Below are 57671 nucleotides of genomic sequence, written 5' to 3' on the forward strand. Positions count from 1 at the left end.
AGCTGAAACGCCGACATCAATTCCCCCGCCCCCAGGGCAAGCGCGGCAGAGGCACGCCGGTCCGCTTTCGGTGACAGGCAAAACCGCGTACATTCCCAAATCAGAGGGCTTTCAACGGTCACGCCACCCGTCAGATGGCTGAAATGCTCGTTCACCATCGTGCGGCCCACTGTTGGCATAAAGCGCATTGATCCACCATGCCGCCCATCCGCCATTTCCCAGATCACATAAAGCGGGTTCAACTCGTCATACTGGTCACGTTCCTCGCCCGATGCGTTCACCGCCACATCCCAGCCGAGACGCTTGGAAAACTGCTCCGCCCGATCGCGGAACATGGTGTCACGCAGCAGCGGAAAACGGGAAAGGTCGTTGGCGTAGATGTAGCGCAGCATGGGCGGGTCTCCTGTGTCCGATTGATCGAGGACACATTGCCGCCACGGATGTTAACAGCGCCCAGCACGTCGCGCGCGTCATTAACGGTCAGACAATAATCACCCCGGTGGACAGCGCTCTGGCAACCGCATGGGTTGTGTTGAGCGCCCCCAATTTGTGGCGTGCACTTTCAATGTAAACCCGGAGAGTATGTTCCGAAATCTGCATATCTGCCGCCGCCTGTGCCCGGTTCATTCCCTTCGCCAGACAGGTCATTGCCCCCAATTCACGCGGAGACAGCACGGGTGTTGTGACCGCATCCCCCCATTGCTCGAACTCCAACGCTTTCTTGTTCAGCTCATGAGCCACGATCATCAGGTCACGGGCATTTCTGTCGATGAATTCTGCCCAACCTTCATCTTCGGCCGAATTGTTCAGCGTAAAAAGCGCGAACTGACCGGAGGGCCCCCGGATCGGAATTGTGTATCCCTGGTTGCCCAGCCCATAGTCCAGAGCGTCCTGCAACATGGCGCGGGCCGGTTTCGACGACCAATCGAGATCTTTCCAGATCACCGGGGTAAACCTTTGGAAACAGCCAAAAATAACCGGGTCCATCCGTAGATAATCTTTTTCCAGATAGCGATCAACCCATTCTGGGCTGTAGGTTCCGGCACCGAACCGTTCACCAACGGAATTGACCCAGTGATAAACGACATGGGCCACTGCGTAATGATCCCGCAACGCTTCGGTTACGGCTTGCAGGTCTTCAAGCGCGGTCGCGCTCTGAAGATTGGTGAGCTGCTGTTCCAGACTGGCTTTCATACGCGTGCATCATCTCCGCTTTCCGATCAGCGGCGCTCGCGATTTCGGTCAGGGCAACAAGACGGGCGTCGTCTAGTGCCTCGGCCGTCACAGAAAGGTCGTTCCTGCGAGCGTAGGCCATCAGGTCGGTAAGAACATCAATGATCCATTCATTCGCCATGTAAAGTCCCCTTTCGAGCTTCATCACAACACAACCATAGCACGTAAAAAAAATTCCCTTAATTCACTGGTTCTTACTCCCCTAAAATAGTGAGGAAAGAATTTCGAACTATTTGGTTTTGTTGCGATCAGTTGCACTTATACGTCGGTCTTCCCGAAATATTTGATTCGATTACACCAAAAACCCTAGGTGATTCGGCTTAAGAAAAGGTAAGAACAAAACAGAAACCCCCACAGCAGGCTGCGGGGGGGATCTTTAAAGCGTTCCGCTAAAAACCTGTATGACTGGTTTGTGGCGGAACGCGTGAAACGCTCGTATGTTGCGCAGCACCCCACCTTATCCCTGCATCTGGTATAAGGCGGGACATTTGAAGGTCCGAATGAGACCAATTCAGGTCAGTTGCGGGCCGCCAGGGCGTCTTCCAGCGTGCGCAGGCCGGTTTTCGGCGATTGCACGAGCACCGACATATTCCCCGGCTTGTGTTCGTTGCGATACATCTTCAGGTGCGCGGCAGGGATTTCATCCCACGGGAACACTTCCGACATATACGGATCAATCCGACGCTCAATCATCAGCTTGTTGGCTGCAGCCGCCTGTTTCAGGTGGGCAAAGTGCGAGCCCTGAAGACGTTTCTGGTGCATCCAAGTGTAGCGCACGTCGAAGGTGCAGTTGAAGCCGGTGGTGCCGGCGCAGATCACAACCATACCGCCTTTTTTGCAGACCAGGTTTGACACCGGGAAGGTTGCGGCCCCCGGGTGTTCAAACACGATGTCCACATTGTTGCCCTTGCCGGTGATGTCCCAGATCGCCTTACCGAACCGGCGGGCCTCTTTGAACCACGCGTCATATTCCGGCGTATTCACGGTGGGCAATTGCCCCCAGCAGCTGAAGTCCTTGCGGTTGATCACGCCTTTGGCGCCCAGCCCCATGACAAACTCGCGCTTGTCTTCTTCCGAGATCACCCCGATGGCGTTGCCGCCGGCGGCGTTGATCAGCTGGATTGCATAAGAGCCCAGACCGCCCGACGCCCCCCAGACCAGCACGTTCTGGCCGGGCTTGAGTTCATGCGGGTGGTGACCGAACAGCATCCGATAGGCAGTCGCCAGCGTCAGCGTGTAACAGGCGCTTTCTTCCCAGGTCAGGTGCTTGGGGCGACGCAGGAGCTGCTGGGCCTGAACGCGGGTGAACTGGGCAAAGGACCCGTCCGGGGTTTCATAACCCCAGATCCGCTGGCTGGGCGAAAACATCGGGTCGCCGCCGTTGCATTCCTCATCATCGCCATCGTCCTGGTTACAGTGCACAACAACCTCGTCACCCACTTTCCAGCTTTTCACCTTGTCGCCCACGGCCCAGACAATGCCCGCAGCATCGGAGCCAGCAATGTGATAATCCTGTTTGTGCACGTCGAACATGCTGACCGGCACGCCAAGGCCCGCCCAGATGCCGTTGTAGTTCACACCGGCAGCCATCACCATGACCAGCACTTCGTGGCTGTCCAGCGTGGGGGTATCGACCACCTCGACCTGCATCGCCTTGTCCGGTTCGCCCTGACGGTCCCGGCGGATCGCCCAGGCATACATCTGCGCGGGTACGTGGCCCATCGGGGGCATTTCACCGATCTCATAGAGATCTTTTTTCGGTGCATCGTATTCCGCGATGCCGGTTTGCGTGTCCAAAGCCATGCTGGCCTCCTGTCAGCTAAAAGCAGTGATTCCATTTTTGCCGCAGTGCAGAAACGCGGCTGCTAATGCAGCATTACGCATCAGCGAGCAATATTGCAACCACATTCCACCGCATTTTGTAATTTTATGTCGCATATGACGCGAAGGTCAATTTTGGCAATAAGTTACAGGATCACTTACAGGCGCGACGCGTCCGCCACTTCGGCCGGCGTCAGATCAGAGATATGCATTGGCGTGATTGCCGCAGACAGATGCGCAATGGAATTCGCATAGAAACCAAGCAACACCCGGTCCGCCGGATTGACGCGAAAACACCCGTTTTCCTCAACAATCAGCCCGCGCATCAGCATCAGGCGCAGCCCCACCTCTACCGCGTAATCCAGATCATTGCGCGGCATGTGAATATGGGCGCCGTGGTGCTCCATCTCGGCCACAAGCGTCTGAAACCGGTCGGTGATCTCGGCGCGGGTGTGCGCCTCTTTCTCCAGCATCACAGCTGACACCACCGGCACCGGCAGGACCGGGACAACAGCCCTGATCCGGCCCATCAGCTCTCGGGCCAATTGTTCGGGCATCTTGCGGTGATGCTCACCCGCAAACGCCTTCAGCGACAGCGGGCTGCCAAAAGACACGCTGGCGTAACCGAAACGATGGAACCGGCGGGTGATCCGTTGCCACATATGTTTGCCCACATGACGCGCCACATATTTGAACCTGAGCCCGAACTTGCGCGTGCCCTTTACATTTGCGGCCACCAGTACACGGTCCTCAAGCACGCGGTCGTAATTCATGGCAACCGGCAGGAACACCACATCGCGGCTGGTTTCGGGGTCGAACCCGTCAATGATATAGCTGAGCAGCCCCAGTTTTGGCGCCCCCACTTCACCGGTCAAGCTCAGCCCACCTTCGGGAAACATCGCCTGGGTCACGCCCCCGTCAGTGGCCATACGCACATAGCGCGCCAGCACCTTGCGATAGAGCGCATTGCGGCTTTTGCGCCGGATGAAGTAAGCCCCCATCGAGCGGATCAGCGTGCGCAGCGGCCAGACCCGCGCCCATTCCCCCACGGCGTAAGACAGGTGCGAATGCTCTGCCGACAGCCATGTGACCAGCACATAATCCATGTTGGAACGGTGGTTCATGACAAACACGACCGTTGCATCCTTGCTCACATCTTTCAGATGCGCCTCGTCAAAGGCGCCCAGACGCACCCGATAAAAGGCACGGCTGAGGAGTTTGGCCAGCCGGATACCAAAGCCGAAATAGGCCGTGGCCGAAAACCGCGGGACAATCTCACGCGCATAGCGCTGGGCTTTTTCAAACGCCACCTGCTCGGGGATGCCTTCTTCAGCGGCATGTTCCGCAATGGCCCTGGCCACTTCGGGGTCATAGGACAGGCGCTGCACCATATCATAGCGCCGCGCGAGTTTGAACGGTTCGATCGGACGTTCCAGACGCTCATTCAGCCGCGCCACCGCGCGTTCCAGCCGTTTGCGAAAAAACCAGCGCACAGACGGAAACAGGAAATGTGACGCAAAGGTCACCGCGGCGAAGCCGAGGATCAGCACCAGACCCCATAGTGGAAGCTCGATTGTCTGCGTCATGGGGAAAATCCTTCACAGGAATTTGGGCAAAGGTAAAGCCATTGATGAAACCGCCCCTGTCCTGCCACCCATTGCCGCGACGGTTTTGCCCTGCGGTCAGCTTTGCCGCCCCTTTCGGTCGCGCAACTTTCCTAATCTAAAAATTCCCTCTTGCGTAACATTCTTGCGTCTGCAAGAAATGCTGCACTGCAACATAAAGCGAGTCACACCATGACCACTGAAGAGCGCACCAAAGATCGTCTCCCCAAAGATCGTCCGTGGCTGTTCCGCACCTATGCCGGCCACTCGACCGCCAAAGCCTCGAACGAGCTTTACCGCACCAATCTGGCCAAGGGTCAGACTGGCCTTTCCGTGGCGTTCGACCTGCCCACGCAGACCGGCTATGACAGTGATCACGTGCTCGCCCGTGGCGAAGTGGGCAAAGTGGGCGTGCCGCTGGCACATCTGGGGGACATGCGGGCGCTGTTTGCCGATATCCCGCTGGAGCAGATGAACACCTCGATGACCATCAACGCCACCGCGCCGTGGCTGCTCGCCCTTTATATTGCAGCTGCCGAAGAACAGGGCGCGGATGTGTCAAAACTGCAAGGCACCGTGCAAAACGACATTATCAAGGAATACCTGTCGCGCGGCACCTATGTCTGCCCGCCGAAACCTTCGCTGCGGATGATCACCGATGTGGCCGCTTATACCCGCGAACATCTGCCCAAATGGAACCCGATGAACGTCTGTTCCTACCATTTGCAAGAGGCCGGTGCGACGCCCGAGGAAGAGCTGGCCTTTGCACTGGCCACCGCCATTGCCGTTCTGGACGACCTCAAGGGAAAGGTCCCCACAGAAGCGTTTCCCGCCATGGTTGGCCGGATCAGCTTCTTCGTGAACGCGGGCATTCGGTTTGTGACCGAGATGTGCAAGATGCGCGCCTTCGTGGAGCTGTGGGACGAAATCACCCGTGAACGTTACGGCGTGGAAGACCCGAAATTCCGCCGCTTCCGCTATGGCGTGCAGGTGAACTCGCTGGGTCTGACCGAGCAGCAGCCGGAAAACAACGTCTACCGCATCCTGATCGAGATGCTTGCGGTGACACTTTCGAAAAATGCCCGTGCGCGCGCGGTGCAGCTGCCGGCGTGGAACGAAGCCCTTGGCCTGCCGCGCCCGTGGGACCAGCAGTGGTCGCTGCGCATGCAGCAGATCATGGCCTATGAAACCGACCTTCTGGAATATGACGACCTGTTTGACAACAACCCCGCCGTGGACCGCAAGGTGACGGCTCTCAAGGAAGGCGCACGGGCCGAGCTGGCACAGATCGACAGCATGGGCGGCGCGATCTCTGCGATCGAATACATGAAGTCGCGTCTGGTCGAATCAAACGCAGCCCGGATCGGCAAGATCGAGGTGGGCGACACCACCGTGGTGGGTGTGAACAAATGGACCGAAGCGGCTGAAAGCCCGCTGACGGCCGGGGACGGCGCGATCATGGTAGCGGATGCCGAAGCGGAAGCTGATCAGATTGCGCGCCTTGAGGCTTGGCGCACGACCCGCGATGCAGACGCCGTGGAAAAAGCACTGACCGACCTGCGACAGGCTGCCAAGGATGGCACCAATATCATGCCCTCTTCGATTGCGGCCGCCAAAGCCGGTGTGACCACCGGCGAATGGGGTGAGGTGATGCGTCAGACCTTTGGTCAGTATCGTGCCCCCACCGGGGTGTCAAAGAACCCCTCGAACCGCACTGAAGGGCTGGAGGAAATCCGCGACCGCGTGGCCGCCGTCTCATCCCAGTTGGGTGAGAAGCTCAAGTTCCTGGTGGGCAAGCCCGGCCTCGACGGCCACTCGAACGGGGCCGAGCAAATTGCCGCCCGCGCGCGGGACTGCGGTATGGACATCACCTATGAAGGCATCCGCCTGACACCCGAAGAACTGGTCGCGTCAGCCAAGGAAACCGGCGCGCATGTGGTGGGCCTGTCGATCCTGTCCGGCAGCCATATCCCGCTGCTCGAAGAGCTGATGGAACGGATGAAAGCCGCAGGTCTGGGGCATATCCCGGTGGTCGCCGGGGGGATCATCCCGGATGAAGACGCGGATCGCCTGCGGGCCATGGGGGTTGCCAAGGTCTATACGCCCAAGGATTTTGAGCTCAATGTGATCATGGACGACATCGTGACCCTGGTGGCGCCGCAGACCGTGGCGGCAGAGTAATCCACACTTTTCCCTCGCCGCTCACCTGAGCGGAGCATTGACGACTTTCAGCCGCCCGCATCTTTGATGTGGGCGGTTTTCTGTTGCCCGTCTCCGGTGGCGCCCCGGTGACGCCAATGAAAGGGTTTAGATCAAACTGTATATTTTCCGCACCCGCCGGACAGGCTACCCTGAGGATCTACCACCACGTGACCATATCCCTGTGGGGGAAAAGATCGCATGAACAGATTGTTATATCTTCTCCCGCTGCTGGTTCTGCCTCTTCCTACCGGGGCGGAGCCAGCGGTTGGTTTTGGTCTGGCGGTCCTTTACACGGGCAACCGGATGGACAGTTCATTTGGCCTGCAATTGAGGCCCCCCAAGCTGGTCCATAGCGGGGCGGGTTCAAACAATCTGGATCCCCGGCGACCAGACCGCCCAGTTCCCCCCCATCATCATATGATCAACCTGCCGGACAGCGCGGTCTTTTCCGGCGGGGGGCTCTTTTCTTATGTGGACGATTGTCAACTTCGACATCAAGCCCACGGTTAGTCAGAGTTTGTTCAGGTCGATGTCAGAAGAGTACTCTGTGTCCACAGCCTCTTTTATTAGTGTTTGCCCGCAAATCACGCGGCCCTGAGTGGAGTCAAACGTGAGCGTTGCTGGACCGGCCAACTCCCAACCTCGATTGAGTAAATCAGTTATACGGTAGCAGAAGTCCGCATCGTCTGGACCAGTGATGTATCTGTAAGCCTTCAACCAAATATTCCTTCCTACACCTCAGCATCTCGACTGTGTTCCAAAATCTGAACGGTAGCAAGCTCTGCTCAGTAGGCATTGAGTTTCATGCACACATAATCACGTGAACGATTGGGATTCACCACGTTTCTGGCCAAATCGAAACTGTTCACCGGCATCACATCAGGCCCTTTCTATTTTGGGCCGGACATTGACTGGGGACGTGCTCCTCAGGCCAACGCCCCCGACATCCCGACGCCCGCCCCTGTCAAAGAGTGACACGCCGCAGCCCCCCCCCGGGGCCGCCGCAGATGACACCGCACGATCAGGCAGGCAGCCTATCCCCCCACCTCCTCGATCTTCTGAACCAAAGCCTTGTAGCGATAGCTTGGCAGGATCTCTCCGGTGTCGCCTTCAACAAAAGCGGGATCGGCTGGCAGACAGCCCAGATCGCAGATCAGGTGGATTGTCATCTCCTGCGTATCCACATACCAAAGGCGCCCACCGGGCGTGGCCACCCAGCCATCAATCCCCTCGGCCTCATCCCCGTCCATATCCTCAACCGACGGCAGTTCATTCACGTAATTGGGCGAATAGGCCCCATGGGTGTGGTAAGAGGCCGTGACCACGGCGAGCTCATCCGGGTCACGCGGAACACAGGTTCCCTTGCGTCCACGCCGGGCCTTTGTGAAGGCCACATTGCCCGCCGCATCCCGCCCGATATAGCCGCAATATTCCCGGTTCTTCGAAATCGAGATCGGCTGTAATTGGTCAAAGACACGCTTGACCAGCTGAAGTTCGCTGGTGTCTTGCGCCCAGGCAGGATTTCCAGCCCCCAAAGCGGCGGCCAGGATGACCGATACAATCTTCAAACTGCGCATGACCTCGCCTCAACCCGTTGCTTTCCTGTTTCAAAGAACGGGCAGGGTTGCACAATGTCAAGACGGAGCTCCTGCCCGCCCGCTCAGCTGTCCTTTCACCGGCACAGCCCAGAGGGTTTGACCTTTTGGACAAGAAAGCGCATGGTGCCGCGCGATGAAGGGCGCTAACAGACCCCGAAACCCCAACCTCCTGTCTGATACTTTCCTGAAACGAGGATCCCATGACTGTCCATATCGGCGCCGAAAAAGGCCAGATTGCTGAAACCGTATTGATGCCCGGCGACCCCTATCGCGCCAAATGGGTGGCTGACACCTTTCTGGAAGATGCCGAGCTGGTCAATGAGGTGCGTGGCATGCTGGGCTTTACCGGAATGTGGCGCGGCCACCGGGTGAGTGTACAGGGGTCGGGCATGGGCATGCCGTCCATGTCGATCTATGCCAATGAGCTTATCCGGGATTATGGTGCCAAGACGTTGATCCGTATCGGGTCCTGCGGCGGAATGCAGGATCACGTCAAGGTGCGCGATGTGGTGATTGCGATGACCGCCACCACCATCAGCACGCCCAGCTCCTCCATTTTCCGCGAAATGAATTTCTCGCCCTGCGCGGATTATTCCCTGCTGGCAGCAGCGGTGGAGGCGGCCAAGTCGGTGGATGTGGGTGTGCATGTGGGCGGGATCTATTCCTCGGACACATTCTATGCCGAGCGCCCGGATCTGGATAAGGAAATGCGGCGCCACGGCATTCTGGGCGTGGAAATGGAGGCGGCGGAGCTTTACACCCTCGCCAATCGTTATGGCGTGCGCGCCCTTGGGATCATGACCGTGTCGGATCACCTGCTGACCGGTGAGGCCCTGCCCTCGGACCAGCGCGAAAAGACCTTTGGCGACATGGTCGAGATTGCCCTGAACGCCGCATTCGCCTGAGCGTCGAACAGGTATCGGGGCCACGGGGAAGCCCTCCCGCGCCTTTACGACCTGAGGGTCGACAGGCTTGGGGGTGGCTCACGTTGTGAGACATATGGGGTTTGCGCCGCTGCGCGTCGCCAGGTGGGGGCGCTGCCCCCGCCCTTCGGCCCCCCCAGGGATTATGTGTTTGTCATTGCCGTTGGCTTACCCTGTGTCAGATTGGTGGTGGTCGGTTTTCCGGGTGGCCATCCGGTGAACTGGTGGCGGGCGGGCGACCCCTTGGAAGACCTGAAGCTGGTGGCTTTACGGTCGTAAAATATCTCGCCACCCGCCACGCCATATGTCCGGCCATCCGAACGGTAGAAGGGCCTTCGCAGCCGCACATAATCAAGGATCAGGATACCAACATGAGCATTTCAACTCAATCCGAGCCTGAGCGCATCATTGCATTCGAAGTTTCCAAAGCCAGCCTGACGGTGCATTTGATGCCCGAAGATCAGCAAGTAGTGATCGCCAACACCCCAAAGACGATCAACAAGCTGCTTCGAACATTCGACAATCTGGAAACATCTTTCGCGATTTGCGAAGCCTCGGGTGGTTACGAGCGGAACGTCCTGGCCTGCTGCGCTGACGCCAGCTTGCCGGTGCATCGCGCACACGGCACCCGCACGCGCAATTTCGCGCGATTTCTGGGCCTGGTATCAAAGACAGATTCCATCGACGCGCGGATGCTGGCGCTGTTTGCGCAGAAGTCAGATGGACTACGTCTCTGGCAACCAACCGAACCGGAAGCTGAAGAACTGCGAGCCTTGCGCCGCCGTCGGGATGATCTGGCAAAGATCCTGCGGGTTGAGCAGAACCGGCTTGAACATGCGTCGGTCAAAACAGTGCGCCTGTCCCTGCAACGGCATGTCCGATCCATGACGCGAGAGATGGCAGGGCTGGACAAACAGATCGCGGAGCTGGTTGCAGCGAGGCCTGCATTCAAACGCAAGGCCGAGTTGATGCAATCCATCAAAGGGATCGGCCCGAAGACAGCTTCCGCCTGTCTGGCATACCTGCCCGAACTGGGTTCGTTAACCAAAGGCGAAGCCGCGGCCATCGTCGGGCTGGCCCCGTATGCAAAGGATTCCGGCACATATCAGGGCCGTCGCCATGTTGCGGGCGGGCGCAAGGATATGCGGGCCAGTCTATACATGGCCGCGCTTTCGGCCTTGCGCAGCAACCCGGCAATCCGTGACTTCGCCGCCAAGCTGAAAGCGCGCGGAAAGCCATCGAAAGTCATCCTCACCGCCATCATGCGCAAGCTCATTGTCATCATGAACGCAGTCCTCAAGGAAGGGCAGGCGTCAAATCGCTACGGTGCAGCATAATCGCGACCGCGGCCGTTCGCTGCGCGGGTCATGAACTCGAAAGAAGCGGACTTTTCCGACCTTGGATTTTCGAGCTTCGCTGGCGCAGCATTGCTTTGCGCACGCAGCGCAACTCATTCGGCGGCGCGGCGTACTTCCCGCTTGCGGACATTCAACGACGCCGATTTGCCCGGAATCCAAGCCGCCCGTTCGCTACGCCCGAAATCGACAGACGAGACGCGGGACAAAGTGAGCTTTCGCTGCACGCGCTCCAATGGCCGCTTTGCAACAGCTGTTCGTCAGGCATTCGCAACTCGGGTAGAGACCTTCAACAGCTTTCGGAAACGGGAACACTCAAAATGGTCTACGACGGGACAGTTCGCGACATGACGCAGCATTTTGGCGAGATTGACCAATCGCTCGGCCTGCTCTTCTAGATCGCCTGCTTTGTCGACCAGCGCGTTGCGCGGAATCACTCGTGTCCCGGGTCGGCCCAATACCGACCCTATCTCGTCAAGTGTGAACCCTGCTGACTTGGCGAGACAGATCAGCGCCAGTTCCTCTAGGACTGCCGGCTCGTATTGGCGCCGTAGCCCGTTGCGGGCTACAGCCCTGATCAGCTTCTTTTTTTCGTAGTAGGGGTCTGTTCCGGCTGGGGGCAGAATGACACCTTAAGACCGCGTGGCTAGGGCTGAGCTGTTTCCTTGATCAATCTGTAAGCTGTTGATCTTGCGATGCCGAGCTGTTTGGCGGCTTGTCCGGCGGTCATTCCCGCTTGAACCAGATTTCGCAGGGCCAGGACGGTTTCTGCTTCGAGGGGTGGTCTTCCGGGTTTTCGCCCCTGTGCTCTGGCGGCTTCGATGCCGTCTTTTGTACGTTCTGAGATGAGACGTCGCTCAAAGTGGGCGATGGCACCGAAGACATGGAAGATCAACTCACCGGCGGCGGATGTTGTGTCGATCCGCTCTTCGAGGCTGATCAGCCCGATATCCTTCTTTTTCAGGTTTTCGACGGTTTCTAAAAGCTCTTTGAGTGACCGTCCAAGCCTATCCAGCCGGATGATAGCCAGGCTGTCACCGGGGCGGGCGTGATCAATCAAGGACGATAAGCCCGGGCGGTCAAACTGTTTGCCCGATACAACATCTTCGAACACGCGAATGGCCCCGGCTTCTTTAAGGCGTGTAATCTGGCCGGAAAGATCTTGATCGGCTGTCGAAACCCGCGCGTAACCAAGGATGTCGCCGTGGCGCGGCGTCATGTTTCCAGTGGTCTTAGAAACTGGCGATCATATCGCCTGATACAGTTCATCTTTTCTGCAAACTCAAACGCCTTTTGACATTCAGGGTCGTTTTCGCTGGCAGTGCGATACTCTTCATATGCGGCCAGTGAAGGAAATGAGAACAGTGTGACGGCGAGATCGTTGGCGCTTTCATGGGGCAGATAATATCCATGATGCGTGCCGCCATGCTTTTCCACGAGAGGAATCCACATGCGGGCATATTCTTCAAACTCGTCAATTCTATCTGGGTTCAGTTCGTATCTGACGTAACAGGTGATCATAGCGTGTCTTTTAACCGTTCGTTTTGGAGACAGGTTCCCAGGCAATCCGGACAACCGGTGTTTTGCCAACTAAACCTGTCTCATTATTCGTCTTTATATTATGCGCTGTCTCAAAATGATCAACACTATTTTGAGGACAATCCCATGCCAAGACGATCCATCCTGACCGAGCGCCAGCGTGCGGCGCTTTTCGATTTCCCCACCGACGACGCGTCGATGCTGCACCACTACACCCTCGCCGATGATGACCTTGAGCATATCAACGACCGAAGGCGATCAGAAAATAGGATCGGCTTTGCGTTGCAGCTTTGTGCTTTGCGATATCCTGGACGGCTATTAACCTCTGACGAAGTTATCCCCGAGAGGGTTTTGCGCTTCATCGCGGCTCAGTTGGGTCTGACTGGTGATGATATCTTGCCCTATGCCGCGCGTCGCCAAACCCGCCAGCAGCATTTACACGCCCTTCGCCAGATTTACGGCTTCAAAATGTTCTCCGGCCAAGGCGCGCGTAGCTTGAAGGCTTGGCTTGAGCGCGAGGCCGAAACAGCCCGCTCCAACGAAGACCTAGCGCGCCGGTTTATCGAAGAATGCCGCCGGACTCAGACGATCCTGCCAGGCGTCACGGTCATCGAGCGTTTGTGCGCCGACGCGCTTGTCGCGGCGGAACGCAGAATAGAAACCCGGATTGCTGCCAGGTTGGATGAGCAAACGAAGGAACGGTTGGATGCCCTTCTGACCGAGATCGTCGATGGTAAGGTCAGCCGGTTCGTCTGGTTGCGACAGTTTGAGGTGGGAGGGAATTCAGCGGGTGCAGCCCGGCTGTTGGATCGCTTGGAATTCCTGCAGGCATTGGGGCTGTCGCTCAATATTCTGGACGGCATTCCACCCCACAGGGTCACGCGCCTGCGCCGCCAAGGTGAAAGGTATTTCGCAGATGGCCTGCGCGACATCACCAGTGATCGGCGCATAGCAATCCTAGCCGTCTGCGCCACCGAATGGACCGCAGCCGTCGCTGATGCTGTGATCGAAACCCATGACCGGATCGTCGGCAAAACCTGGCGGGATGCCAAGAAACTGTGCGATGCGCGGATCGCGGATGCCAGATCATCGCTCCAGGAGACATTACGTTCCTTCAAAGACCTTGGAGCTGCCCTGCTGGAAGCCAAAGGGGACGGCGTATCTCTTGATCACGCCACAGAGGTGGCATGTGGTTGGACACATCTCGAAAGCATGGTGGCAACCGCTGCCGAACTGACGGACACGATGGCTGCCGATGCTCTGGCGCATGTAATTCATGGGTATCATCGGTTCCGGCGGTATGCGCCCCGCATGCTGCGTGCGCTAGATATCCAGAATGCCTCCGTGGCCGCACCGTTAATGAAAGCGGTCAAGATCATCACTGAAGATCAGGCCGACGCGCCCCGCCAGACTGCTTTCCTGCGTCGAAATTCGAAATGGCATCGCCACCTCAATGCCCAGGAACCCGATGACATCCGGCTTTGGGAGGTCGCTGTGCTATTCCAAATCCGCGACGCGTTCCGATCTGGTGACATCTGGCTTCCACACTCACGGCGCTATGCCGATCTGAAGCAGGCGCTTGTGCCAATGGAGGCTGCCCAAACAACACCTCGCCTGACCATGCCATTCGAGCCGGAAACCTGGCTGGCCGACCGAAAGGCACAGTTGCACGAAGGGCTAGTGAGGTTGGCTAAAGCCGCGAGGGCAGGCGCTATCCCAGGTGGTTCAATTGAAAATGGCATCCTCAAAATAGACCGGCTGACCGGGGCCGTGCCTGATGAGGCTGATGCCATGGTACTCGATCTCTATGACCGCCTGCCTGCAGTTCGGATCACCGATCTGCTGCAGGAGGTGGATGACGATATCGGATTTACCGAAGCCTTCACCCACCTGCGCACGGGCGTTCCTTGCAGGGATCGCATCGGATTGCTGAACGTGCTGTTAGCTGAGGGATTGAACCTTGGCCTCAGCAAGATGGCCGAGGCGACAAGCTCGCACGACTATTTCCAGCTCTCGCGTCTGTCGCGCTGGCATATCGAAAGCGACGCCATCAACCGCGCTCTCGCCATGGTGATCTCTGCACAGTCGGAATTGCCGATGGCGCGGTACTGGGGCAGTGGCATCACCGCATCCAGCGACGGGCAATTCTTCCCGACGACACGTCACGGAGAGGCGATGAACCTCATCAACGCCAAATATGGTTCCGAGCCAGGGCTGAAAGCCTACACCCATGTCTCCGATCAGTTCGGGCCGTTCGCGACCCAGAACATCCCGGCGACCGTGAACGAGGCTCCCTATATCTTGGATGGTTTGCTGATGAACGAGGTCGGTCAGAAAATCAAAGAACAGTACGCCGACACTGGTGGCTTTACGGATCACGTCTTCGCCGTCACCGCGCTGCTGTCATATCGGTTCATTCCCCGTATACGCGATCTGCCCTCGAAACGGCTTTATCTCTTCGATCCAGCCAATGCCCCAAAGGAATTGCGTGGCCAGGTCGGCAGCAAGGTCAGAGAAAAACTTATCGTCGAGAATTGGCCCGACATCCTCCGTGCCGTCGCCACAATGGCGGCAGGCGTCATGCCGCCCAGTCAGTTGCTGAAGAAGTTCGCATCATATCCGCGTCAGCATGAGCTCGCCCTGGCGCTGCGGGAAATTGGGCGCGTAGAGCGCACCTTGTTTATCGTAGAATGGCTGCTCGATGCGGATATGCAGCGCCGCGCCAATGTTGGCTTGAACAAAGGCGAAGCCCATCACGCCCTGAAGAATGCCCTACGCATCGGCCGTCAGGGCGAAATCCGCGATAGAACCGCCGAGGGCCAACACTACCGCATGGCAGGTCTCAACCTGCTGGCCACGGGCATCATTTATTGGAATACCAAACACCTCGGCCACGCAGTCTCCGCCCGAAAACGCGCGGGTCTCGACTGTGCGCCCGAGCTTCTTTCGCATATCTCGCCGCTCGGATGGGCACATATCCTGCTCACCGGCGAATACAGATGGAAAAATCGGTGACATCCGGCCTTACGGTGTCATTCTGCCCCCAGCCGGAACAGACCCCTAGTACCGCAGGCCGGACGCACTGACGCCGGACCGATCCGACACCTCGGCAATGTCCAGAAGTCTTTCCATTCAGACACCTATTGACTTAAACTTGACTTCAAGTTGTAGAGTGCCTGCTCCGCTTTTTCAATGGAGTTGCTCGGATGAATGAAGTTTCCATTTCCGATAATAGAAACAAGCCGTTGGTGGTCCTGTCTGGTCCAGGTCTTTCAATTGTTGTGGCATCGCTCGGCACGAGCATGGTTGCCGTGACACTGCCGGAACTGTCGGAATACTTTCAAGGTCAGGACCTTAGCCCGACACTGGTGGTATCGGTCTACATCCTGGCAACCACCGCGCTCATCATCCCGGTGGGGCGGGCAGGCGATCTCTTCGGCAAGCGCACCGTGCTTTTCTGCAGCCTGTGCCTCTACATCCTAGGCGCATTCCTTGCCTTTGAAGCCCCAACATTGCCCATGCTGATAGCCGGCCGCTTCATTCAGGGCACAGGCGCTGCCGGAATGATGGCTATGCCCTTGGCAATGGTCCGCGATCTTGTGCCATCGGGACAGGTCGGAAGATGGATGGGAGCGATAGGAACGATGTCTGCCATCGGTACCGCCGCAGGCCCCGCAGTCGGTGGGGCTATCGTAGCCGCATTCGGCTGGCGCGCCGTTTACCTGATGCAGATACCGTTGGCCTTGGCCGCGCTGGCCCTCTGCCTGCTCTTTATTCAGAACCAGAAACCTGAGACCCGGCGCCAAGGCATCGACTTTCCCGGTGCAGGCGCCCTTGTCCTTTTCCTTATGGCCGTGACCTTTCTAGTATCTCATATGGCCAATGGCCTTGATGGCGCCACCGTACTGCTGGCAGCTATTGCATGTGGCGCTATCGTCGCGTTTTTCCTGATCGAGAAGCGGACCACCTCTCCAATCATCCCACTCGATCTTCTGCGCTCGGGGCACTTGCAGGTCAGCCTCGCCATGAATGGCATCGTCTCCCTCGTCATGATGGGTATACTGGTGGTGGGACCGTTCTTCCTGACCGGAGGGCTAGGGCTGACGACGGCCCAGATGGGTCTGACCATGTCAGTGGGCCCGATCTCATCGGCGCTCAGCGGCATTCCGGCCGGGCGACTGACAGAACGGATCGGAGCAGGTCGCGCGGTGCTTGTCGGCGCGTTGGCGATGGTCGTAGCAACGGCAATGATGGCTGGCCTCCCCTACGTATTCGGGCTTGGCGGATTCATCCTCGCCTTCATGCTGCTTGCTCCAGGCTACCAGGTTTTCCTGGCCGCACTGAATACGTCGGTGATGGAACGGGCTTCGGAGCAGAACCGGGGCGTCACCTCGGGTGTCCTCAGCCTGAGCCGCAACTTTGGTTTCATCCTGGGCGCGGGTGCTGTCAGTGCCATCTTCTGGTCCTTTGTGCGGGCCGACATCGGTACCGTTGAAGGTGGCCAACAGACGGCCCTTGCCATGGCCGGAACATTTGCGTTCTGCTGCGCCCTGACCCTTGGGGTGGCGGTTCTGGCAAGCCGCTTGCACCGAGACCGAAACAACATTCCTCAATATGAAAACGGACATTCGTAGAGGTCACAGCATCGGTCACAACGGGCTCAGCACAGACCAACGCCGCATGGAGCACAAACACCTGCTTTTAAATGGCGAACGGCGGGACCGTTCGCCAAGGTGGCTCAGATATCGATACGCTCAGCGATGCTCAGCGCATCTTCGAGCTCAACGCCAAGGTAACGTACTGTACTGTCGACCTTCGTATGACCCAGCAGCAACTGGACCGCACGGAGGTTGCCGGTCTTTCGATAGATCTCCGCTGCCTTTGTCCGGCGAAGTGAATGGGTGCCGTATCCGCTTGGCTCTAGCCCGATCGCCGTGACCCAATCACGCACCAACCGTCCATACTGGCGAGTTGAAATGTGGGGCCGGTCATGGAAGCGACTGGGAAACATAAACCGGCAAGCAAACATCTCGGGTGACTTGACCCACGCCAAGACGCTTTCACGTGTGTTTTCCGTCAGTTCAAACTGCACCGGTCGCTTGGTCTTGCTCTGGATGACTGACACGCGTTCTCGCACACGGTCATCCTTTACCAGGTCAGTCACGGCCAATTTTACGAGATCACAGCCACGCAGCTTGCTATCGATGGCGACGTTGAAGAGCGCAAGATCGCGTAGATAACCTGCCAATTCGAGCCGAGCACGGATCGCCCAGACCTGTTTTGGCAGCAAGGGCCGTTTCTGACCGATGATCCGCCCCTTGTTCCAGGCTCTGCGTTTCGGGGTGGTTGCGGGAAGTTGGACTCTTGGCATGATATGCCCTCCGATCCTCCCTCCGCACCCAATCATCAGCACCGCGCTGACAGGACGATCCTACCGTCTGATCGAAGGGCCGGTGTTAGAGACGCACGATGGCGATCGTTGCCGCGCAAGCATTAGGCGGCTCTGAGCCCATCTTACCGAATGCTGCGCCGCGCATGAAGGTCTGGTCTTTTATAGCGCTCGGTTCATCATGAATATGCCAAGTCCTCCAAACAAAGTACCAAAGAGCGCTTCACTGGTCTTTTGAAATTTCCGATAAAGGCCTCGTGCGCGGCCTGTGGAAAACAGCCAGCCATATGTTCCGTAGATCGCAAAGATGATGACTGCCGACCCTGTTGTGAACAAAAACAGAAGTGACCAATCGGTGATCGCAGGCCCGACGAACGTAGAAAGCGATGCCCAAAGCAGAGCAACCTTGGGGTTGGTCGATGTGACCGTCAGGCCATGTAAGAAGTCCTGCCATACCCCGCGCCCCTTGCTAGGCGCGATCTGTCCGCCTTTTCCGGTGAGCGCGGCTCGCCATCCTTTGACACCAAGCCACAGAAGATATGCTCCACCGAATAGACCCATGACGTGCAGGAGAACCGGGTAAGCCTCAAACAAAGTCCCAAGTCCTACCGCCGTGAGAAATGACCATAAGAACGCGCCACAGGCCAAGCCTGCCGCGACTATCAATGCGGCGTTCCTACCCGACCCAAGGCCACGGGATGCTACGGCAACGAGGTTTGGTCCGGGCGAGATCGCCGCGGTGGCGAGGGCGGCCCAAGCTGTTAAAATAAGTGAAATCATGAGTGGACCTTTTTACTGTCTCTTGGAGCTTGCGCGCGATCAAACATGCCGTAATCACGGATGACGCTAGCGATGCGTAGGCGGTAGCCGTCGAAAACGCCACCTCTCCCTTTCGTCTGCGCCCCGCGATGCGCGTTCAGATTGCGCCAGCGCGCAATCGCTTCCTCGTCTTCGAAGAACGAAAGGGAGAGTATTTTTCGCGGATCGGCAAGGCTCTGAAACCGTTCGACCGAGATGAAACCCTCGATATCATCCAGCAGCGGTCTCATCTCAGCGGCGATATCGAGATAATCACCCTTGCGGCCCTCTGCTGGTTCGACTTCGAAAATCACTGCGATCATGCGCCATCTCCATGCGGAGCCGACGCGAGCTTGAGCCATGTCCGATCCTCACGGAGCAGAAATTTCTCTTTCTGGGCGAACTCATAGTTCTCACGGCCCAGCGAGTCCGCCGACAATCGCGACCGATAGGCCTCATAATCGGCAAGGCTTTCAACATTATAGATGCCGTAGGCCAGCGTCGAAGATCCTTCATGGGGGGCGTAATAGCCGATCAGGTCTGCGCCACAGCGCGGGATCGCCTGTCCCCAGTTGCGGGAATATTCTTCAAACTGGGCCTTCTTGGTTGGGTCGATCTGGTAGCGAATGATACAGGTCAACATAGCCGAATCCTTTCAGTGTGTTTTCTATGGTCTACCGGATTGCGACAGCCGAATGCTTCGATTAAGGTCGAACCATGAAAGAAGGCCCTGATATTGCACATGTAGCCGCGCTTATCGGTGATCCCGCCCGTGCCAACATGCTGACAGCATTAATGAGCGGGAAAGCCCTGACCGTGAGCGAATTGGCAGAGGAAGCAGGCGTTACCATCCAGACAGCCAGCTCTCACCTGTCCAAGCTTGATGACGGCGGTTTGCTGCGCCCTCGCAAACAGGGACGACACAAATATTTTTCTCTCGCAAATGAAGACGTTGCGCATGTTCTGGAAGGTTTGATGGGTTTGGCAGCAGGATCAGGCCATCTGCGTAAGCGCACCGGGCCAAAAGATGCCGCATTGCGACAGGCACGCGTCTGCTACAATCATCTTGCAGGTGATATGGGCACGCAAATGTTCGACAGCTTGATGGCGCAAGGCCATCTGACCCTTGTTGGCGACGACCTAAATCTAACGCGTTCCGGCCAAGCCTTTGTAACAGAATTCGGAATTGACTTAGCAGAACTGCGCAAAAACAAATCGCCGCTTTGCCGTGAATGTTTGGACTGGAGCGAGCGCAGATCACATCTGGCGGGTAGTATTGGCCGCGCGTTCCTTAGCCGGTTTGAAGACCTGTCGTGGGTCAAACGCGATCAGAAAACGCGCGTGGTTTCGTTCTCGACAAATGGAGCTAAAGAATTTGAGCGACTGTTTTCTGTTGGTTAAGCTTCTCTAAAACTGGAAACCTGACATTGGCGCACCCGCAGCGAAAGCTCACTTTGTCCCGCGATCTGTGAATCTGCTCGGCGATGATCGCTGCGGCATTTACGAACGACCGGATTTCGAGCCGCGATGCAGCATGCAAAACTGCGCACCTGCAGAGATTTCCGCGCTGCGTGCGCACGCGGCGAGAAGATCGAAATCACAGATCGGGCTCTGTCGTTGAATCCGCCGCACGCGAGACGAACGGCTGCTCTGTTGAAATCGCATGGGCAAAGAGCGTTCCGATATTTGGCGTCTACACGCTTTTTACCCATGCTAACGTTGGAACCAGGTGTTGACCGAAGCAACACGGTAGATATTTTCGGCAAGAGGAAGAGGGATCAGCGTCCATGTGATCGGTCGTAGCCATTTTCAGGTGGCGGGGTCCAATTGGCGAGGCTGCCGGGCTGCGGCTGGAAAACCTCTACCAGCAGCGGATAACACGCGGCGGCATCGGAGCTGTGTTCAGATGAGCAATCCCCGCCCGGGCAGGCGGAGAGGCCGCCAAGGAGGTCAATCTCGGCGAAAAACTCAAGATAGTCGCCCGGACGCACCGGGCTTGCCTTCATGAAATACTGGCCGGTGTCTTGGGTAAACCCCGTGCACATGAAGACATTGAGCACATCATGGACATGGGGTTCGGCATCGGAGGGATGGATCCCGAGGTGATCGGCCAGGGCGCGGGTCAGGTTCGAATGGCAGCAATGATGATACTGCCCGCCCGACAGGAGATTGTGGGTATAGGGGTCGCAGCGTGTGCCAATCACGTCATGCACCGCACCCCCAAACGCATCGAACCCATACCAGTCCAGCGTGTCATCGATAATGGTCGCCATCGGGCGCATGGCGGGAAAGCTGCTCCACATCCGGTCCCCGGTGGACAGGTGGGTGCCGTGCAGCGCGCGGGTTTTGCCGGAGTAGAAACATTCGTGCGGGTCATGGGCATGCCAGAGGTTCAGATCACCGACTTGCGGGCCATCGACGGAAGAAATGCGGAAGAACTGCCCCGCGGGGACCGAAAAGCAGCGTGCATCCCGGGCGGGCACAAGCACTTCATCGACCTTTTGGGCCGTCTGGCGCGCGGCCTGGTAGAGATCAAGGGGGGCCGCGGGCAATCCTTCTACCGGATAGCAGATCACCGGAGCGATGGCTTTGCGCTGATTCGCGTCCTCGGGCGCGGCATGGTCTGATACAGCATGTTTCACGCGAAATCTCCCTGCGGTTTTCCCCAACAGGCCCGGTCATTTGGGAAAAATCAAGCCCTTCTTCATCTTGCCAGACATGCGTTGATTGGCCCGGCCCTCCTTTCCCGGCAAGGCGGGACCATATGTCACGAAGAGGGGTTGCGAATGAGATCTGCACGTCTTCGTCTGCTGTGCGGTGCCATCATGGCCGGATCCGAGCAGGCGCACATTTCGTTGAAAGCGACCACGATGGCAGCTGGCTGATGGATCAAGCCCCGCACCCATGCAGCAAGCGGGTGGGCGGACGGGCGGATGCAGAAAAGCCCCCCGACCCAGCCGTGAATTGACAAGCCGCCAAACGGATGCGATGCGGGACCGGTATCAAAACGGGACACGCGAGATGAAACTGGCTTATGTCATTGCGCCGGGGCGCGGTAAGACAAATGAACTTCTGGCCGGTGTGGCCGATGCGCTTGGCGAACGCGGCCTGCGGCTGGCAGGCACGGTGCAGCTTGATACCGAACGCGCGGAAGAGTTTCACTGTGATATGGACGTGTTGGTGCTGCCCGATGGGCCAAAGATCCGGATCAGCCAGTATCTGGGGGCCAATGCGCGGGGCTGCAAGCTGAACCCTGAGGCGTTGGAAATGGCGGTCGCGGCAACGGAGGCCCAGATCACCAAGGGTGCCGATCTGCTGATCGTGAACAAGTTTGGCAAACAGGAAGCGGAAGGGCGCGGGTTTCGCCATGCGGTGGGCGAGGCACTTTCGCGCGACATACCCGCCATCATCGGCGTGGCAGGCACCACGGTTGACGCCTTTCTGGACTATGTGGGCGACGCGGAAGAGCTGCCGCCCGAGCCAGATGCGCTGTTGAACTGGGCGCTTGAAGCGACCGGTCAAACAAAATGAAAAGGGCGCCCGTCCGGCGCCCCTTCCTGTTTCACCCCATCCATCAGGTGCGGAACACCTTGTAGATTGCCGGGATGACCAGAACCGTCAGCAAGGTGGAGCTGAGCAACCCGAATAGAAGCGATATCGCCAGCCCCTGAAAGATCGGATCCGCCAGGATCACCACCGCGCCAATCATCGCTGCAATGGCCGTCAGAAGGATCGGTTTGAAACGGATCGCACCCGCTTCGATCAGGATCTCGGTCTTGTCCCGCGCGGGATCCGCGTGGCGGATGAAATCCACCAACAGGATCGAGTTGCGCACGATGATCCCGGCAAGCGCAATGAAGCCAATCATCGACGTGGCCGAGAAGGGGGCGGAAAAGAGCCAGTGCCCCGCCATGATGCCAAGGAAGGTCAAGGGGATCGGCGTCAGGATCACCAAAGGCAGCTTAAAGGACCCGAACTGCGCCACCACCAGGATATAGATCCCCAGCAGCGCCACCGCAAAGGCCGCCCCCATATCCCGGAAGGTGACCCAGGTCACTTCCCACTCGCCATCCCACAAAAGCGTCACCACGTTTTCATCTTCGGGCTGGCCGTTCATGCGGATGACAGGTTTTGTGCCCGGCGCCCATTCCATCTGGTCAAGCGCATCCGCCACGGCGAGCATCCCGTACAGAGGAGCTTCGAAATCACCCGCCAGTTCGGCCTGCACCATTTCCGTTGCACGACCATTGTGGCGAAAGATCGGATAGCTCGCACGTTCCTCACTGACCGTGATCACATCGCCCAGTTCGACCACACCCCGCGCGCCGGGCAGGGTGTTGGCCGGGATCGGAGTGGACAGGAACCGTTCATCCAGCACCCGGTCGGATTTGTCCCGCTCGATCACGATCGGCAGCGGGTTGCGCCCCTCTCCGCGATGGGAATAGCCCACGGTATTGGCAGAGTTGAGCATCGCCAGCGTCTGGAACACGTCCCCTTCCTGCACGCCATGGAATTCCAGCGCATCGGTGGAAATCTCGGCCCGCAGCTTTCTGGGCTGGGTGCCGAAACTATCGTCCACATCCACCACGTAAGGCACGCTTTCAAAGGCCTGCCGGATTTTGGTGGCCGCCTCACGACGCGCCTGGGGCGTGGGGCCATAGACCTCGGCCAGCAGGGTGGCGATCACCGGCGGGCCGGGGGGCGGCTCTACCGTTTTCAGCGCGGTCCCGGCGGGCAGGTCCAGCGCCTTCATCCGCTCGCGGATCTCCAGCGCGATCTCATGGCTGCTGCGCGTGCGGTCATGTTTCGGGGCCAGCAGGATGGCCACCTCCCCCATCTGCGGCTCTTCGCGCAGATAGTAATGGCGCACAAGGCCGTTGAAGTTGAACGGGCTGGCCGCCCCGGCATGGGTTTCGACCGACAGGACTTCGGGCAGATCCATCACCAGCTGCGCCACATCCTGTGCCACCGCATCCGTTGCCTCGACCGACGCCCCTTCGGGCAGGTCAATCACCACCGAAAGCTCTGACTTATTGTCAAATGGCAAAAGCTTGACCGTCACATCCTTGGTGTAAAGCAGCCCAAGCGAGCCGAAGCTGAGGACAATGGCGGCAAGCAGAAAGGCAAGGCTGCGCCCCTTGGTCTTCAGGACAGGGCGGGCGACAGCCGCGTAGAGCGCGCCGAGACGGCCGCCATGGGACCCCTCCCCCGAGTGGTCATGTGCCGGCGCCTTGCCAGCGATCTTGATCATCAGCCAGGGCGTGATGATCACCGCCACAAAAAATGAGAAAATCATTGCCGCCGATGCATTGGCCGGGATGGGCGACATGTAAGGCCCCATCAGGCCAGAGACGAACAGCATCGGCAACAGGGCCGCCACCACGGTCAGGGTTGCGACAATGGTCGGGTTGCCGACTTCGGCCACCGCCCGGATCGCTTTCGTAACTCGGTCTGCCTTGTCTTTCATCGCCCAGTGCCGCGCAATGTTTTCGATCACCACAATCGCGTCATCCACCAGGATCCCGATCGAGAAGATCAGCGCAAAGAGCGACACACGGTTGAGCGTGTAGCCCATGATCCAGGCCGAAAACAGCGTGAGCAAAATGGTCACCGGAATGACCACCGCCACGACGATGCTTTCCCGCCAGCCAATCGCAAACAGCACAAGCCCGACAATTGAGATCGTGGCGAGGCCCAGATGGAACAGCAGCTCATTCGCCTTTTCATTGGCAGTTTCACCGTAATCGCGGGTGATGGAAACGTGGATGCTGTCCGGGATCAGCTGCCCCTTGAGGGCCTCAACCTTGTGCAGCACCTCTTCCGCCACCACCACTGCATTGGCCCCCGCCCGCTTGGCAATCGCCAGCGTGACGGCGGGGGTGCGGTGCAGCCCGTGGTCGTCGCGCGTGACCTGGTTCACAATGCTTTGCGACGCATCGGGCACAAAGCTCACATCCGCCACGTCACGCACGTAAACGGCGCGCCCATCGCGCGCGGTGAGCAGCAGGTTCGCAATTTCCGCAGGGGCCCGCAGGGTCCGGCCTGCAACCAGCGCGATCTGCTCCCCGCGGTCGCGGACCAGCCCGGTTGGGAAGGCGCGGTTGGCGGCCTCGACCTTACCGGCCAGCTGCTGCAACGTGATGCCGTAAAGCGCCAGCCGCTCCGGGTCGGGGGCAATGCGGATCACCTCTGCGGCATCGCCGACCAGATAGGTCAGCCCGACATTCTGGATCTTGGCCATCTCGACCTGCAGCTCACGCGCCACGCGGGTGATGTCCCCGGCGGTCACATCGCCAGCATGGGGATCAGGCGTCAGTGTCAGCGCGACGATCGCCACATCATCAATGCCACGGCCCACAATCAGCGGTGCGTCTATCCCCACCGGAATCCGGTCAAGATTGGCATTCACCTTGTCATGCACCCGCAACACGGCCGCATCAGACGAGGTGCCGACAAGGAACCGCGCCGTGACCATGGCATAGTCATCACGGGTCGAGGAATAGACATGGTCCACCCCGTTTATACCCTTGACCATGGTTTCCATCGGCTCGGTCACCAGCTTCATTGCATCTTCGGCCTTCAGGCCCGGGGCCTGAATGTGGATATCCACCAGCGGCACGGAAATCTGCGGCTCTTCCTCACGCGGCAGCGCCCCAAGCGCCACCAGCCCCACGGCAAGGGCTGCAAGGATCATCAGCGGGGTCAGGGCCGAGCCGATAAACGCCTTGGTCAACCCGCCAGCGATACCAAGCGCGGTCTTGTGCGATTGATCACTCATGGCTTCCTCCCACACCCGCACCTGCGGCAGGGGGGATCGGATCAATGACCACATCCCCGGCATTCAGCCCGGTCAGAACTTCAACCATCTGCTGCCCCTCCAAGATGAAGGGATCGCCGAGGACCACAGCCCGCTCAACCGCAACATCGCCACGCCGGATCGTTACGAAATCGAGCCCCATCCGGGTCACCGCGGCCTCAACCGGCACCAGCAGTTTCTCGCTTTGCCCAACCGGCAGGCGCACCAGCACACGGGCATCCACAAAACGGGCGTCAAGCTCTGCCACCTCAACGTCGGCAATCACCCGACCGTTTTCAATCTGCGGGTAGATCTTCACCAAACGGCCGGTTCTGTCCGTACCGTCCGTACCAATCTGGATCTCAGCCCCTTCGGTCAGAAAGGCCGTGTGGCGTTCCGGGATGGCCAGCCGCAGGTAAACCCCACCGCCGCCGATCTGCGCCACCACTTCACCGGGCATCACCACCGCGCCGCGGGTCACCGGCACCTGCAGCACCCGCCCGGCAATCGGCGCCATCACGGCGCCTTCGGCAGCCTGCTGTTCGATCACCTGCCGTTCCGCCTGTGTGGCTGCGATCCGCCCCTTCACCACATCAACCTGTGTGCGCAGGGCATCCAACCGCTGGGTGGTGACAACGCCCCGTTCCACCAGGTTTTCCGCACGTTTCAGTTCGCTCTCGGCATTTTCAAGCTGTGCGTTCAATGAGGTCAGCGCCGCATCCACCGCCCTCAGGCGCAGGTCGAGTTTTTCATCCCAAATCGTGGCAAGCACCTGCCCTTCAGCCACCCGCTCCCCTTCGGTGATCCGAAGATCCACCACCGTTCCGCCCAAACGTGAACGGGCGGGGACATTGTCGCGCGGTTCAACCTTGCCAAACACCGCTTTCCAATCCGGCACAGAAACCGGGGTCACGGTATGGGACAGCTCGGCCCAGACAAATGTCGGCAGGACAAGCAAGGGCAAAGACAGCACAAGACGGGAGAGTGCAAAGACGCGCGACATGAGATTTCCTTTCCATCCACAAGTCCGGGTGTAGGGCGGGTTGGCCGGCCATTCACAGGGCTGAATCTCATATGCACACAAATGAATATAATTCAACCCCGCAGGCAACAGATGCCAAAGAAAACCCCACCCCGGCCGGACCGGGGTGGGGTGGGGTGGGGCAGTATCTCATCCGTGAAACGCCATCAGCGGGTCGGCACCGGCACCTCGCCACGGTAATCATAGAAGCCGCGCCCGGCCTTGCGCCCGACCCAACCCGCTTCCACATATTTTACCAGCAGCGGACAGGGGCGGTATTTGGTGTCCGCCAACCCGTCATACAGCACGTTCATGATCGCCAGGCAGGTATCAAGACCGATGAAATCCCCAAGCTCCAGCGGCCCCATCGGGTGGTTTGCCCCCAGCTTCATCGACGCATCAATCGACGCCACCGATCCCACGCCCTCGTAAAGCGCATAACAGGCTTCGTTGATCATCGGGATCAGGATCCGGTTCACGATGAACGCGGGATAATCCTCGGCACTTGCGGCCGTCTTGCCCAGCCGCTCGACCACGGCCAGAAGGGTCTGATAGGTCTCCTCCGACGTGGCAATGCCGCGGATCAGCTCCACCAGTTGCATCACCGGCACCGGGTTCATGAAATGAAACCCCATGAACCGCTCCGGGCGATCCGTTTTCGCCGCAAGGCGGGTGATCGACAGGGACGAGGTGTTGGTGGTGAGGATGGTGTTTTCCCCCAGCGACGGCGCGAGCCCCGCAAAGATCTGATCCTTGACATCCTCCCGTTCCGTGGCCGCCTCGATCACCAGATCGGTGCCCCCCAGCTCTCCCAGCTCCGAGGTGGTGCGAATTCGCGCCAGCGCCGCTGCGCGCTCCTCGTCACTCAGCGCGCCCTTCGAGACCTGACGCGCCGTGTTCTTTTCAATCCGCGCCAGCGCCGCCGCCAGCGCCTCTGCCGAAATGTCGTTCAGGACCACTTCGTATCCCGACGTTGCGAACACATGGGCAATCCCGTTGCCCATCTGCCCTGCCCCGATAACGCCTACCGTTTGAATGCTCATTTCCCTTACCCCGCGCAGCAGTATTTAGTTTTGACGTTTGAGTAGAATTCTGCGGCGTATTTACCCTGTTCTCTTGCACCATAGCTAGAGGCTTTTGTACCGCCGAAGGGGACGTGGTAATCGACGCCTGCGGTTGGGAGGTTGACCATGACCATACCGGCCTGTGCGTTGTGTTTGAAGCTGCGGGCATGTTTCAGGCTTGCGGTGCAGATCCCTGCGGAGAGGCCAAATTCGGTGTCGTTTGCGGTGGCCAGCGCCTCGTCGAAATCGGCGACCTTGATGATCGAGGCGCAGGGACCGAAGATTTCTTCGCGTGAACTGCGCATCTGGTTGGTGGCCCCGACGAACATGGCCGGTGCCTGGAAGAAGCCTTCGGTGTCGCGATTGAGGCGTTCCCCGCCGATCACCTCGGCCCCTTCGGAGCGGGCCAGATCCACATAACCCAGATTGCCGTTCAGCTGGTTTTCTGACACAACCGGGCCGATCTGCGTGGCCACATCCAGCGGGTTTCCCACGGTGAGCGCCTGCATTTCCGCCGCAAGCCGCTCCACAAACGCGTCATGGATACCCGCCTGCACGATGATGCGCGAGGACGCGGTGCAGCGCTGGCCGGTCGAGAAGAAGGCGCCATTGAGGACGGTCGAGACGGCAATGTCCATCTCGGCATCGTCCAGGATCACCATCGGGTTCTTGCCCCCCATTTCCATCTGCAGCTTTTTCATGCCGCGCGCGGCGTCCACAGCCATGTTGCGCCCCACCGGCACCGACCCGGTAAAGCTGATCGCCCTCACGCCGGGGTGATCCACGATGGCCTGCCCGACAACGGAGCCGCGCCCCATCACCAGGTTGAAGATGCCCGCGGGCACACCGGCCTCGTGCAGGATTTCAGCCAGCAGATGCGCCGATCCCGGCGTCAGGTCCGCAGGTTTGAACACCACCGCATTGCCATAGGCCAGCGCCGGGGCGATTTTCCACGCGGGGATCGCAATCGGGAAGTTCCAGGGCGTGATCAGGCCCACAACCCCCACCGGTTCGCGCGACACTTCCACATCCACATCCGGGCGCACCGAGGCAACCGCATCCCCGGTCACACGGATCGCCTCTCCGGCAAAAAAGCGAAAGATCTGCGCCGCGCGGACGGTTTCACCGATCGCCTCCGCCAGCGTCTTGCCCTCTTCCCGGGCCAGGATCGTGCCGATCTCATCCTTGCGGGCAAACAGCGCCCCCGCCACGGCCTCAAGCAGGTCCGAGCGCAGTTGCGGCGAGGCATTCGCCCAGGCCGGAAGCGCCGCATTGGCCGCCGCCACCGCGTCATTGACCTGTTCAATGGACGCATGGGCATAGGTGCCAATCACATCCGACAGGTCGGCGGGGTTGAGATTTGGAACGGCATCCACGCCATCCAGCCATTCACCGGCAATCAGGTTTCGCTTCATCGGCTCTCTCATCATGTTTGAGGGTCAGGGAAAGACGAGGAAAGCCGCAGATGTCAAATCTGGGGGGGATATGTACGGCTTTCCTCAAGGATCCGGCCACCAAGAGGAACAAGTGGCCGGATCTGTTCGACAGGATCAGGCGAAGGCCTGCAGCCCGGTCTGGGCACGGCCCAGGATCAGCGCATGCACGTCATGGGTGCCTTCATAGGTGTTCACGGTCTCAAGGTTCACCATGTGACGGATCACGTGGAAGTCCTGGCTGATGCCGTTGCCGCCATGCATGTCACGGGCCAGACGCGCAATATCGAGCGCCTTGCCGCAATTGTTGCGCTTGATCAGCGACACCATCTCCGGCGCGGCTTTCGCCTCGTCCATCAGGCGGCCAACGCGCAGCGCCGCCTGCAGGCCCAGCGAGATCTCGGTCTGCATATTGGCGAGCTTCAGCTGGAACAGTTGCATCTGCGCCAGCGGCTTGCCGAATTGTTTGCGGTCCAGCCCATATTGACGGGCACCGTGCCAGCAGGCCTCAGCCGCCCCCATCGCGCCCCAGGCAATGCCGTAACGCGCGCGGTTCAGACAGCCAAACGGACCTTTCAGGCCAGAGACATCCGGCAGCAGGGCGTCTTCGCCCACTTCCACATTCTCCATCACGATCTCGCCGGTGATCGACGCGCGCAATGACAGCTTGCCTTCGATCTTCGGAGCAGACAGCCCCTTGGTGCCTTTGTCCAGCACAAAGCCCTTGATCTTGCCGTCATGCGCATCCGATTTGGCCCAGACCACAAACACATCCGCGATCGGCGCGTTGGAGATCCACATTTTCGACCCGTTCAGCACATAGCCGCCGTCGACCTTCCTGGCGGTGGTTTTCATCGAACCGGGATCGGACCCCGCATCCGGCTCGGTCAGGCCAAAGCAGCCGATCCATTCGCCCGACGCCAGTTTCGGCAGGTATTTCGCGCGCTGCTCTTCGGTGCCATAGGCATAGATCGGATACATCACCAGCGAGCTCTGCACCGACATCATCGAACGATACCCACTGTCGATGCGCTCGACTTCGCGCGCCACCAGACCATAGGTCACGTAACCTGCGCCAATGCCGCCGAACTTTTCCGGGATGGTGGTGCCCAGCAGGCCCATTTCACCCATCTCACGGAAGATCTCCGGATCGGTCTCTTCGCGCGCAAACGCCTCGGTCACACGCGGCATCAGCTTGTCTTCAGAGTAGGCGCGGGCCGCATCACGGACCATACGCTCATCCTCAAGCAGCTGGTCTTCCAGCAGGAAGGCATCATCCCAGTTGAAGGACGCAAGCGCCGGCTGGGATTGGGGGGAAAGATCTTTCGCCATATCTTTGTCTCCTGTTCGCGGCTTACGCGGCGGTTTTGCTGATGGCAGCTTCAATCGAAGCCTCAAGAATGTCCATCGCCTCGTCGAGCTGTTCCATCGGAATGGTCAGTGGCGGCAGAAGGCGCACAGCATTGGCGCGGGTGCCGCAGGGCAGAATGATCAGGCCACGCGCCTCGGCCTCGGCCACAATGGCCTGGGTCAGCGCGGGATCCGGGGCGTTGGTGTCACGGTCGGTGACCAGTTCAAAGGCAATCATCGCGCCCAGGCCACGCACGTCGCCAATCGCTTCCATCCCCTGACGCGCCGCCAGGGCGTTCAGACGGGATTTGACCTTCTCACCAATGTCAGTGGCGCGGTCGCAAAGCTTCTCTTCCTCGATCACGTCAAACACAGCATTCGCCGCCGCCACCGCCAGCGGGTTGCCCGCATAGGTGCCGCCGATGCCGCCCACCGGGGCAGCATCGACAACCTCGGCCCGGCCAGTCACGGCTGAGAGCGGGAAGCCGCCCGCCAGGCCCTTGGCCATGGTCACCAGATCGGCGGCCACGCCCGCATGCTCAAACGCAAAAAGTTTACCCGTCCGCGCAATCCCCGCCTGCACCTCATCCGCAATCAGAAGAATGCCGTAATCGTCACAGATCTTGCGCAGCGCGCGCAGGAATTCAGGCTGGGCGATGTTGAAGCCCCCCTCGCCCTGCACCGGTTCAATGATCATCGCCGCCACACGCTCCGGGTCGATCGAGCTTTTGAACATATTGTCCAGGATCGCCAGCGACTGTTCGACACTCACACCGTGGAATTCATTCGGAAACGGCGCATGCAGCACCTCGGGCGGCATCGCCCCGAAGGCTTTCTTGTAAGGGGTCACCTTGCCGCAAAGCGCCATGCCCATCAGGGTGCGCCCATGGAAGGCGCCGGAAAAGGCAATCACACCCGAGCGGCCGGTATAAGCGCGCGCCATCTTGACCGCGTTTTCCACCGCTTCCGCACCGGTCGTGACCAGCATGGTCTTCTTCTTGAACTCCCCCGGCGTCGACGCGTTCAGACGCTCCGCCAGCGCGATATAGCTTTCATAAGGCGCCACGTGGAAACAGGTATGGGTGAACGCCTCGGACTGCGCCGCCACCGCCGCCATCAGCTTCGGATGACGATGGCCAGTATTGTTCACGGCAATGCCCGCCGCAAAGTCGATATAACGCTTGCCATCGGCATCCCACAGCTCGGCATTCTCTGCACGCACCGCATAAATGCCACGGGTGGCCACACCATTGGCAACAGCCTCGGCGCGGCGGGATTTGAGGGTTTCAGTCTTGCTCACGTGAGGCTCCTCCACAGGTGACGGAATGTGTCTCCCCCCAAAAAAATCCGGGATCGATTCACATATTCATTGATTCTCGCATCCTGTATTGCTCAATTTATTGAGCATTGCTAGAGGTGAGTTTGGACAAAACTCGCTGAATCGCCCAATCTGGCAAAAAGCGATGAAAGGACCCAATCCATGGTGGACGAATTTGACGTTGGCGCCCGTTTGAAGCAGCTAAGACAGCAATTCAACATGTCTCAAAGGCAGCTCGCCGAATCCGCAGGCGTGCCACACGGGCAGATCTCAATGATCGAAACCAACAGATCCAGCCCGTCCGTCGCAAGTTTGCGCAAAATTCTGGGCGGCTTCGGAATTTCCATGTCAGAGTTTTTTGAACCCGACGCAACAACAACCTCACAAAACTTCTTCACACCCGCTGAACTCAGAGACCTCACGTCCCTCCTCTACCAGGGAAACGAAGCCGCACAGAAAAAAATAACCCTCAAACAGGTCGGAGACGCAAAACTCCACGGCCTCCAGATCCTACACGAAAGATACGAACCCGGCGCCGATACAGGCGAAACCATGATCGAACATGACGCAAATGAAGGCGGTATCGTCATCGAAGGCGAACTCGAAATCACCGTCGGACCAGAAACCAGAACCCTCAAAGCCGGCGACGCATACCTCTTCAACTCAAAAGAACCACACAGATTCAAAAATAACTCCGACAGAGTATGCAAAGTCATCTCAGCTTGCACTCCACCATACCTATAAAGGACCTCACATGACCCCACTCGCCGGACTAAAAGTTGTCGAACTTGCCCGAATTCTCGCGGGCCCCTGGATTGGCCAGTCGCTTGCCGACCTGGGCGCAGATGTCATCAAGGTGGAGAGCCCGGCAGGCGATGACACCCGCAAATGGGGGCCTCCGTTCATTGAACGCGACGGCGACAAAAGTGCTGCCTATTACTATGCCGCCAACCGTGGCAAGGACTGTGTGACGTGCGATTTCCGCACCCCCGAAGGGCAGGCGCAGGTGCGTGAGCTGATCCGGGATGCAGATATTCTGATCGAGAATTTCAAGGTCGGCGGGCTTGCCAAATACGGGCTGGATTATGACAGCGTGAAAGATCTGAACCCGCGCCTGATCTACTGCTCGATCACCGGGTTTGGGCAGGATGGCCCCTATGCCAAGCGGGCGGGGTACGATTTCCTACTGCAGGGCATGTCAGGGCTGATGTCGATCACTGGCGAGCCGGATCGTCAGCCCCAGAAAGTGGGGGTCGCGGTCACCGATATCGTGACCGGACTTTATGGCACCATTGGCGTGCTGGCCGCAGTTGAGCAACGCCACCGCACCGGCAAGGGCCAGCATATCGACATGTCCCTTCTGGATTGCGCCACGGCGATGCTGGCCAATCAGGCGATGAATTATCTGGCCACAGGTGAAAGCCCCGAGCGGCGCGGGAACGCACATCCGAATATCGCGCCCTATCAGGTTCTGCCGACAGCGGACGGGCATTTCATTCTGGCCGTTGGCAATGATGGGCAGTTCCAACGGTTCTGCGAGGTGATCGACCGCGAAGACCTGCGGGAAAATCCCGATTTTGCCACCAATCAGCTGCGCGTTGAGAACCGGGAGGTTCTGACGATCGAAATCGAGCAGGAAACGCAGAAATGGCAAAAGGCCGATCTTCTGGACGCGCTGGAGGCCGCCACGGTGCCCGCTGGCCCGATCAACTCGATCGGTGAAGCATTTGACGACGCTCAGATCAAACACCGGGGCATGGAAATTGCACCGGAAGGGGTGCGTGGGGTGCGTGGACCCTGGGTATTTTCGGATGCGAGCCTGGCACTGGACAAATCGGCACCCGTCTTGCCGAAACCCTGACCCTGCCCCCCAAAAAAAACGAGCATAAGGCCGGGCCATTCCGCCCGGCCTTTTTTTGGTCCTGCGGAAATGAGCGCAGAGCCAGAAAACTAGTTTTCTAGTTTTCTAGTTTTCTAGTTTCCTAGTTTCCTAGTTTCCTAGTTTCCTAGTTTCCTAGTTTCCTAGTTTCCTAGTTTCCTAGTTTCCTAGTTTCCTAGTTTCCTAGTTTCCTTCGAAATCCACCTCACCTCCCAAAACCACAACAAAAAAGGCCGCCCGCCTGAGAACAGGACCGAGCGGCCAGTTATGGGAGTGTCTGAACAGACACAGGCCGGCGCCACGGGGCGCAGCGCCGGATCTGGTTTGGCTTAGAACAACAGGTTCGGCAGCCAGAGGGCGATTTCCGGGAAGGCCACGACCAGCGCCAACCCGATGATCTGCAGCACCACAAAGGGCAATGCCGCTTTGTAGATATCCACGATGGTGATCTCAGGCGGCGCCACAGAGCGCATGTAGAAAAGGTTGTATCCAAACGGGGGCGTCAGATAGGCCGACTGCATCGACAGGATGAACAGCACCGCAAACCAAGTGGTATCAAAGCCAAGGTCACGGACAATTGGCACAAAAAGCGGCACCGTGATGAACACGATCGCAAAGTCATCCAGAAACATGCCGAGCACAAAGTAGGTGGCCAGCATGGCAATGATCACCCACATTGGCGACAGGTCAAAATCTTCGATCAACTCGCCGACAATCTGCCCGGCCCCCAGCCCCACATAGATCTTCGAAAAGAACACGGCCGCGATGGTGATCCACATCAGCATGCCCATCAGCTTGGTGGTGGTCAGCATCACATAGCGCAGCATGTCCCAGCTGAGACGGCGCTGGATCCCGGCAATGACCAGCGCGCCGAACGCCCCAATCGCAGAGGCTTCGGAGGGTGAGGTTACACCACCGATAATACAGCCCAGAACGGTGACAATCAGGATACCCGGCGCGATCAGGAAACGCAGCGACAGGAATTTCTCTTTGGCCGAGAACTGCTCTTCTGCCGGGGGACCCATAAGCGGGTTAATACGGCAACGCACGAGGATATAGGCAATATATATACCGGCCAGCATCAGGCCCGGCACAAGGCCCGCGGCAAAAAGCTTGCCCACGCTGTCACGCGACAGGAAGGCATAGATGATCATCAGAACCGAAGGGGGGATGAGAAAGCCCAACGCACCCCCGGCCATGATTGTCCCGGTCACAAGCTTGCTGTCATATCCGCGCTTCAGCATCGCCGGCAGCGCAATGATCCCCAGCGACACAGTTGCCGCCCCGGACACGCCAGCCATGGCCGCAATCAGCGCACAGATGATCACCGTACCGATGCCAAGCCCGCCGGGCAGACGGCCCATCAGCTTGTGAATCATTTCAAACAGGTCGTCGGTAATACCCGATCGCTGCAGCACCAACCCCATGAAGATGAACATTGGCAGGGCCACGAGAAGGAAATTGTCCATCGCCGAGAAGGTTGAGGAAATCAGCAGGTCCAGCCCGCCATCCCCGTAAATCATCCAGGCGCTGCCCACGCCGCAAATGGTCAAGGCCCAGGCCAGCGGCGCGCCCAGCGCCATCAGCCCCAGCATCGACAAAAACATGATCGCAGTGATCGTAAGGGGATCCAGATCCGCCATTTTACACTCCCAACCGGGGCCCGTTCCGCCCCTTTTTCGTATTAGTCTTGCGCCTCGGGTACATATTCCGGGTCGGTCTGCGAACTGTCTTCGCCATCGCGCGGATCTTCGAAATCAATCCCCAGCATGGTCAGGAAGGCACGCAGGAACTCGGCCAGGTTCTGCAGCCAGACCAGCCCGACAGCCACCGGGATCACCGTCTTGATCGGATAAAGCGCCGGCTGCCAGATCGACTTGTTCGAATATTCGCGCACCGCCCAGCTTTCGGCGGCAAACTCCACCGCCATGACAAAAAAGATCCCCATGACCAGCAGGCCGATGGCAAAAATGATCACGTCACAGGTGGCGCGGGCGCGCTCGCCCAACATACCCCAGATCACCTCGGAGCGCACATGTCCGCCATGGCGCAGCGTGAAGGCACCTGCGAGAATGCAGAAACCGCCATAGAGCATCGTCGACATTTCATGCGCCCAGATCGTGGGCGAATTAAGGAAATAGCGTGCGATAATTTCCAGCATCAGCACGGCAATCATCGCAAGCGTCAACCAAGAAATGGCCCGTCCGACGAACTCGGACAGGCCATCTTGAATGACAAGATATCTTGTCACCCAACCCATTACAGGCGCCCTTGGGCCTTCGCATTGGCAACCAGAGCGTCAATGAACTTCTGGTTACGCGGGCTGCGGGCGGCTTCTTCCTGCCACACGCCTTGTGCGGCCTGGGTCAGCGCTTTGCTGTCCGCATCCGGCAGGGTGGCGTATTGGAACGTGCCTTCAGCCACGCCTTCATTGCCATCAGCCAGCCACTGGTGGATGTCGTCGGCAAACTGCTGGATCGCGGTTTTCAGGATGTCCTTATGCTCATCCGAAAGCTTGTTCCAGCTGTCGGGGTTGGCAAGGAAGGTTTCGGTCCACCCCGGCATCAGCATGTTCATGAAGGTATAGTTGGTGGCGGTCTCGTGCAGTTTCAGCTGCTCGTATTCCACCGGGCCACCGTAGATCGCACCGTCGATCACGCCGGTCGACATGCCGATGTAAAGTTCCTGCGCAGGCAGGTAAACGGTCGGGATGTCAAAGGCCGACAGAACCTTGGCCACGTTCGAGGTGGCGCGGATCTTGCGGGTCTTCAGATCTTCCAGCGAGGTCACCGGCTCTTTGGTCAGCAGGTCGTAGTTGTGGCCATAACCTTTGCCCAGATAAACGGTGCCCGCTTCGGCATAGGCCTCAGTCAGCAGCGCGTCCACTTCGGCGCTTTCGAACAGGCCCTTGGCCTCTTCCACGGTTGCCCACGCGCCCGGCAGACCAGCTTCGATATTGCCCACGTCAATCTGACCCGACCAGTAGCCACCAGTGCCGTGCACGATGTCGACGGTGCCCTTGGCAACAGCATCTGCAAACTGGTCCGAAGCCACCAGCTCGCCACCGCGGAAATACTGGATCCGCAGCGTGCCGTTCGAGGCCTCCTTGACCGCATCACGGAACTTCTTGGCGATCGGGTCGATCTCGGTGCCATAGAAGGTGTGGAACCGCAGGCGCACGGTGTCAGCCGACGCGGTGGTTGCAACGGTGGCCAGGGCGGCAGCACCAGCCAGCGCACCAAGGGCCGCGCGGCGCGTAAAGGTTGTGAAAGTCATTTTGTCTCCTCCCGAGGCAAGGCCTCACAGTCTTCAGGGATACCGTCCGGTCACGCAGAGCTGCAGGCCGGTATGCCTCCGGCTCCTACAGTATCCCGCCGCCGCCGCGCAATATTTTAAGCACCTTACGCGGCGTTTTTGCGCAATTTAATGCGCACTTTTGATCAAAAGAGACGGGTGTGTTTTTATAATATTTTTTATTTTCAGAGATTTAACCTGAAACCTAACGAATTACTGCAAGTTGTCTTTTTGCGATTTCCCACGCTGAATTCGCCCAAAATTATCGCATTATTTACCCCGTGTCACGATTCGAACCCTGATTGACATCCCCCAGGTAAATTTCGTTATCGCAAACAGAAACACCCTGAACCGTCAGGCTCAGGGTGCGATTGGGGAACCTCAGGCGTTTCGGCTCAATCCTGAGACACATATTTTCCTCGAAACACCCGGATCAGTGATACCCTCTTGCTGCGTTTCAGGTCACGTCGCCCTGGCTGAGTCGCTCGAAATCCGACGCGTCATGGCGTTCGTGCAGCTGCTCCTCTTCCGGGCCCCAGGTTCGGTTCACAATACGACCGCGCTGAACGGCGGGACGCTTCAGAATGTCTTCCGCCCAGCGCCGCAGATGCCTGTAGCTTTCGACCTGCAGGAACTCCCCCGCGCCATAGGCCTGCCCCAGCACAAGGTTGCCATACCAGGGCCAGGTCGCGATATCGGCAATTGTATAGCTGTCGCCACCAAGGAAACGATGCTCTGCCAGCTCGCGGTCCAGCACATCCATCTGCCGTTTGACCTCCATCGTAAAGCGATTGATGGGGTATTCGTATTTTTCTGGCGCATAGGCGTAGAAATGCCCGAAACCGCCGCCCAGAAAGGGGGCCGATCCCTGCAACCAGAACAGCCAGTTCATGACCTCGGTCCGATGGGACAGATCTTCTGGCAGGAAGTGGCCGAATTTCTGGGCGAGATAGAGCAGAATGTGACCGCTTTCAAACACGCGGGTCCCGGTGCCGCGGTCGAACAACGCGGGAATTTTCGAGTTTGGGTTCACCGCCACAAAACCGGAGGAGAACTGGTCACCCTCGCCGATGCGGATCAGGTGGGCATCATACTCCGCCCCCGCAACGCCCAGCGCCAGCAGCTCTTCCAGCAAGATGGTGACCTTCTGACCATTTGGTGTGCCCAGAGAGTAAAGCTGGAGCGGGTGGACACCGACTGGCAATTCCCTGTCATGAGTGGCCCCGGCAATGGGTCGGTTGATCTTGGCCCATTCCCCCCCGTTTTCCTCATCCCAGACCCAGACCTTCGGCGGTTCATATATGTCTTTGGGTGCCATTGGTTCTCCTTACCACGTCCGTGACCAGCATCTGGGCTGGCGGCTGCTTTACACGTAAGATATGGAACGCCCCGGCCCAAAGGCAATGTCAGAGCATGATACCGCTGGGAAATACGCTGACAAATCCGTGCAATCCCAACCGGCCAACAGGGGTCAGGTTTCTGACTGTCTCAGCACATCCGCCAGAACCGGGAGGAGCTGTGACGGTCGGAAAGGCTTTGTCACAAACGGGAAATCCACCAGTTCTGGAAACCCCGCATCCGCAGGCGAAATGGAAAAGCCGCTCATCATGATTGCCTTGAGGCCCGGCTGGATATCCGCCAGCGCGCGATAGGTTTCCCAACCGTTCCGGCCCGGCATGGTGATGTCGATCAAGGCACAATCAAACGGCCCTTTGCTGCGCATCAGGACCAGCGCGCCCTCGCACCCTTGCGCGACAAACGGGGCATATCCCGCCTTGGTCAGAGAGGTTCTGAGCATCGCCCCCAACACCTCTTCGTCATCCACCACCAAAACCTTCTGCGCACGCGCCACGCCCCCCTGCGCCGCATCATCCACACATGTCGTGCTCTCAGCCCCGGCAGACGGCGCGGCCGCCAGCGGAAAGGCGAAGCGGAACGTGGTCCCCTGCCCTTCCCCTGTGTCCAGCATGATCGACGCCCCATGGGCGCGGGCAATCCCCAGCACCGCCGCCATCCCCAGCCCCTTGCCGTTCTCTTTGGTGGTAAAATAGGGATCAAACACTTTTGCCGCGACCTCGGGCGACATGCCCGGACCTGTGTCAGACAGCTCCAAAAGCACGCACTCCCCTTCGGTGCGGGCAGGTTCAAACACCATGCGCCCGCGCTCCTCCAATGTCAGGGGGCGGCGCTGCACCCGGATTGTGATGCGACCCTCTCCTTCGGCCATGGCCTCCATCGCGTTCAGCACGAGGTTCATCAGCAACTGGGCAATCTGCGTCTTGTCCGCCTGCACCCAGAGTGGCTGTTCGGGCAGCTCCAGCTGCAGGTCAAATTGCGTCGCTGAAAAGGGCAACAACCGCAGCGCCTCTCGGATCGTCTCTCCCAATTGCACCGGCTCCATCTGACCGGCGCCCGCCCCTTTGGCGTAATCCAGAAGGCGCCCCACAAGGCTGGTTGACGCCTCCAGGCACGAGCTGATCACATCAAGGCTGTTGCGCGCCGGATGGTCCGGTTCCAGCACGTCCAAAGCAAGCTCCGAATGCCCAACCATACTGGCCAGCAAATTGTTGAAATCATGCGACAGGCTGCTTGCCATCAATCCCAGACTTTCGGTCTTCTGTTTGATCAGAAACGCAGCCTCCGCCGCACGGCGCAGCTGATCCGACTGGTGGCGACGCAGCTCGGTCTCAACCCGATGCACAAGCAGCCGCAACAAATCGCTCTCTCCCAATCGTTCCGACATATGCCGGTCGTTTAGCAAAGCAACGTGACCAATGACCTGCCCCTCCGCATCATGCAAAGCAATTCCCAGATAAGCCTGCACCCCCTGTTCGGCAAAGGCGGGCTGATTGGGAAACATCTGCTGCAACCCCTCTTCAATCAGGAGTTTCCTTTTCTTCCGCAGCCCTTTGCAAGGCGACCCCTCATAAGGCACCAGCACCCCCTGAAGCGCGGGCACATCCACCCCGGCAAGGCAATATCCGAGGATACGGAAATGGTCGGGATCCCTATCGACACATTCGGCAATAAACACTGTTTTCAGCGCCAGCGCCGCCTGCAAGCTGGCAGCCAGCTGTGGAAACCGCGCCTTGCTGTCATCCGCCTCTGCGTCCTGCAAAAGCGCACTTAGCGTCGCGATCTTTCCGCGCATTTCCAGCTCATACCCCAGACGGGCCGAAAATCGCTCAAGCAGCTCAAGCGCGGACTGGCTGTCATCCTCGCCGACCTTACGTTTCCAACTGGCCTGCACCAGGCCAATGATTTCGCCAACCGAGTTTCGAAGCGGCATCCCCACATAGGAGTGAAACCCGTAGCGCTGGAAAAAACTGTCATGCGGATAGAGGTTTTGCACATTGCCCAACACGACCAGAGCCCGCCCCGACACCACCACCTCATGGCAAGGTGCCCCCAGGGTTTCATACTCAAACAACGCACGATCATTGTCCTTGAACGAACTGGCACAGACCTGCACCCGCTCGGTTTCAAACATCCGAAACGCACCGATTGTGACCATCTCAGCCTGCAACTGCAGGCCCGCTAATTGCACAAACTGATCGAAAAACGCCTGACCGGAGGCTGATTGAAGCGGTGCTTCGGAGGAAAAGGGAACTGTCAAAGATGCCCCCCATGGCCGTGATATGCACCACTCATCCCCACAACCTCATCCATCCGCAAGCAAAGTCGCCTCATCCGCCAGGATTGACAGCAACCGATCCTTGGTGACCGGTTTGAAAATATTGCGCCCCACGGACAGGCTTCTTGCACGCGCAATCATCTTGGCCGCCATGATCGACGTATCCGCCCCCCCGGTCATGAAGCGTATCCGCAACGGGCGATCCACCCCGGCCAAGCCCTCAACCGCCTGGATCCCATCCAGTTCGGGCATATTGATATCCACCAGCAAAAGGGCCGCCCCCTGCGCCAACTGCACCTGATCCAGAAGCTCCCGCCCATTTGCGCAGACCACAACAGACCAGCCATCGCGCTCAGCCACCAGCTTGAGGAACAGAGCAAAATCGGAATTGTCATCTGCAATATACAGCTGCTTCATGTCAAAGAGGCCCTAACTGCGCTTACGCAACCTGAAGGATATTTCAAGATGCTATTAAAACTTTGAGATGCACAAATATGCAACCGCTTTCGACACCTGAGAGCAAATTTCCCTCTGACTGGAGCCATCATGAAAGAGCAAGGGTGTCTGACATCACCAACAACTGTTTCTCTGGCGTTCCCTGTCAGGTAACCGGCCAACCATGCGACGACCGACAAGACTGTGCTCGAAGAAACCAAAACTTTTCGGTCCGTCATATCCGAAATCGTAAGGCGCCCGTGAATATACCCTATTCCTAAGAGAAATAGCACTATCACGCGCCTTAAAGCGTTTCGAGATTAACTTGAGACACAAGTTGATTTCGAAACGCCCGCAACATCAGTAGGTTTCGAGTGTTTCGCCTCATTATTGTGCCTCAATAACAAGTCGAAACACTTTAAAAGAAAGACGCCTGATCTTGGTCTAAGTGCTTCAGATAGAACGTACCAAGCCTCAATCATTCATCCGTACCTTCGCTGGAAGCATCGTCTGTCAAATGTGCAGCATGGGAGGTTAAGATTGCTCTTCGGATTGCTGGGGGCGAAACTTGCCGCTGCGTTTGGGGCGGCATTTCATGCCGTTTGACACGCCGCCGCCCTGTTTTTTTTCATACCGACAGAATTTTTGTTTCGGCTTCTGCGTTCAGCTCGGCCAACTTATTGTAAAAAGCATCAACCGCACCCTGTGCAGTAGCGGCAAAATCCAGGAGACGCTCTTCCATGCCCTCGCTGACTTCGCGCGCGCCAGCCTCGCCAACTGCACGAGAGACATCCTGAACGAATTTGCATACCGGGAACCTGACGTCGCCGAATTTCTGAAGGGCATCCTCAACCTGGAGCGGACCAGATAGCAGGCGCGCCAGAATTATGGCGTCCTGCATCGCCATGGCACCGCCTTGCCCCATGAACGGGGTCGAGGCATGCGCAGCGTCACCGATGAGCACGACACGGCCCCGATGCCAGGGCAAGGGTATCTTGACCTCTTCGACGGCGGTGAAGATGATTTCGGATGTCTCATTCAGACCGTCCAGAAATTGACTCGCAGGGCCTGCAAACTCTGCAAAGCGCGACCGCATGGTAGCGGACCATGTTTCCTTGGGGAAAAACATGCCTTCTTCTTCTTTGACCGTGCCGAACGTATACAACAGGTCTTCACTGATCGGCATGACCCCAAACCGCTTAGCGGGCCCCATCATCATGATCTTGTCGGTCAGATCTGCGGGGCGTTCGTGGACAGAGCGCCATACGCCAAACCCCGAATAACTTGGCTGAATATCGATTCCAATCTGTGCGCGTGTGGACGACCGCAGGCCGTCAGCACCGATCACCAGATCATAGCTGACTTCGCGGCCATCCGAAAAGGTGACATCGACCTGATCACCTTTCTGGCTGATTGACGCAACTGCGGTCCCAAGATCGACCGGAACGGCGAGCTCTTCCATCCGGGTGGCCAAAACCCGGTGCAACTCAGCCCGTTTCATCCCAACGATTGCGGGGATCGCACCGTCAGCGGCAGTCGGGTAAACGGTGTTCACAATGGGCTTTCCGAGGTTGTCGTAATAGGCGTTGACCCCGCCGGGAATAGCGAAACCTGCCTCTAGTATTTCGTCCAGCACCCCCAAGTCGTTCAGAACTTCCAACCCGTTGCTGTAGATGAAGATCCCGGAACTGTGGAACGCCCATTCAGCCTGTTTCTCGGCGATCCGTACCTTGTGCCCTTCTTTCGAAAGAGCGATCGCTGCAGCACAGCCGCCAATTCCACCACCAACGATCAGTATATTCATCTGAGGTTTCGTCATTTGGTTTTCCTTTCTGGATTCGGATGTCTTCGACCAGGCAGCCCCCCTTTCCAGAGGACCGCAATAAAACTGGTTTAAGACGTGCGTATCAAGCTATCCGTCGGGCCCTGTCCGAGCGGTTTATCGGAACATCGTTTCTACAGGCCAGATCACGAGCTGCGGAAAGAAGAACAGGATCAGGATCGCCAGGATGTCACACAAGATAAAGGGCGTCGCCGCACGGTAGATGTCTTTCATCGTGGTGCCGGATGGCGCGACTGCTTTCATGACAAAAAGCGCACCTCCTAGCGGAGGCGATGTTGAACCGGTTTCGATTGCAACCAGATACATCGCCGCAAACCAGATTGGATTGAAACCGAACTGGGTCACGACGGGAATGAACACCGGCAGGGTGATCAGCATGATCGGCAGCGGTCCCATAAACATGCCGAGGATCACAACTGAGGTAATCATCAGCAGCACGACCGACGACGGACCAATATCGGTGGATACGATAGCGTTCACCATCCCATAGGTGGCCCCGGTAAATGCCAGCAACTGAGAAAATGCAACCGCACCGGAGACAATCAACAGAACCATTACGGAAATGTTGGCGCTTCCAAACATTGCCTTAGAAAAGACATTCCATGTCAACCGGCGCTTGGCTGCAGCCAGCGCAAGGGTTGCAACGGCTCCGGTCGCCGCTGCTTCGCTGGGCGTGGCAATCCCCATGAAAATCACGCCAACCACCGCAAAGACGACGATCGTGAGAGGCAGGATGTTTGTCGCCGTGGCGTAAAGTTTCTCCCCCATCGGGACAGGTTCGACATCAAACGACGGTGCAACGTCCGGTTCGACCGTACAGCGGATGTAGATGTATGCAGTGTAGATGACCGCCATCAACAAACCGGGCACGATAATCCCGATCAGGATCTTTCCGATGGAAAGCTCGGCAACAACGCCCAGTACAACCGCAAGCGAACTTGGCGGGATCATAATCGCAAGCCCTGCAGACCCCAGGATCGGACCAAGAGACATCGGCTTTTTATAGCCGCGCTTTTCCATCTCGGGCACCAAAGTCGACCCCAAGAGCGCGATAGAACCCATCGAGTTCCCGGTCAACGTTGAAAACAGAACGCCGCCACCGACGGCCATGAATGCCAGTCGACCACGCAATTTTCCAAACCATTTGTCCAGCGTATCCATCAAATCGATGGCTATGCGCGACTGGAACATACCTTCGCCCATGATCATGAAAAGAGCGATGGGCACCAACGTGAAGCTGGAAATGGAATCTGCGGTGTTAATAACCAGCTGTTCAACCCCTGCAAGCCCACCGAGAAGCACGTAGGCGCCAACCAGATTGACGACCAGAAAGGAGAAAGCTACGGGCAATCCCATAATCATCAAAAACAGGAGCGAAGCTACAACCAGCGCGATTACGCTATACCATTCCATAATCAGGTCCTCACGTCGTGCAGCGCGTCGACGCCCTGCCGGAAAAACTGAAACGCCATCAGGCACATACCCAAGGGAAGCGCTGCGGTGATCCAGAAGCTTTGTGGTGCCATCACAGTGGCTTCACGTACACCGGTTTCAATCTGATCCAGAACCACCCGAACGCCAACAATGGTCATGACGAGGCAGGCAGCGGTGCCGATCACGGCATTGAAAAGCTTTGCAAAAATCTTCAATCCGCGGCCAAGGTGATCGTAGAGGATGTCCAACATCACATGCATGTTCTTTTCCAGAAGATAGGGCGCGCCCAGAAAAGTAATGAACAATAGCGAGTATTCGCTCACTTCGATGACCCAAAGGCGAGACGTGCCAAGCATTGCCCGCGAAACGACCTCGATAAAGACGATAGCCGTGATGAAGAAGAGAATTACAGCGCCAGCAATTGCGCAGATCAGGTTGATCTGGCTGAACAGGCGCTTGGTCGTGTCATAGATATGAAGCATAGGGATACCAGCAATTGTTGGGTGGAACCGGGTTTACGCCCAGTTCCACAGGTTTCTTCGACCAAGGCCCTAGTCAACCAGCATCGCGCGCAACTCGGCTGCCAGTTCTTCACCGGCATTCTCGGCGATCACCGACCAGGCGGCGTCAATCGCGATCTTCCGGTACAGGGCGGTTTCCTCTTCAGAGAGGTCGATCCTTTGGAACCCTGCGGCCTCCATAGCGATGGCACTGGCGGCAACCTTTTCGGCCCAGATCTGCTCGATCCGAGGGGACAGATCGTCGCGAACAAAGGTGATCAGACGGCTTTGCAGGTCTTCAGGCAGTTCGTTCCAGCTCTTCTCATTGACCAAAATTGGGAAGGCCGCACGATAGACACCGGGATACACAACGGCAGAGATGACGCCCTCGAACTGCTTTTCGGCATCAATCGGGCCCTGCATAAACCCATCAATGGTGCCGCGTTCCAGAGCAGTATAGATTTCGCCAATCGGCAGAACGATCGGCGTTGCGCCCAAAGCCTCGATCAATGGCACCAAAGTCGGGAAAACCCGAATACGCTTGCCCTTGAGGTCTTCCAGTGACGAAACTGGCTCTTTCAGATAAATCAGAAAGCTCAGGTCGGTTGCCGGAACCTCTCCAAGATACACCAGCCCTTTTTCGGCATGAATTTCTGTCATACGCTCATGATAGTCGGTCGCCGCGATCTCATCGTAAGTCTTGAAAGACATATTGAGCGTCGACGAGCTTGGGATCAGGCCCGAGTAATAGCTGGGGCTGGTGAAGGTCATGTCGATGGCGCCGTTGCGAACCGCCTCAGCCTGCTTAAACGGGGGCATGACCTCAGGACCGCCGCGCCAGTTAATCTTGATTTCGTCGGCAAACTCCCGGTTGACCTCATCAACGAAGACATGGAAGCCGGCCGCAATGCTCGCTTGCTTCGGGGCAAGACTGACAGCGTTCAACTTGATCTCGTCGGCAGCAGCGACAAACGGCAGGGCCGCGAAAATCGCACCTAGCGTGATTTTTTTCAGAAATGGTTTCATTGAGTTCTCCTCCTCAGAACTACTTAGAGTGTGACGCTCCAGGCATTGTATCCATATACCCAGTCCGCGTTGCCCTGGCCCTTCATCCACTCATTCGCCAGCGAGTTTTCCTGAATCTTGGCCGTGCGGGGTTTGCGTTCCGCCTCGTATTTCTCAAGCGCGGCTGCAATGTCAGCTTTTTCCGCGCCCTCCAGACAGCGCGCAAGCACGACCGCGTCTTCAATTGCCATACACGCGCCCTGCGCCATAAATGGCACCATCGGGTGGGCTGCATCTCCCATGATCGTGGCGCAGCCTTTCGCCCATTTCGCCATCGGTTCGCGCACATGCAGGGCGGATTTCGTCACCTTGGCGCAGTTGGCCAGCAGCGCCTGCGCATCCGGGTGGAAATTCTGATACTCGGCGCGCAGTTCTTCAACATCGCCAGCCAGCGTCCAGCCCTCCTCGGTCCACCCATCCTGGGCGGTCGTCGCAAACACGAAGATCTCTTTGCCCAGCGTAAGCGGAAAGGTCACGATCTGCTTTTCAGAGGTTTCCCCCCACCACTTGGTGAAAGCGTCCGCATCCTTCAGGCCTTGCGCTTTCTCCAGAGGGAAGACTGCGCGATAGGATACGATACCGGTAAAGCGTGGATCGTCCTGCCCCCAGAGCGCTGCGCGCACAGCCGAGTGAATGCCGTCTGCGCCGACAACCAGATCAAACGCGCGCGTCTCGCCATTGCCAAAGATGACGGTCGCGCCTTGGTCCGTGGTCTGGACATCGGCAACCGGCATACCAAGGTGAATCGATTCTTGCGGCAACTGGCTCTGAAGTGAGGTCAAGAGGTCCGCGCGGTGAATGGTCAACTGAGGCGCGCCGTATTTTTCCTCGGCAGCGTCGCTCATCGGAAGGCGCGACGTTTCTTCTCCGGTTACACCGTCACGACTGATACGGAACGTCGGGCGCGCGGCAGACTTTCGAAGGTAATCTCCGACACCCAACTGATCGAGTGCGAAAACGGCATTTGGCGTCAGATTGATGTCGGCGCCAACACGGTTGAATGCGGACGCCTGCTCAAAGACGTCAACCCTGTGACCCATTTTTCTCAGCGCGATCGCTGCCGAAAATCCACCGATTCCTCCACCACAAACGGCGATATGTAATGTCATGTACCTTCCTTAACCCGTGAATGGTCTATATTGAACAGTCTGTTCACATTGTGTGCACACAAACAGTAAGTCAAGGAATTTTTCAGATTGCTCGCATCTGGCGGTACGAATTTCAAGAATGCAGTGGGAATGTCGTCGACTAGTTGCTAACCCTGAACATGATGGTCTAATCTGGTCCGATCAGAGAAAGTGGAGAACAAATGTCCGGCGAAGCAGAGAATTCTTCAGGAGGCCCGGTGGAGCGTGCCGTCAAACTGTTACGTTTCATCGGAGAAGGAAATAGTTGCAGGAATCTTTCCCGGGCCTCTAAGGAACTTGCGATCAACAGAACGACCCTGATTCGACTGATCCGCGCATTGGCAGACCACAACATGATCGAGGAAATTCAACCTGGCGCTGGCTACCGCCTGGGGCCAGGACTGATCAGCCTCGCAGCACAGGGCATTCATGGCCGGGACATTGTCCAAATGGCCCAACCCGTCCTCAGCGAACTGGTGGAAAAAACCGGCCTGTCCGCGCATCTGGGAATCCTTGACGGTACGGATATCGTCTATCTCAGCCGCGAGACACCCAACACGCATTTGGTCAGCAACGTGCGCGCCGGCTCGCGCCTGCCAGCGCATACAACATCTATCGGCCGCGCGATTCTGGCGGAATTCAGCAAAGAGCACGTAACCAAACTCTACGAAGGCCTCGATCTTGGGCAAGTATCTGGGAAATCTCCTAAATCACTCGAAGAGCTACTTGATCAATGGGAAAACGACCGACGCCTTGGCTACGCATGGAGCGAAGGTAATTTTGAACACGGCATTGGTTCCTGCGCCGCCGTCATCTTTGACGGCACCAACAAACCCGCTGGCGGCCTGAACGTATCAGGTCCGCAAGACAGGTTTTCAAGCTCGGACAAAGCCGCGACAGATTCTATAAAACTTGCGATTGTCGAGGCCGCCAGAGAGGTCTCCATCGCACTAGGGTATGCGAGGCGCTAAGCACTTTCCTCTCGGGTGTCCGGATCGAGACACCTCGGATATCCCCTCATCGGCGGCGTGCAGAATTTCAGATCAACCGTTTTTCTGCTGGCCAATTCTTCACGATGATTGCCGCCCCAGTGCTCGGTATCGGCCTGTCCGCAGGACGAACAGTCCTGGCTGAAACACCCCTCAACCACCGCCCTGCGCTTCGCCATATGAAGATCCCGCCGCCCCCTAGACGTCAAGCAGGCTTCATGGCGCCCAAGCCCGAACAGCATCCCTAAAGCGCCCGACCTTTAAGCTAAGGCAGGGCAAAAGGCGGACACCGCGCAACATATCAGCGCTCCGCGCCCCCTTGCCTGCTTCATCCGTCATTGGGACCGAATTGCAGGGAATTGAGACCTCCGCCCAAATAAAGCTCCCAACATACCACGCTCAGTATTCTGTGCTCAATCACGCCATCTCAAACCCCATTGACGGGCAATATAAAGTTGTGCTTTACAATATTCGAACACTTTGTTCATTATTGGACATACGACAAAGGAGATCATTATGACTGCACCCGAAAAATTTCCGTCGATCGAACCCGGCGACGTCGAGATCCCGGAAGGCAAAACACTTGGCGAATGGATCGAAAGTCGCGTTGCGCGCTATGAAACCCGGACGCTCGACTGGAACGCCCTGAAGTTTCAAGCCGACCATGATCCCAAGTATAAGCGCGCTCAAATGCGCTATATCGGAACCGGCGCCACCGGCGTTAAGGCTGACGACAACGTCGTCCCGGCCGAGCATTTCACCTTCTCGACCATGGTCCTGCCCGCAGGTTGCGAAGGCCCTCTTCATATCCACCGTGATGCCGAGGAAGTCTTCTTCATGCTGAAAGCGCACAAGGTGCGCCTGTTCGTCGAGCATGAGGGTGAGACCGTTGAAACCGTTCTGACCGAGCGTGACATCATCTCGGTTCCGCCGGGAGTTTACCGTGGCCTGCGCAACGAAGGCATCGAAGAAGCCCTGATGTGCGTGATGATTGGCAATCCCAAGCCGGTGACCCCGACCTATCCGGACGATCACCCTGTATCGAAACTCAAGCGCTAAGGAGTGCTTCTGGCATGGGGTCGAGCCTTGAAAAATCAGTCGGGCAATTCACGTATCTTGAACGTGAGGGTCTGGGCGTTCCCTTGGTTTTTCTTCATGGGATCGGCTCCAATGCCATGTCGTTTTCGGATATCCTGAGGCGGCTGCCAGATGGGCTGCGCGCAATTGCCTGGAACGCGCCGGGGTATCTGGATTCACAGCCATTAAGCAATGAGCATCCGCAAGCCGAAGACTATGCGGATGCTCTCGCCGACATGCTGGACCAACTGGGGGTGGCCGAGGCTATTCTGATTGGTCATTCACTGGGAACTCTGATAGCGGCAGCCTTTGCAGCAAAATATCCCCATCGGGTCAAGCAGCTCATTCTGGCTGCTTCCGCATGCGGTTATAGGGTTAAACCAGGCGAGGCGATGCCTGCCAACGTGATGGCGCGTATTGATGACCTGTCCCTTAAGGGGGGCGACGCCTTTGCGAAGGAACGGGCACCGCGTCTGGTATTTGAGCCTGTGCTCAATCCAGCCATTGTCGCCCGTATTGAATTCGACATGGCACGGGTCAATCCCAAAGGTTACGCGCAGGCCGTATATATGCTGGCGGCAGGAGACCTTGAAGCGAGCTTGTCAGCAGTGACGGTAGACACCCGGTTCATCATCGGGATCAATGATCGCGTCACACCGGAACAGCAAACACTACGTGCCGTAGCGGCATGCGCAAAAGTGGACGGCAAACCACCCGAGGTCGTCCGGATCGATCAAGCAGGTCATGCAGTGTACCAACAAAAACCGGACGAATTCGTTTCAGCGCTTTTGCGTATGGCTAATATCCAACAGGCGACTTTGGCCTCAGGAGAAAAAAAATGACAGATCAAATCCCTGCTCTGAAGCTGCGCGGCATCGTTATGCGCGCACCAGACATCACCCAAACCATAGATTTCTATACAGAAATGTGGGGCCTGCGCGCCGAGAAGTCTGGCGAGGGTATCGTTTACCTCAGCGGAACCGGGTCCGAACCGTTCATCTATGGGCTGAAGGATTCCGACAGCTACGGCATCGAATACATCCACTTCGGAACCAATGATCGTGCGGACATGGACGCCCTTTATGCTCATGCAACTGCCAAAGGCGTTGCCACTGTGGCTGCTCCAGCAGAATTTGATGACCCGATCGGCGGCTATGGATTTGAGCTGCTGGACCCGGACAACCGGCGCATCCGCTTCACGACCGACCTGGAAATGCGCAAGACCGAAGACGTATTCGCCTATCCGCGTAAAATTTCGCATGTCGTTTTGAATACGCCTGACATGGATGGCCTGCAAAAATTCTTTGAGGACACCCTTGGTTTCAAGGCAAGCGATTATTCGGCCGAGATGATGGTATTTTTGCGCTGCAGCAAGGACCACCATTCAATCGCGCTTGTGCGTGGCAAGTATCCGGCCATTAATCACGTTGCATTTGAGATGCCCGATCTTGATAGTTTCATGCGCGGCATCGGTCGGATGAAACAACAGGGACAGGTTCCCAGCTGGGGGCCCGGTCGCCATGGGCCCGGCAACAACCCGTTTGCCTATTTCGTGTCGCCATCAGGCTATGTGATCGAGTTCACCTCCGAACTGGCACAGATCGACGAGGAAAGCCACGTCGCACAAGTATGGTCACGCACTGACCCCGAAGCAATGGACCGCTGGATGACGGCAGGCCCGCCGACCACCGCACAGCGCACCATCATGGCCGGACGCCCCGATTTCGGCTTCCCTGAACTTCGCGAAGAGTAATGTGATGGATCTGGGGTTGTCTGGTAAAACGGCGGTGATCACGGGCGGATCATCCGGGATCGGATTAGCGACTGTGAAGCTGTTCCTACAGGAAGGCGCGAATGTCGCGTTCTGCGCGCGTGGGGCCGAGCGGCTGAATGCCGTACATCGGGAACTTGCCGCCGAGTTTGGTGAAGAACGCCTTCTGTCGCAGGCCTTCTCGGTCCTGGACAGAAGTGAGGTGGACACCTTTGCCAAGGCCGTGCGGGATCAGTTTGGCGGCTGCGACGCGCTGATCACCAACGCGGGTCAAGGCCGAGTGTCGACCTTTGCCGACACCGAAGACGATGACTGGCGGAATGAACTGGACCTGAAGTTCTTCAGCCAGATCCTTCCTGTTCGTGCCTTTCAGGACATGCTTGTTTCAAGCGGTCAGGGGTCGATCACGGCGGTGAATTCCTTGCTGGCCTATCAGCCCGAACCGCACATGGTCTGCACCTCTGCAGCCCGCGCCGGGGTGCAGAGCCTTCTGAAATCGCTCGCAACTGAACTTGCGCCAAAAGTGCGCGTAAATTCGATTCTGATCGGCCTCGTGGACAGCCAGCAATGGCAGCGCCGTTTCGAGGCCCGTGAGGATCGCAACCAAACACGCGGCGAGTGGTTCTCAGCACTTGCTCGTAGAAAAAAAATTCCGCTGGAACGGCTTGGCCAACCTGAAGAGGCTGCACGTGCACTCGCCTTCTTGGCTTCTCCCTCCACCAGCTATGTGACCGGTGCTCAGCTCGAAATCTCGGGTGGTGTTTCGCGGTATATCTGACAATCAGGACAGGACCATGACGGAAACAGTAGGCTATCAGATTGCAAACGCGCTCGCGGATGCAGGCGTTAAAGCGATTTTTGGCGTAATCTCAATTCACAACATGCCAATTCTTGACAGCATTGCGGAACAGGGCCGCATTCGCTTCATTCCCGCTCGGGGTGAAGCCGGCGCCATGAACATGGCCGATGCCTATTCCCGCGTCTCCGGCGAAGTCGGCGTGGCCCTGACCTCGACCGGCACGGCCGCAGGTAACGCGGCGGGCGCACAGGTAGAAGCCCTGACCGCAGGCAGCCGCGTTCTGCACATCACGACGCAGGTGGACCGCCAATTCATGGACCAGGATCGCGCGGCCATTCACGACGTGCCGAAACAGCCCGAGATGCTGAAAGGGATTTCGAAATCCTACTTCCGCATCTGGGACGACAAATCTGCCGTTTCAACGGTTGAGGCCGCCATTCGCGCCGCGGTCACCCCGCCCGCCGGTCCTGTAAGCCTCGAAATCCCCGTGGATGTCCAGCGTCTGCCCGCCATCCAGGGGCAAAAGGCAATCATGCCCAAGCCGACGCGCCCTCAGGCGGATCCGGCTCAGATTTCTGCGCTGGCCAAACTGGTGAAGGACGCCAAGCGCCCGCTGATCTGGCTGGGGGGCGGTGCGCGCGAAGCCTCTGCCCAGGCAGAGGAGCTGGTCGCGCGCGGATTTTGTGCCGTGACCTCGACGCAAGGCAGGGCCACCGTGGCCGAGGACAACCCGGCCACTCTCGGTGCGTTCAATATGACGCCGGAAGCGCAGGAGATTTATGCAAAATCGGACCTAATGATCGTGGTGGGATCGCGTTTGCGCGGCAATGAAACCCTGAACAACAAGATGGTGCTGCCCAAGCCTTTGATCCAGATTGACGCCGAGCCGACCCAGGGCGGGCGCAATTATCCGGTGGACATGTTCATTCACGCAGATGCTGGTCTTGCCCTGCAGGCGCTTCTGGACGCACTTCCCGCAAAGCTGGATGTCGACGCAAACCACATTCACGACATCTCTGTCGCACGTGCCAAATCCGAAGGGGCCTTGCGCGGTCGTCTTGGACCGTATCAGGTTGTCGCAGATAAACTGCTTGAGGTGATCCCAGAAGGCAAACACCCCTGGGTGCGGGATGTGACCATTTCGAATTCGACCTTTGGCAACCGATATGTGCAGATCGGCGCACCCAATCTGGGCGTTCATGCGCTTGGCGGAGGTATCGGTCAGGGGATCGCAATGGGCATCGGCGCGGCCGTCGCCTCGCCCGAAGCACGCACAGTGACCCTGCTGGGTGACGGTGGGTCCATGCTTGGCATTGCCGAACTCATCACCGCCGTCGATGAAGGACTGAACCTTGTCTACCTCTTGATGAACGACAGCGCCTATGGCGTGATCGAAAACATCCAGGACGCTCAATATGACGGTCGCCGTCACTATTCTAAAATCAAGGTGCCCGACTTTGGTAAGCTGTGTAGCTCGATCGACCTGCCGCATATGAAGGTGGATACCATTGATGCTTTCAGAGCAGCCTTTGACGAGGCAATGGCAAAAACCGGCCCAGTTCTGCTGGAAGTCGACATGGTGAAAATCGGCCCGTTTGCCGAGCAGTTCTCGGGCCCTCCGGCCGGTGCTGCAGGAAACAAGGTGTGATCGCCATGAACAGACTGGGCATTATCGGGTTTGGAGCGATTTCCCAATCGCTCATCGAGGTGCTGCGTGAGCAGGGCCAGACCTACAGTTCGCTTGCTCTGCTGGTTCTGCCAGAAAAAGAGCAAGAGACGCGGGTGAAAGCAGAGGCGCTTTGTGGCAAGGCGGTCCAGAATCTGGTCGTGACAGGAGATTTGGAAACCTTTCTTGAAACGCGACCAGAGCTGGTGGTTGAATGCGCGGGACACAGCGCAGTGTTAAAATACCTCAAGCCGATCTGTGACGCCGGGACAAACGTTGTTCTGGCCTCAATCGGTGCGCTGTCAGACCCTGACCTTTATGATCTCGTTTGGGACGCAGCCCGCAACAGCCCCGCACAAGTTCAGCTTCCGGCCGGGGCAATTGGCGGTATTGACGTTCTTGCTGCGGCCCGTCTGTCCGGGATTACGTCTGTCGTCTATACAGGTCGCAAACCGGCAAATGCCTGGGCCGGCACACCGGCAGAGAAAAAGCTGAACCTGAACGAATTGACGGAACCAACCGTCTTTTTTGAAGGGTCGGCACGCGAAGCAGCGCAGGAATATCCGAAGAACGCGAATGTCGCCGCAACGCTTGCACTCGCAGGGATTGGCATGGATGATACTCAGGTGCGCCTAATAGCGGATCCAACCACAACCAAGAACACCCATGAGTATTCTGTGGTCTCGGGAGCGACGGAGTACTCGATGCGCATGACCGGTAAGGCCTCGGCATTGAACCCCAAAACCTCAATGACGACTGTATACAGCCTCGCACGGGCCGTTCTGAACCAATCCGCAGCGATCGTAATCTAAGGAGCAATTTGATGAGTCAGGACTTCCCTGAAAACGAACTCTTTATCGGGGGCGAGTGGCGTAAGGGCCGCGGTGCTGAAATCCGGTCGATCTTCGCCGCTGAAAACACCGAGAACACCGTCATCAACGGGGCCTCGCAAGAGGATGTTCTAGTTGCGCTGGAGCGTGCGAAGGCCGCACAGGCCGATCCGGCATGGGCGTTTTTGAAACCACATGAACGCGCTACTTATCTGTATCGAATTGCAGATGGGATTACCCGAAACATCGAAGAGATTTCCTGGCTTCAGTCGCGCGACACCTCCAAAAGCCAACGCGAGGCGCGGGCGTTAGCAGCCTCTGCGGCAGCGACTTTCCGCTATTTCGGCGCCGTGCTGGAAACCTCAGACGATTTGCTTACGACCCCTCGGGGCGATTATCTGACCGCATCAGTTTATGAACCACTGGGTTTGGTCGGGGCAATCACGCCCTGGAATTCTCCGATCGCTTCTGATGCTCAAAAACTGGCCCCGGCGCTGGCAGGGGGCAATGCTGTCTTGCTGAAACCGGCCAGTTGGTCGCCGCTGGTTTCGCTGTATCTGGCCCGTATCGCGGAAGAGGCAGGGCTGCCCAAAGGCCTGTTGTCCGTTCTCCCCGGATCCGGGCGTGAGGTGGGCAATTTCCTGGTCGAACATCCTGATATTGACAAGGTAACATTTACCGGCGGAACCGCGACCGGGCGCAAGCTGGCGCATATCGCGGCCGAAAAACTCATGCCGATTTCACTGGAACTTGGCGGGAAATCACCCACCATCGTATTCGACGACTGTGATATCGACCAGGCAATTGCGGGCATCATGTTCGGCATCTTTTCGTCTTCGGGCCAGTCCTGCATCGCAGGCTCGCGCCTGTTCGTTCAGCGATCAATCTACGACGAATTCGTCTCTCGCCTGGTCCAGGCGACCGAGGCCCTGAAAACCGGCCATCCCTTTGACGAAAATACCCAGGTATCGTCGATGGTGCATCACGACCATCGCAGCTCGGTCGAAGACTACATCGCCCTGGCACGTTCCGAAGGAGGGGAAATCCTCACCGGAGGGGGGCGCCCCGACAATCCAGCCTTGGCAGAAGGGGCCTATCTGCAACCGACGATCATCGCCGGTCTCGATAATACGGCGCGCACCTGTCGGGAAGAGATCTTTGGCCCGGTTCTTGTGGTCATGCCCTTCGACGATGAAGCCGATGTCATCGCGCAGGGGAATGATAATGAGTACGGGTTGGCCTGTGGTATCTGGTCGAAAGATGCGCCGAAATGCTGGCGTATCGCACAGGCCATTCGTGCGGGGACCGTTTGGATCAACACCTACAAGGTATTCTCGATCTCCACCCCATTTGGTGGTGATGGCGCAAGTGGTATGGGACGTGAAAAGGGTCGCGATGGATTGCGTGCCTATCAGCGCCAAAAATCGATCTATCAGGACCTTACGGGGCTTCCACACCCTTGGGCGCGTATAGGATAGCAATTTCAAATTGATCTGATGACACGCTCCCAAAAATGAACCGGGTGATGTCATCACATCAGAAAATGGCTCCTATACCAACCGCTCTAACGGCGGACCGGTGCCCATTCACTTTTTGTGATCGATGTGATGATATTCGTTTTTTGGTCGAAGACGTTCCAAGCGCGGCTGCATTTGCCGATGATTTCGCTGTATCGACGGGCGCGTTTATTCTGGCTCTCAACCGATCCCTTTTGCAAAAGCGCCTGCGGATCGCAGAAACAACTATCAGTTCCAGTACCAGACTTGACCGACACCATTCGCGGCATTCAAAAGCCGCGATCAAAAGCGATCGATTGGCCTGCGTCAGCCAGCAGGAGAGCCACTCCCTGAACAAGCGTCTCCATGATCGGTTTGGCTTCAGGTGATGATCGAACGACAAGGCAGGCCAAGTGAACCACAAGAAGTTTCGGCGGATTTATCGCGAGGAGAAGCTTTAGCTGCGCCGCAGGGGTGATCGGAAACGGGCCCTGGGCACGCGAAGGCCAATGGTCGCCGCTTCCGCATCTTGACCGTTGTTGACGACACCACCCAAAGACCACACTCGGCGCTCGGAAACATGACGCCGAGGGAATTTGCAGAGAAAATGAACATGGACAAACTGGCCGCGTAACCCCATCAAACCAAAACCAAGCTCTCTCCGTGAAATGGTGGAAACTTGGGGCTCAGGTCAGAAGGATTGCAGCCACGCACAGCTGCAATGCATGGAAGCGAGCAGGCGCCCCCCTTTGATCCGTGCAAGGCAGCAACCCTAAAGTGTTTCGACTTATGATTGAGACACAATGATGAGGCGAAACGCTCGAAACCTACTGATGTTGCGGGCGTTTCGAAATCAACTTGTGTCTCAAGTCAATCTCGAAACGCTTTAGGGCAAAGGGGGTATTTCCGTCCGTGAGGCCACCGGATGCCCTGAAGACGACCTTTGGAGCGCAGCTCCTTGTGTTTTCAGTTCAAACCTTGTGAAGGTATTCTTGCAAACCATGGGGAATCGAGCGTCATTACATAAAGATGGTTTCCGGCGACTTTCCCACCTGATGTAATTCCTAAAGTGCCCTCGGGGTCCTGTAGTGTCTGGAGTATCCTTCCATCTCCATCGAACCTCACAAGCATACCCCGTTCAATGGGCCTCGGTCTTACCAGCGACCCAAGTCGCCAAATGACCTGCCGAAGGAAAGGATAGGGCATTAATTTTTCTGACGGGATACGCGGGCTGGCAAACGCAAGCCAAAAGGTTCCATCCCCCTGTGCTTCAAGATTGTCTGGATAGCCGGGAAGATTATCCAAAAACACCTCCCGCTGTCCTTCCTTAGGACCCTTTATCCAGAGCTTGTGCACCTGGGCCCGGCCAGTTTCGTTGATCAAAAGAAAATCTTCGTTCGGGGACAGGGCAATACCATTTGCGTAGACAAAACCATCAGCGAGCATTTCCGTTGTTCCATTTGGCAATATTCTTGCGACAAACCCTGTGTCGGACTGTTCCCATATTGTTAAAACAGAGGTCGGCTTAGTACCGCCCATGGTTTCAGGATCAAATCGGTCCGTCGAATTTGAAAAGTAAATTGTACCATCAGAAGCAACAGCTATTTGATTGGCATAAGTGATCGGTTTTCCGTCAAAATGGCTCAATACGGTCTCTAGGGTTCCGGGGCCGGACCAGCGCATTATTCCTCGGAAGCTATCAGCAATATACAAAGCGCCATCAGGCCCGCTATCAAGGCCCAATGGGCGGCCGCCCAAACGGTCTACCTCAATCGGCTTTTCACCATCGATGCGGTAGAGTACTCCAGATAACGAGGTAGTATATATCACCCCATCCGGCATTACCGCGAGGTCCTCCGGACCTATTTCATCACCAAGCAAATGAACTATCTCAGACGACTCCAGAGCATTATTTACCGCAAAGGCGCCTGTGAAACCTGTTGATTTAGGTGGATAATAGGCTACGGGCTTGACGGGCACAGGCCAAGCCAACAGATACCCGATAAAGAAAACAAGGGCTGCGAGTGCAACGCTCAGGATCTTGGATGTCAAAGTTCTTTCGGTTTTTTCGCTGATGGCCGTTGGATCATCAGGGAACAATCGCAACAAGAAAATGGCGACAATCATGGCGACGAGCGCGCAGGCAACCGCACCAATCATATCTAGGGGATAGTGGGCGCCAACATAGATACGAGCCCAAGCGGCTAGCACCCCAAGCCCCAAAATCATCCCGCCTAAGCCTCGCACATATGTTTTCGCCAGAACCAGCATGCTTGCGGCGATGGAAAAAATAATTGTTGCGTGAAGGCTTGGAAAAGATGGGGAGTCAGATTGCGGGATCAGCGAAATTCCCACCCCCGCAGCAGTCGGACGCTCCACGGGGAAAAA

Annotated in this window: 51 protein-coding genes and 1 pseudogene (2 of these 52 only partly in view); 17 read left to right on the top strand and 35 right to left on the bottom strand. The window is 57.7% G+C overall.

Features of this window, described 5'->3' with window-relative positions:
- The 5 genes from AKJ29_RS09145 to AKJ29_RS09160 form a co-directional block, all read right to left on the bottom strand.
- Positions 1–392 carry the 5' portion of an acyl-homoserine-lactone synthase gene (locus AKJ29_RS09145; protein WP_055190065.1) on the bottom strand. It extends 259 nt beyond the left edge of the window, so only the first 392 of its 651 coding nucleotides appear in the window; its start codon is at positions 390–392; the stop codon falls past the left edge of the window.
- Positions 393–480: 88 nt separating this feature from the next.
- Complete coding sequence (locus AKJ29_RS09150; protein ID WP_055190068.1) at positions 481–1194, bottom strand: helix-turn-helix transcriptional regulator; 714 nt, start codon at positions 1192–1194, stop codon at positions 481–483.
- Positions 1139–1354: a hypothetical protein gene (locus AKJ29_RS19865; protein WP_139231451.1), complete on the bottom strand. Its 216-nt coding sequence runs from the start codon at positions 1352–1354 to the stop codon at positions 1139–1141. Before AKJ29_RS19865 ends, AKJ29_RS09150 begins: the two co-directional genes overlap by 56 nt.
- A gap of 395 nt (positions 1355–1749) precedes the next feature.
- The gene (gene ccrA, locus AKJ29_RS09155) at positions 1750–3036 is read right to left on the bottom strand and encodes a crotonyl-CoA carboxylase/reductase (RefSeq protein ID WP_055190070.1); all 1287 of its coding nucleotides are present in this window, start codon (positions 3034–3036) and stop codon (positions 1750–1752) included.
- A gap of 176 nt (positions 3037–3212) precedes the next feature.
- Positions 3213–4640 (bottom strand): 1-acyl-sn-glycerol-3-phosphate acyltransferase, encoded by a 1428-nt coding sequence (locus AKJ29_RS09160; RefSeq protein ID WP_055190072.1) that lies wholly within the window; start codon positions 4638–4640, stop codon positions 3213–3215.
- Positions 4641–4850: 210 nt separating this feature from the next.
- Between AKJ29_RS09160 and AKJ29_RS09165 the strand changes: the two genes are divergently transcribed.
- A complete protein-coding gene (locus tag AKJ29_RS09165) occupies positions 4851–6839 on the top strand; it encodes a protein meaA (RefSeq protein ID WP_055190074.1) in 1989 nt (662 codons plus the stop codon).
- Positions 6840–7370: 531 nt separating this feature from the next.
- Here the strand turns inward: AKJ29_RS09165 and AKJ29_RS09175 are convergent.
- Together AKJ29_RS09175 and AKJ29_RS09180 are read right to left on the bottom strand one after the other, a co-directional pair.
- Positions 7371–7577, bottom strand: a complete 207-nt coding sequence (locus AKJ29_RS09175; protein WP_055190078.1) for a DUF1737 domain-containing protein — start codon at positions 7575–7577, stop codon at positions 7371–7373.
- Positions 7578–7894: 317 nt separating this feature from the next.
- The gene (locus AKJ29_RS09180; RefSeq protein ID WP_139231450.1) at positions 7895–8437 is read right to left on the bottom strand and encodes a DUF4329 domain-containing protein; all 543 of its coding nucleotides are present in this window, start codon (positions 8435–8437) and stop codon (positions 7895–7897) included.
- 221 nt (positions 8438–8658) lie between these two features.
- Between AKJ29_RS09180 and deoD the strand changes: the two genes are divergently transcribed.
- Together deoD and AKJ29_RS09190 are read left to right on the top strand one after the other, a co-directional pair.
- Positions 8659–9363, top strand: coding sequence for a purine-nucleoside phosphorylase (gene deoD / locus AKJ29_RS09185; RefSeq protein WP_055190080.1), 705 nt, complete (start codon positions 8659–8661; stop codon positions 9361–9363).
- 389 nt (positions 9364–9752) lie between these two features.
- Entirely contained in the window at positions 9753–10718 is a 966-nt protein-coding gene (locus tag AKJ29_RS09190; protein ID WP_055190082.1) for an IS110 family transposase, read from the top strand.
- A 278-nt stretch (positions 10719–10996) separates the two neighbouring features.
- Here the strand turns inward: AKJ29_RS09190 and AKJ29_RS20555 are convergent, their stop codons facing one another.
- From AKJ29_RS20555 to AKJ29_RS09200, 3 genes are read right to left on the bottom strand one after another with little or no spacing between them, the layout of a single operon-like run.
- Positions 10997–11362 carry a MerR family DNA-binding protein gene (locus tag AKJ29_RS20555; protein ID WP_074963766.1) on the bottom strand — a complete coding sequence of 122 codons (366 nt, stop codon included), beginning with the start codon at positions 11360–11362 and terminating at the stop codon, positions 10997–10999.
- A gap of 20 nt (positions 11363–11382) precedes the next feature.
- Complete coding sequence (locus AKJ29_RS09195; protein WP_055190084.1) at positions 11383–11955, bottom strand: recombinase family protein; 573 nt, start codon at positions 11953–11955, stop codon at positions 11383–11385.
- Complete coding sequence (locus tag AKJ29_RS09200; protein WP_055190086.1) at positions 11952–12257, bottom strand: NIPSNAP family protein; 306 nt, start codon at positions 12255–12257, stop codon at positions 11952–11954. The genes AKJ29_RS09195 and AKJ29_RS09200 overlap by 4 nt, the downstream gene beginning before the upstream one ends.
- Positions 12258–12401: 144 nt before the next feature.
- On the opposite strand from AKJ29_RS09200, the gene AKJ29_RS09205 reads away from it, so the two are divergent.
- Both AKJ29_RS09205 and AKJ29_RS09210 read left to right on the top strand, forming a co-directional pair.
- Positions 12402–15290, top strand: coding sequence for a Tn3 family transposase (locus tag AKJ29_RS09205; RefSeq protein WP_055190088.1), 2889 nt, complete (start codon positions 12402–12404; stop codon positions 15288–15290).
- 191 nt (positions 15291–15481) lie between these two features.
- Positions 15482–16909 carry an MFS transporter gene (locus AKJ29_RS09210; RefSeq protein ID WP_074963765.1) on the top strand — a complete coding sequence of 476 codons (1428 nt, stop codon included), beginning with the start codon at positions 15482–15484 and terminating at the stop codon, positions 16907–16909.
- A 104-nt stretch (positions 16910–17013) separates the two neighbouring features.
- Here AKJ29_RS09210 and AKJ29_RS09215 read toward each other — a convergent pair whose 3' ends face one another.
- The 4 genes from AKJ29_RS09215 to AKJ29_RS09230 all read right to left on the bottom strand — a co-directional run bounded on the left by AKJ29_RS09215 (position 17014) and on the right by AKJ29_RS09230 (position 19105).
- Positions 17014–17646, bottom strand: a complete 633-nt coding sequence (locus tag AKJ29_RS09215) for a tyrosine-type recombinase/integrase (protein WP_055190548.1) — start codon at positions 17644–17646, stop codon at positions 17014–17016.
- 180 nt (positions 17647–17826) lie between these two features.
- Positions 17827–18444: a LysE family translocator gene (locus AKJ29_RS09220; protein ID WP_055190092.1), complete on the bottom strand. Its 618-nt coding sequence runs from the start codon at positions 18442–18444 to the stop codon at positions 17827–17829.
- Entirely contained in the window at positions 18441–18785 is a 345-nt protein-coding gene (locus AKJ29_RS09225; RefSeq protein ID WP_055190094.1) for an antibiotic biosynthesis monooxygenase family protein, read from the bottom strand. The genes AKJ29_RS09220 and AKJ29_RS09225 overlap by 4 nt, the downstream gene beginning before the upstream one ends.
- A complete protein-coding gene (locus AKJ29_RS09230) occupies positions 18782–19105 on the bottom strand; it encodes an NIPSNAP family protein (RefSeq protein ID WP_055190096.1) in 324 nt (107 codons plus the stop codon). The genes AKJ29_RS09225 and AKJ29_RS09230 overlap by 4 nt, the downstream gene beginning before the upstream one ends.
- A 74-nt stretch (positions 19106–19179) precedes the next feature.
- On the opposite strand from AKJ29_RS09230, the gene AKJ29_RS09235 reads away from it, so the two are divergent.
- A complete protein-coding gene (locus AKJ29_RS09235; RefSeq protein ID WP_055190098.1) occupies positions 19180–19863 on the top strand; it encodes an ArsR/SmtB family transcription factor in 684 nt (227 codons plus the stop codon).
- A 377-nt stretch (positions 19864–20240) separates the two neighbouring features.
- On the opposite strand, the gene AKJ29_RS09240 is transcribed toward AKJ29_RS09235, so the two are convergent.
- Positions 20241–21104: an urea carboxylase-associated family protein gene (locus AKJ29_RS09240; RefSeq protein WP_055190100.1), complete on the bottom strand. Its 864-nt coding sequence runs from the start codon at positions 21102–21104 to the stop codon at positions 20241–20243.
- Between the two features lie 346 nt (positions 21105–21450).
- Between AKJ29_RS09240 and AKJ29_RS09245 the strand changes: the two genes are divergently transcribed.
- Positions 21451–21993, top strand: coding sequence for a DUF2478 domain-containing protein (locus AKJ29_RS09245; RefSeq protein ID WP_235477375.1), 543 nt, complete (start codon positions 21451–21453; stop codon positions 21991–21993).
- Between the two features lie 43 nt (positions 21994–22036).
- On the opposite strand, the gene AKJ29_RS09250 is transcribed toward AKJ29_RS09245, so the two are convergent.
- From AKJ29_RS09250 to gabT, 6 genes are all read right to left on the bottom strand, one after another.
- Positions 22037–25240, bottom strand: coding sequence for an efflux RND transporter permease subunit (locus AKJ29_RS09250; RefSeq protein ID WP_055190104.1), 3204 nt, complete (start codon positions 25238–25240; stop codon positions 22037–22039).
- Positions 25233–26261: an efflux RND transporter periplasmic adaptor subunit gene (locus AKJ29_RS09255; protein ID WP_055190106.1), complete on the bottom strand. Its 1029-nt coding sequence runs from the start codon at positions 26259–26261 to the stop codon at positions 25233–25235. Before AKJ29_RS09255 ends, AKJ29_RS09250 begins: the two co-directional genes overlap by 8 nt.
- A 185-nt stretch (positions 26262–26446) precedes the next feature.
- Positions 26447–27322, bottom strand: coding sequence for a 3-hydroxybutyryl-CoA dehydrogenase (locus tag AKJ29_RS09260; protein ID WP_055190108.1), 876 nt, complete (start codon positions 27320–27322; stop codon positions 26447–26449).
- A 5-nt stretch (positions 27323–27327) separates the two neighbouring features.
- Positions 27328–28758 carry an aldehyde dehydrogenase family protein gene (locus AKJ29_RS09265; RefSeq protein WP_055190111.1) on the bottom strand — a complete coding sequence of 477 codons (1431 nt, stop codon included), beginning with the start codon at positions 28756–28758 and terminating at the stop codon, positions 27328–27330.
- A 135-nt stretch (positions 28759–28893) separates the two neighbouring features.
- On the bottom strand, positions 28894–30108 hold the full coding sequence (locus AKJ29_RS09270) for an acyl-CoA dehydrogenase (RefSeq protein ID WP_055190113.1): 1215 nt from the start codon (positions 30106–30108) through the stop codon (positions 28894–28896).
- A 22-nt stretch (positions 30109–30130) separates the two neighbouring features.
- Entirely contained in the window at positions 30131–31426 is a 1296-nt protein-coding gene (gabT, locus tag AKJ29_RS09275; protein ID WP_055190114.1) for a 4-aminobutyrate--2-oxoglutarate transaminase, read from the bottom strand.
- A gap of 180 nt (positions 31427–31606) precedes the next feature.
- On the opposite strand from gabT, the gene AKJ29_RS09280 reads away from it, so the two are divergent.
- Entirely contained in the window at positions 31607–32188 is a 582-nt protein-coding gene (locus AKJ29_RS09280) for a cupin domain-containing protein (protein ID WP_055190116.1), read from the top strand.
- Between the two features lie 10 nt (positions 32189–32198).
- Positions 32199–33305, top strand: a complete 1107-nt coding sequence (locus AKJ29_RS09285; RefSeq protein ID WP_055190118.1) for a CaiB/BaiF CoA transferase family protein — start codon at positions 32199–32201, stop codon at positions 33303–33305.
- Between the two features lie 347 nt (positions 33306–33652).
- Here AKJ29_RS09285 and AKJ29_RS09290 read toward each other — a convergent pair whose 3' ends face one another.
- From AKJ29_RS09290 to AKJ29_RS09340, 11 genes are all read right to left on the bottom strand, one after another.
- Positions 33653–34966, bottom strand: coding sequence for a TRAP transporter large permease (locus tag AKJ29_RS09290; RefSeq protein ID WP_055190120.1), 1314 nt, complete (start codon positions 34964–34966; stop codon positions 33653–33655).
- A 41-nt stretch (positions 34967–35007) separates the two neighbouring features.
- Positions 35008–35583 carry a TRAP transporter small permease subunit gene (locus AKJ29_RS09295; protein ID WP_055190122.1) on the bottom strand — a complete coding sequence of 192 codons (576 nt, stop codon included), beginning with the start codon at positions 35581–35583 and terminating at the stop codon, positions 35008–35010.
- Positions 35583–36599: a TRAP transporter substrate-binding protein DctP gene (dctP, locus tag AKJ29_RS09300; protein WP_055190124.1), complete on the bottom strand. Its 1017-nt coding sequence runs from the start codon at positions 36597–36599 to the stop codon at positions 35583–35585. Before dctP ends, AKJ29_RS09295 begins: the two co-directional genes overlap by 1 nt.
- Before the next feature lie 475 nt (positions 36600–37074).
- Positions 37075–37935 carry a glutathione-dependent disulfide-bond oxidoreductase gene (gene yghU / locus AKJ29_RS09305; protein ID WP_055190125.1) on the bottom strand — a complete coding sequence of 287 codons (861 nt, stop codon included), beginning with the start codon at positions 37933–37935 and terminating at the stop codon, positions 37075–37077.
- 153 nt (positions 37936–38088) lie between these two features.
- Complete coding sequence (locus tag AKJ29_RS09310; protein WP_055190127.1) at positions 38089–40233, bottom strand: ATP-binding protein; 2145 nt, start codon at positions 40231–40233, stop codon at positions 38089–38091.
- A gap of 45 nt (positions 40234–40278) precedes the next feature.
- The gene (locus AKJ29_RS09315) at positions 40279–40668 is read right to left on the bottom strand and encodes a response regulator (protein WP_055190129.1); all 390 of its coding nucleotides are present in this window, start codon (positions 40666–40668) and stop codon (positions 40279–40281) included.
- A 646-nt stretch (positions 40669–41314) separates the two neighbouring features.
- Positions 41315–42505, bottom strand: coding sequence for an FAD-dependent oxidoreductase (locus AKJ29_RS09320; protein WP_055190131.1), 1191 nt, complete (start codon positions 42503–42505; stop codon positions 41315–41317).
- Between the two features lie 120 nt (positions 42506–42625).
- A complete protein-coding gene (locus AKJ29_RS09325; protein ID WP_055190133.1) occupies positions 42626–43942 on the bottom strand; it encodes a TRAP transporter large permease in 1317 nt (438 codons plus the stop codon).
- Between the two features lie 2 nt (positions 43943–43944).
- Complete coding sequence (locus AKJ29_RS09330; protein ID WP_055190135.1) at positions 43945–44445, bottom strand: TRAP transporter small permease; 501 nt, start codon at positions 44443–44445, stop codon at positions 43945–43947.
- Between the two features lie 69 nt (positions 44446–44514).
- Entirely contained in the window at positions 44515–45489 is a 975-nt protein-coding gene (locus tag AKJ29_RS09335; protein ID WP_055190137.1) for a TRAP transporter substrate-binding protein, read from the bottom strand.
- A 23-nt stretch (positions 45490–45512) separates the two neighbouring features.
- Complete coding sequence (locus AKJ29_RS09340; RefSeq protein ID WP_055190139.1) at positions 45513–46637, bottom strand: FAD-dependent monooxygenase; 1125 nt, start codon at positions 46635–46637, stop codon at positions 45513–45515.
- Positions 46638–46837: 200 nt separating this feature from the next.
- Between AKJ29_RS09340 and AKJ29_RS09345 the strand changes: the two genes are divergently transcribed.
- On the top strand, positions 46838–47626 hold the full coding sequence (locus AKJ29_RS09345) for an IclR family transcriptional regulator (protein ID WP_055190141.1): 789 nt from the start codon (positions 46838–46840) through the stop codon (positions 47624–47626).
- Here AKJ29_RS09345 and AKJ29_RS19655 read toward each other — a convergent pair.
- Positions 47623–47823, bottom strand: coding sequence for a hypothetical protein (locus AKJ29_RS19655; RefSeq protein WP_161805394.1), 201 nt, complete (start codon positions 47821–47823; stop codon positions 47623–47625). The two genes, AKJ29_RS09345 and AKJ29_RS19655, sit on opposite strands and share 4 nt — an antisense overlap.
- A 337-nt stretch (positions 47824–48160) precedes the next feature.
- Here AKJ29_RS19655 and AKJ29_RS09350 point away from each other — a divergent pair, with 337 nt between their 5' ends.
- Genes AKJ29_RS09350 through AKJ29_RS09380 form a run of 7 tightly spaced genes read left to right on the top strand, consistent with a single transcriptional unit; the run spans position 48161 to position 55265 of the window.
- A complete protein-coding gene (locus tag AKJ29_RS09350; protein ID WP_055190143.1) occupies positions 48161–48703 on the top strand; it encodes a cupin domain-containing protein in 543 nt (180 codons plus the stop codon).
- 14 nt (positions 48704–48717) lie between these two features.
- Positions 48718–49563, top strand: coding sequence for an alpha/beta fold hydrolase (locus AKJ29_RS09355; protein ID WP_055190145.1), 846 nt, complete (start codon positions 48718–48720; stop codon positions 49561–49563).
- Positions 49560–50474: a VOC family protein gene (locus AKJ29_RS09360; RefSeq protein ID WP_055190147.1), complete on the top strand. Its 915-nt coding sequence runs from the start codon at positions 49560–49562 to the stop codon at positions 50472–50474. Before AKJ29_RS09355 ends, AKJ29_RS09360 begins: the two co-directional genes overlap by 4 nt.
- Positions 50475–50478: 4 nt before the next feature.
- Positions 50479–51270: an SDR family oxidoreductase gene (locus tag AKJ29_RS09365; protein ID WP_055190149.1), complete on the top strand. Its 792-nt coding sequence runs from the start codon at positions 50479–50481 to the stop codon at positions 51268–51270.
- Between the two features lie 16 nt (positions 51271–51286).
- Positions 51287–52939 carry a thiamine pyrophosphate-binding protein gene (locus AKJ29_RS09370; RefSeq protein WP_055190152.1) on the top strand — a complete coding sequence of 551 codons (1653 nt, stop codon included), beginning with the start codon at positions 51287–51289 and terminating at the stop codon, positions 52937–52939.
- Between the two features lie 5 nt (positions 52940–52944).
- Complete coding sequence (locus AKJ29_RS09375; RefSeq protein ID WP_063139431.1) at positions 52945–53769, top strand: aspartate dehydrogenase; 825 nt, start codon at positions 52945–52947, stop codon at positions 53767–53769.
- A gap of 11 nt (positions 53770–53780) precedes the next feature.
- Positions 53781–55265 carry an aldehyde dehydrogenase gene (locus AKJ29_RS09380; protein ID WP_055190156.1) on the top strand — a complete coding sequence of 495 codons (1485 nt, stop codon included), beginning with the start codon at positions 53781–53783 and terminating at the stop codon, positions 55263–55265.
- Positions 55266–55456: 191 nt separating this feature from the next.
- Here the strand turns inward: AKJ29_RS09380 and AKJ29_RS20660 are convergent.
- Positions 55457–55609 (bottom strand): annotated as a pseudogene (locus AKJ29_RS20660) (IS30 family transposase); the annotation flags it as partial.
- 640 nt (positions 55610–56249) lie between these two features.
- Positions 56250–57671: the 3' portion of an SMP-30/gluconolactonase/LRE family protein gene (locus tag AKJ29_RS09385; protein WP_083432495.1), read on the bottom strand. The gene runs 225 nt beyond the window's last position; 1422 of the gene's 1647 nt are visible here — the last part of the coding sequence; the start codon falls outside the window, past its right edge; the stop codon is at positions 56250–56252.

The sequence above is a fragment of the Aliiroseovarius crassostreae genome (assembly GCF_001307765.1).
GTDB lineage: Bacteria > Pseudomonadota > Alphaproteobacteria > Rhodobacterales > Rhodobacteraceae > Aliiroseovarius > Aliiroseovarius crassostreae.

Coding starts and splice junctions, on each gene's coding strand:
- AKJ29_RS09150 (WP_055190068.1), bottom strand. CDS start 1,194: ATGAAAGCCAGTCTGGAACAGCAGCTCACCAATCTTCAGAGCGCGACC.
- AKJ29_RS19865 (WP_139231451.1), bottom strand. CDS start 1,354: ATGGCGAATGAATGGATCATTGATGTTCTTACCGACCTGATGGCCTAC.
- ccrA (WP_055190070.1), bottom strand. CDS start 3,036: ATGGCTTTGGACACGCAAACCGGCATCGCGGAATACGATGCACCGAAA.
- AKJ29_RS09160 (WP_055190072.1), bottom strand. CDS start 4,640: ATGACGCAGACAATCGAGCTTCCACTATGGGGTCTGGTGCTGATCCTC.
- AKJ29_RS09165 (WP_055190074.1), top strand. CDS start 4,851: ATGACCACTGAAGAGCGCACCAAAGATCGTCTCCCCAAAGATCGTCCG.
- AKJ29_RS09180 (WP_139231450.1), bottom strand. CDS start 8,437: ATGCGCAGTTTGAAGATTGTATCGGTCATCCTGGCCGCCGCTTTGGGG.
- deoD (WP_055190080.1), top strand. CDS start 8,659: ATGACTGTCCATATCGGCGCCGAAAAAGGCCAGATTGCTGAAACCGTA.
- AKJ29_RS09190 (WP_055190082.1), top strand. CDS start 9,753: ATGAGCATTTCAACTCAATCCGAGCCTGAGCGCATCATTGCATTCGAA.
- AKJ29_RS09195 (WP_055190084.1), bottom strand. CDS start 11,955: ATGACGCCGCGCCACGGCGACATCCTTGGTTACGCGCGGGTTTCGACA.
- AKJ29_RS09200 (WP_055190086.1), bottom strand. CDS start 12,257: ATGATCACCTGTTACGTCAGATACGAACTGAACCCAGATAGAATTGAC.
- AKJ29_RS09205 (WP_055190088.1), top strand. CDS start 12,402: ATGCCAAGACGATCCATCCTGACCGAGCGCCAGCGTGCGGCGCTTTTC.
- AKJ29_RS09210 (WP_074963765.1), top strand. CDS start 15,482: ATGAATGAAGTTTCCATTTCCGATAATAGAAACAAGCCGTTGGTGGTC.
- AKJ29_RS09215 (WP_055190548.1), bottom strand. CDS start 17,646: ATGCCAAGAGTCCAACTTCCCGCAACCACCCCGAAACGCAGAGCCTGG.
- AKJ29_RS09220 (WP_055190092.1), bottom strand. CDS start 18,444: ATGATTTCACTTATTTTAACAGCTTGGGCCGCCCTCGCCACCGCGGCG.
- AKJ29_RS09225 (WP_055190094.1), bottom strand. CDS start 18,785: ATGATCGCAGTGATTTTCGAAGTCGAACCAGCAGAGGGCCGCAAGGGT.
- AKJ29_RS09230 (WP_055190096.1), bottom strand. CDS start 19,105: ATGTTGACCTGTATCATTCGCTACCAGATCGACCCAACCAAGAAGGCC.
- AKJ29_RS09235 (WP_055190098.1), top strand. CDS start 19,180: ATGAAAGAAGGCCCTGATATTGCACATGTAGCCGCGCTTATCGGTGAT.
- AKJ29_RS09245 (WP_235477375.1), top strand. CDS start 21,451: ATGCGGGACCGGTATCAAAACGGGACACGCGAGATGAAACTGGCTTAT.
- AKJ29_RS09250 (WP_055190104.1), bottom strand. CDS start 25,240: ATGAGTGATCAATCGCACAAGACCGCGCTTGGTATCGCTGGCGGGTTG.
- AKJ29_RS09255 (WP_055190106.1), bottom strand. CDS start 26,261: ATGTCGCGCGTCTTTGCACTCTCCCGTCTTGTGCTGTCTTTGCCCTTG.
- AKJ29_RS09260 (WP_055190108.1), bottom strand. CDS start 27,322: ATGAGCATTCAAACGGTAGGCGTTATCGGGGCAGGGCAGATGGGCAAC.
- AKJ29_RS09265 (WP_055190111.1), bottom strand. CDS start 28,758: ATGAAGCGAAACCTGATTGCCGGTGAATGGCTGGATGGCGTGGATGCC.
- AKJ29_RS09270 (WP_055190113.1), bottom strand. CDS start 30,108: ATGGCGAAAGATCTTTCCCCCCAATCCCAGCCGGCGCTTGCGTCCTTC.
- AKJ29_RS09280 (WP_055190116.1), top strand. CDS start 31,607: ATGGTGGACGAATTTGACGTTGGCGCCCGTTTGAAGCAGCTAAGACAG.
- AKJ29_RS09285 (WP_055190118.1), top strand. CDS start 32,199: ATGACCCCACTCGCCGGACTAAAAGTTGTCGAACTTGCCCGAATTCTC.
- AKJ29_RS09290 (WP_055190120.1), bottom strand. CDS start 34,966: ATGGCGGATCTGGATCCCCTTACGATCACTGCGATCATGTTTTTGTCG.
- AKJ29_RS09295 (WP_055190122.1), bottom strand. CDS start 35,583: ATGGGTTGGGTGACAAGATATCTTGTCATTCAAGATGGCCTGTCCGAG.
- dctP (WP_055190124.1), bottom strand. CDS start 36,599: ATGACTTTCACAACCTTTACGCGCCGCGCGGCCCTTGGTGCGCTGGCT.
- yghU (WP_055190125.1), bottom strand. CDS start 37,935: ATGGCACCCAAAGACATATATGAACCGCCGAAGGTCTGGGTCTGGGAT.
- AKJ29_RS09315 (WP_055190129.1), bottom strand. CDS start 40,668: ATGAAGCAGCTGTATATTGCAGATGACAATTCCGATTTTGCTCTGTTC.
- AKJ29_RS09320 (WP_055190131.1), bottom strand. CDS start 42,505: ATGACGAAACCTCAGATGAATATACTGATCGTTGGTGGTGGAATTGGC.
- AKJ29_RS09325 (WP_055190133.1), bottom strand. CDS start 43,942: ATGGAATGGTATAGCGTAATCGCGCTGGTTGTAGCTTCGCTCCTGTTT.
- AKJ29_RS09330 (WP_055190135.1), bottom strand. CDS start 44,445: ATGCTTCATATCTATGACACGACCAAGCGCCTGTTCAGCCAGATCAAC.
- AKJ29_RS09335 (WP_055190137.1), bottom strand. CDS start 45,489: ATGAAACCATTTCTGAAAAAAATCACGCTAGGTGCGATTTTCGCGGCC.
- AKJ29_RS09340 (WP_055190139.1), bottom strand. CDS start 46,637: ATGACATTACATATCGCCGTTTGTGGTGGAGGAATCGGTGGATTTTCG.
- AKJ29_RS09345 (WP_055190141.1), top strand. CDS start 46,838: ATGTCCGGCGAAGCAGAGAATTCTTCAGGAGGCCCGGTGGAGCGTGCC.
- AKJ29_RS19655 (WP_161805394.1), bottom strand. CDS start 47,823: ATGGCGAAGCGCAGGGCGGTGGTTGAGGGGTGTTTCAGCCAGGACTGT.
- AKJ29_RS09350 (WP_055190143.1), top strand. CDS start 48,161: ATGACTGCACCCGAAAAATTTCCGTCGATCGAACCCGGCGACGTCGAG.
- AKJ29_RS09355 (WP_055190145.1), top strand. CDS start 48,718: ATGGGGTCGAGCCTTGAAAAATCAGTCGGGCAATTCACGTATCTTGAA.
- AKJ29_RS09360 (WP_055190147.1), top strand. CDS start 49,560: ATGACAGATCAAATCCCTGCTCTGAAGCTGCGCGGCATCGTTATGCGC.
- AKJ29_RS09365 (WP_055190149.1), top strand. CDS start 50,479: ATGGATCTGGGGTTGTCTGGTAAAACGGCGGTGATCACGGGCGGATCA.
- AKJ29_RS09370 (WP_055190152.1), top strand. CDS start 51,287: ATGACGGAAACAGTAGGCTATCAGATTGCAAACGCGCTCGCGGATGCA.
- AKJ29_RS09375 (WP_063139431.1), top strand. CDS start 52,945: ATGAACAGACTGGGCATTATCGGGTTTGGAGCGATTTCCCAATCGCTC.
- AKJ29_RS09380 (WP_055190156.1), top strand. CDS start 53,781: ATGAGTCAGGACTTCCCTGAAAACGAACTCTTTATCGGGGGCGAGTGG.